The following is a 55,614-nucleotide window of genomic DNA, read 5'->3' on the forward strand; positions in this document are numbered from 1 at the left end:
GCTGTCGCTGACCGTCGACTACGGCATCTTCACCGTGATCGCGGAGCCGCTGCACTGGCTGCTCGCGCAATTGCACAAGCTGACCGGCAACTGGGGCCTCGCGATCATCCTGCTCGTGCTGCTGATCAAGGCCGCCTTCTTCAAGCTCAGCGAAACGCAGTTCCGCTCCGGCGCGAAAATGCGCAAGCTGCAGCCGCGCATCGCCGCGCTCAAGGAGCGCTACGGCGACGATCGCCAGAAGATGAACACGGCGATGATGGAGCTGTACCAGAAGGAGAAAGTGAATCCGCTCGCCGGCTGCCTGCCGATGGTCGTGCAGATCCCGGTGTTCTTCGCGTTGTACTGGGTGCTGCTCGAGAGCGTCGAACTGCGCCAGGCGCCGTTCGTGGGCTGGATCCAGAACCTGACCGCGCCGGATCCGTACTTCGTGCTGCCGGTGCTGAACGCTGCGGTGATGATCGCGACGCAGTACCTGACGCCGACCGCGGGCATGGACCCGACCCAGGCCAAGATGATGAAGATCATGCCGCTCGTGTTCTCGGTACTGTTCGCGTTCTTCCCGGCCGGCCTCGTCCTCTATTACGTCGTCAACGGCGGCCTCGGTCTGCTGCAGCAGTGGATCATCACCCGACGCATCGACGCCGGCGAGACCGCCAAAGCCTGATGCCGTGAACGCGCGCGCCGACACGATCGCAGCCGTGGCGACCGCGCCCGGCGCGGGCGGTGTCGGCGTGCTGCGCGTCTCCGGCGCGCTCGCGGGATCGATCGCGCGGACCGTGCTCGGCCGCGAACCGCAGCCGCGCCACGCGCGCTACGCCGCCTTCCGTGATCGCGACGAGGCGGTCATCGATCGCGGCCTGCTGCTCTGGTTTCCGGCGCCGCACTCGTACACCGGCGAGGACGTGCTCGAACTGCAAACGCACGGCAGTCCGGTCGTGCTGCGCCTGCTGCTCGCGCGAGTCGTCGAACTCGGCGCGCGCCACGCGCGGCCCGGTGAATTCTCCGAACGCGCATTCCTCAACGGCAAGCTCGATCTCGCCCAGGCCGAAGCGGTCGCCGACCTGATCGCGAGCGGCTCCGAAGCCGCCGCACGCGCGGCGCAACGCAGCCTCGATGGTGTGTTCTCCGAACGCGTGCGCGAGCTGACCGCTGGTGTCGTGCGCCTGCGCGTCTGGATCGAGGCCGCGATCGATTTTCCCGAGGAGGAAATCGATTTCCTCGCCGCGCCGCAGCTGGGTGTCGATCTCGATGCGTTGCGCGCGAAGCTCGGCGACCTGCAGGCGGCCGCACGTCGCGGCGTGCGGCTCGCCGACGGCCTGCACGCGGTCATCGTCGGTCGCCCGAACGTCGGCAAGTCAAGTCTGCTGAATGCGCTCGCGGCCAGCGAACGCGCGATCGTGACCGAGATCGCCGGCACCACGCGAGATGTGCTGCGCGAGACGATCGACCTCGATGGCATCGCGCTGACCTTGGTCGACACTGCCGGCCTGCGCGAGGCCGGCGACGTGGTCGAACGTGAGGGCATCCGTCGCGCGCGCGCCGAACTTGAGCGCGCCGATCTCGCCGTGCTGGTCAGCGATGATGTGCGAGCGGAGGCGGATCTCGCGCTGCTCGCCGATCTTCCACCGCGCGCCGCGCGTGTCGTCGTGCACAACAAGATCGATCTCGTGTACAGCGAACCCCGCGCGCAGAGGCACGACGACACGATGCACCTCTGGCTGTCCGCGCGCAGCGGTGACGGGCTCGACCTGCTCGTCGCTGAACTCAAGCGCCACGCCGGCGTCGGCGAGTCGGCCGACGGCGCGTTCACCGCACGCGCGCGCCATGTGGCCGCGCTTGAACGTGCGGGGGACCGCCTCGCCGCGGCTTCGAACGCACTCACGATCCAGCGCGCCGGCGAACTCGCCGCCGAGGAGCTGCGCCAGGTCCAGCATGCGCTCGGCGAGATCACCGGTGAATTCAGCAGCGACGACCTGCTCGGCGAAATCTTCTCGTCGTTCTGCATCGGCAAGTGAGTTCCGGATGAACTCATTCCGTGCAAGCCATGGATGGCCGACGACACGGGATCCAGCGACCTCAGCATCTCGCAAAGGCGCTGGATGACCAGCTTCGCTGTTGTGAAGCGCTTCCGGCGTTCGCCGGGATGACGTCTTCAGAGCATCGTTGAGAACGCGCGAGCTGCCCCAACGATGCTTGGCTGTACCTACCGGAGACATCCATGATCGACCTGTACTACTGGCCCACGCCGAACGGCCACAAGATCACGCTGTTCCTTGAAGAGACGAATCTCGACTACACGACCAAACCGGTCGACATCGGCAAGGGCGATCAATTCAAGCCGGAGTACCTCGCGATCTCACCGAACAACAAGATGCCGGCGATCGTCGATCACGCGCCGGCCGATGGCGGCGCGCCGATCAGTACCTTCGAATCGGGCGCGATCCTGCTCTATCTCGCGAACAAGACGAAGCGTTTCATCCCGCAGGATATTCGCGGCCGCATCGTCGTGAACGAATGGCTGTTCTGGCAGATGGGCGGGCTCGGACCGATGACCGGCCAGTACGGCCACTTCAACGTGTACGCGCCGGAGCCGATTCCGTATGCGATCGAGCGCTACACGAGGGAGGTGCAGCGCCTGCTCGGCGTGCTCGACCGGCGACTGGCCGGACGCGCGTTCATCGCCGGCGACGATTACAGCATCGCCGACATGGCCTGCTATCCGTGGATCAATCCGTACACGAAGGCGCCGCTCGACCTGACGCCGTTCGCGCGGGTGCGGCGCTGGCAGGCCGCGATCGCGGCGCGTCCGGCGACGCAGCGTGCGTACGCGAAGGGTGCGGAAGTCAATCCGTCAGCGGGTCAGCCGATGAGCGACGAGGAGAAGCGCATCCTGTTCGGCGTCAGTGCAGTCGCTTGAGTGACGCATGCATCGCGACACGCTGTGGGAGCGGCCGCTGCCACTCCCACGGAGTGCTGCGCGCGCGGCCGCACTCAGCGCGGCGGTGCGGCCGCTGGCATGCCAACCGGCGTGACCGTTGGCTGCACCTGCAGTCGCGGGCCCGGATCGCGGTCCATGCGCGTGGTGTACGTGCGGCCCTGATACTCGTAAGTCACGTCGTAGCCGGTGACCTTGTCGCTGCTGTCGTTGACCGTGTGGCAGCGCGTCTCGGTGCTGGTCGTGGTCCGGTTCGCGTCGTGCTGCACGCCGACTTCGTGGCCGACGAAACCACCGCCGACCGCGCCGGCGACGGTCGCCGCCTTGCGGCCGTTGCCGCGTCCGATCTGGTTGCCGAGCAGGCCGCCGACTGCGGCTCCGACCACCGTGCCGACCACGTGATTGTCGCTGCCCGGCGCGCGATGCGTGACCGCGACCTGGTCGCAGACCTTGCGCGGTGTCGTGACCTGCTCGACGATCGGGCGCACGTTGCGCACGTCGGCATAGCCATCGTCGACGGGTTGCGGCGGCAGCGCGGGCGCCGGCTGGACAGCGGCCGCAGGGGCTGCGCGATCTGTGCCGTTGTTGTTGCCGGCATGACGTTGTGCGAGCGCCATACCACCGATCGCGAGCGCGGCGCCGGCGGCAACACCCAGTAATGTTTTCGAATCCATGGTTCATCCCCGTTGCGTGCAGTGCGAGTGTGCGCGTGCATTGCACCGCATGGCGGCTGAACAAAAGCTTGCATCGGCTGAAAGATGGGATGGCGATCACGCAAACGGTGCGGAACACCGGGCGCTTGGCCGCGACGCTGGGCTGCGCTGTAATGCGTGCCCTGCCTGTGGAGTTCCCATGCGCCTCCTCCTTCTCGCCGCCCTGCAGGTGCTGAGCCCTCTCGTGCACGCTGAACGTCTGACCATCGAACGCATTTTTTCCGACCCTGATCTGAACGGGCCGAGTCCGCGTGCGTTGAAGATCGCACCGGACGGCAGCCGGGTCACGTTCCTGCGCGGTCGCGCCGACGATCAGAACCAGCTCGACCTCTGGGCATACGACGTCGCCAGCGGACAATCGCGACGGCTCGTCGATTCGCTCGCGATCGGCGAGCAGAAGGAGTTGTCCGACGCGGAGAAGGCGCGTCGCGAGCGCGAGCGCATCGCGCAGCTCAAGGGCATCGTCGCGTACCGCTGGGCGCCGGACAGCCGCAAGCTCCTGTTCAGTGTCGGCGAGCGGCTCTGGCTCTACGACCTCGACGCCAGACCCGGCCAGGAACTGCGCGCGCTGACGCCCAAGGGTTTCGAGGTCAACGACGCGAAGGTATCGCCACGCGGCGGCTATGTGTCATTCGTCAGCCGGCAGAACCTCTACACAATCGATCTCGCGCGGCATCGCAACTACCAGCTCACACGCGACGGCAAGGGGCCGATCCACAACGGCGAGGCCGAGTTCGTCGCGCAGGAGGAGATGGCGCGCGCAACCGGTTACTGGTGGGCGCCGGATGATTCCGCGATCGCCTATGAGCGCTACGACGAGTCCGGCGTCGACGAGGTCAAGCGCACCGAGGTCTACGCGGACCGCAGCGAGACGATCAGCCAGCGCTATCCGGCCGCGGGACGCCCGAACGTCGCCGTGAAGCTTGGCCTCGTCGGCGCGAAGGGCGGTCGCACGCAATGGATCGACCTCGGCGCGGACGCGGACATCTACCTCGCGCGCGTCGACTGGCTGCCCGACGCGAAGCGGGTCAGCTTTCAGCGCGAGAGCCGTGACCAGCGCCGGCTCGATCTGATCGCGGTCGAGGTCGGCACGCTGCGCCAGCAGCTCTTGCTGACCGAGACCAGCCGCACCTGGATCAATCTCCATGACGACCTGCGTTTCCTGAAGCACGAGGATGCGTTCGTCTGGGCTTCCGAGCGAGACGGCTACAAGCATCTGTATGTGTACGGGCTCGACGGCGGACTGCGACGCGCGCTGACCCGCGGCGACTGGGAGGTCGACAAGCTGCTCGCGCTCGACGAGAAGAATGGGAAGGCGTACTTCGCATCGAACCGCGACGATCCGCTGCAACAGCAGGTCTATGTGACGCGCCTCGACGGCGCGGACGCGGACAAGCCGACCCGCATCAGCGCCGGCGAAGGCTGGCACGACGCGGAGTTCGGCGAGCAGGCCGCGGCCTGGATCGACACGTATTCCGATCCGGCCACGCCGCCGCAGGTGTCGTTGCGCAAGGCCGACGGCAGCCGTATCGCCTGGGTCGAACACAACGAATTGAAGCCTGGCCATCCGTACTGGACGTATCGCGACAACCTGGTCGCGCCGTCCTATGGCACGCTCAAGAGCGAGGACGGACAGGAGCTGCATTACCGCGTCTACAAGCCGCGCGATATGGATGCGATCCGTCCGGGATCGCCGCCATTGGGATCGTCGCAGCAACTTGGCGACGTTTCGGCTTCGGAAGATCCAGCCGCGGCCATCCATGGCCGCACTTCTCACAAAAAATATCCCGTGTTCATGACCTACTACGGCGGACCGGGCAGCCAGTACGTCAAGCGCAACTGGGGCAATCATTTCGAGCAGTACATGGCCGAGCACGGCTATGTCGTGTTCGCGATGGACAATCGCGGCTCGCCACGGCGCGGGCGCAAGTTTTCGGATGCAATCTTCCAGCAGCTCGGCAACGCCGAAATCGCCGACCAGCTGGCCGGCATCGCCTGGTTGAAAGCGCAGCCATGGGTCGATGCGAAACACATCGGCGTGTTCGGCTGGAGCTACGGCGGCTACCAGACACTGATGCTGCTCGCGAAGGCGGGCGAGCAGATCGCGGCCGGCGTCGCGGTCGCGCCGGTCACCGACTGGACGCTGTACGACACGCACTACACCGAACGCTATCTTGACACGCCGCAGCACAACGCGCAGGGCTATGAACTTTCAGGTGTGCTGCACTGGATCGACGGATTGAAGTCGGACAAGCTGCTGCTTGTGCATGGCATGGCCGATGACAACGTGCTGTTCGCGAACTCGACGAAACTGATGGCCGCGCTGCAGCAACAGGGCACGCAGTTCCGTCTGATGACCTATCCAGGCGCCAAGCACGGGCTGTCGACGCCGGCGCTGAAGAAGCACGTCTACGCGCTGATCGCGGACTATTTCGAGGAAACGCTGAAGCCTTCCGTGCATGACGAACGCGCGCCGGTACGAGCGCCATGACCAAGGCGATCGGCGGACTGAACCACATCAATTTCCGCGCCCCCGAGGACATGATCGAACGCCTGCGCGCGTTCTACTGCGAGGTGATAGGTCTGTGCGAAGGACCGCGCCCGCCGTTTCGGTCGCGCGGATACTGGCTGTATGCCGGAGACCGCGACCTGCTGCATCTCACGATCATCCCGGCGGACGCAGATGTCGCGACGAACACCGCGACGCCGGCCGCGCGCACCGGCTGGCTCGACCATGTCGCATTCACCGGAGTCGACCGCGCGGAATCGATTCGTCGACTCGAGGCGGCCGGCATCGCCTACGAAATCGACGAGGTGCCCATGATCGGGCAGGTGCAGGTCTTCCTGACCGATCCAGCCGGCATGGGCGTCGAGCTGAATTTCGCGCGCTGATCGAGTTGGGACGCCATGAATCTTCGTGAAAGCTGGATCCTGTTTGCGTTGGGCTCCGCGTTCTTCGCGGGATTGACCGCGCTGTTCGGCAAGATCGGTGTCGCCGGCATCAACTCGAACCTCGCGACCTTCATCCGCACGATCGTGATTCTCGGGGTCACCGCGGCGATCCTGTCGCTGCGCGACGAATGGCGCGCACCGTCGACGATCGAGCCGAAGACCTGGCTGTTCCTCGCACTCTCCGGCGTCGCGACCGGGTTGTCGTGGCTGTGCTACTACCGCGCGCTTCAGCTCGGCGCGGTCAGCAAGGTAGCGCCAATCGACAAGCTCAGCGTCGTGTTCGCGATCCTGCTCGGCGCACTGTTCGTCGGCGAATCGTTGAGCTGGCCGGTCGCGATCGGTGGTGGCCTGATCGTCGCAGGCTCGATCGTGATGATCGCGTTCTGAGCGCTCGCGCTGCGCAATGATCAGCGCGATCCGCGCCGCTGATTGCGCAAAGTCCGGGCAGGGCAGCTAACCTTGGCGGATGCACCGTCTCCTATACCGCTTCGGCGACTGCACCGTCGATTTGGCTGCGCGCGAATTGCGCCGCGGCGGCGAGCTGGTGACGTTGTCGCCCAAGGTATTCGACTGCCTTGCCTACCTGATTGATCATCGCGACCGTGCGATAGGCCGCGACGAGTTGATCGCGGCGGTGTGGGGCAGGCTCGACGTCACCGATGCAGTGCTGGGCCAGACCATGCTGAAGACTCGCCGCGCGGTCGCCGACAACGGCGACGAACAGAACGCGATCCGCACGATCCCGCGCTTCGGCTACCGCTGGGTCGCCGACGTGGTGGTGGAGGAACTGCCCGACCTGCCGCGGCGCGCGGGCGCCGACACGCAGAACCGGACTGCCGATGGCGCGGCCAGCGCCGAACGCAGCGCGGATGCCGCGCACTTCGAGCGCGCCGCCGCCGCGAAACCGGCGCGTCGCCGCGGTCGCCGCCGAACGTGGATCGTCGGCGCCGCAACCGCTGCCGCGTTCGCGCTCGGGCTGACCGGGTTCGCGCTGGCCCACCGCGACGCGATATCGCCGCCGTCGCCAGGGTTATCCCCGCGCGCGAGCGTCGACGTGACGGCCGTTCTCCCGGCGACGGTCGACGCCAGCCCGGAATGGGCGTGGCTGCGGCTCGGCCTGATGGATCTCATTGCCGTGCGCCTGCGCAGCGCGGGCATGACCGTAGTGCCGAGTGACAGCGTCGTCGCGTTGACCGGTCCGGCGGGCAGTGATGGGAAGGCCGCGCAGCAGCTCGTCCGCAGCGCCACCGGCGCGCAGCGGCTGATTGCTCCGAAGGTGACACGGACGGCCGCGGGCTGGCGCGTGCATCTCGATGTCCATGCCGATGGCCGCGACCTGGAAATCGAAGCGCAGCACGAAGACGCGGTCGCCGCGGCGCGTGCGGCAGCGGCCATGCTGCTGGATCGTCTGGGCAGACCCGGCGGGACGCAGGGTGACACGGACGCGCTTTCCCTTGCTGCCGTCCAGCAACGTGCCGAAGCGGCACTGCTCGTCGATGACCTCGCCGGCGTCCGGCAGGCGATCGAAACCGCATCGCCTGCATTGCAGAAGGCACCCGAATTGCGTTTGCGCCTCGCAGTGGCGGATTTTCGTGGTGGCCAGCTCTCAGTCGCGCGGCAACGACTCGAAGGTCTCCTCGGCGAGGTCGATGCCGAAACGAATCCCGTCCTGCGCGCGCGCGTGCTGACCGTTCTCGGTACCGTTGCAACACACAGCGATGACATTGCCGGCGCGCTGCGCGCGTGCGCCGAAGCGACTGCGTTGCTGACGGATCGCAATGAACCCGACGCGCTCGGGCGCGCTTACATGGGTTGCGGCGTCGCGAATGCGAGCATGGGTCGTTTCGACGCGGCGGCGGCGGATTTTGCGCGGTCGCGCATCGCGCTCGAAATCACCGGCGACGCGCTCTCGCTCGCGCGGGTCGAGGCCAATGAGGGTTTGATGGAAAACACCCGCGGCCACTACGCCGAGGGCGCATCCGTCCTGCGCCGGGCTGCGGATCGCTTCCAGCGCTTGGGCGCGCACAGCGAACTCATCCACACGCTGTGCGATGAAGTCGAGACGCACCTCGCGCTGCTGCAGCCCGTGGAAGCTCTCTCGGTCAGCGAGAGCGGCCTGGCGCAGTTGTCCCAGCACGAGAACGCGGACACACGCCGCGCGATGCAGCTGCAGCATGCGCACGCGCTCGCGGCGAACGGGCGCACCAGCGAGGCGGTCGCCTTGCTCGGCGTCATGGAGAATGAAGTATCACCGGACCAGGAACAGGCGCTGGTTGGACAGATGCGCGCCACGCGGGCGCGCTTCAAACTGGAAGGTGGTCAGGCAGAGACGGCGATCGAACCCGCGCGGGAGGCGGTTGCCGCGCTGGCGCGTCCCGACGATGCGCGCGAACGCGCGATGGCCTGGCTGACGCTAGTGCGCGCCCTGCAAGCGGCTGGCCGGGGCGCCGAAGCGGCCGAGGAAATCCGGAAGTTCGCGGCCTGGTCCGCCACAACGACGATTGCGGCTGCGCCGGTCTACGCCAGCCTCGCGGATGCAGAGCTGCGTCGGGCGACCAGGAACGATGCCACTACGTCGTATGAACACGCGTTGCGCGCCTCCGAGACGGCCGGCGTCCCGGCGGATATGGCTGCCGTCGCAGCTTCCTGGGGTCACGCCCTGATCGACACCGGAGATCTCGAGCGGGCCAGCGCGATCGTTGGCCGGGTCGCGCGCTGGGCAGGTGCGGATTTCACCTGCAGCATCCTGCAGACTCGTCTCTACCGAGCACTCGGCCAGGAAGAAGCGTGGCGCGATGCGCTGCAGCGGACGCGGGGGTTGGCTGGCGAACGGCCGATTCCCGCCGCGCTGCTGCGACCTCCTTCCCGTTCAGCGCCGCCGATCGGGTCGACTCACTGACGTCGATACCCGCGTGCAGGGCTGCGGCCATCGCCGCAATGATCGCGTAACGCGTTGTATTCGCCTGCATTCATGTAGCGGTAATGGAGCGATAACACAGCGCGAGTGTGCCGCTGGGCGTCTGCGCGCAAGGTCCGGAGATGCTGGTCAGCGGCGGCACGCTCGGGTCACCGGTTCTCTTGGGGCTCATCTGAAAGCGATTCCGCATGCGCGGCGGGGACCGCGTCGCATGGCGATGCACATCAGTCGAGTCAGTCACGCAGGAGACGATTCACCATGACAGTTTTCCATATATCCGTTGGCACCCATCGAACGGCGGGCCGATTCGCGCGACGCTGGTTCGCGCTCGCCGTGCCGCTCGCCTTCGTGGCGATCTCGTCGGCGCATGCCGCCATTCCGGTCGCGGAACGCGCGGTGCTGCTCGACCTCTACAACAGCGCGGGTGGCGCAAACTGGGCGAACGTCTGGAACCTGAACGATATAGGCAAGGAGTGCAATTGGAACGGAATCACCTGCGACGCCAGCGGCGTGACGATCGAGGGGATCAACCTCGATCTGAATAACCTGTCCGGAACCTTGCCCGCCTCGCTGAATCACCTGACCAACCTGGTCACTGTGAGCATGGTGGAAAACGTCAATCTCGCCGGCCCTATTCCACCGCTCACCGGGTTGACCCATCTGACATCCATCGCTCTGGCGCGCAGTGGATTTACCGGCAGCATTCCGTCGCTCGCTGGGTTGACCAGCCTGCAATCGGTCTTTTTCGGTTACAACCAGCTGAGCGGCCCGATTCCGACACTCGTCGGCCTTACCAATCTCAATTCGTTCGATGTCACCTATAACCACCTCAGCGGCAGCATTCCGTCCCTGACGGGGCTGACCAACCTGCAGGCTTTCCTGGTTACCAGCAACCAGCTTACGGGCTCCATTCCCGATCTCAGCGATCAAACCGGTCTGGAAATCGACGCCGACAACAATCTGTTCAGCGGCAGCCTGCCTTCGTCCCAGCAACTGGCGCATCTGTCTTCGCTGTTCGTTGAAGGCAACCGATTCAGTGGCCCCATTCCCGAACTCGCCGGCATCACCAGCCTGACCAACTTCGATGTCGCGCGCAATCAACTCAGCGGCGCCATCCCTGCGCTGACCGGAATGACGGCTCTGCAGAATATTTATGTCGCCTCCAATCAGCTCAGCGGCGCTATTCCGTCGCTGGCCGGGCTGACCAATCTGCGCACCTTCGTCGCCGATCACAATCAGCTCAGCGGCAGCATTCCGGCGTTCAATGGGCTGACGAATCTAAGCACCGTCTACCTCGATCACAACCAGCTGACTGGCCATATCCCATCGCTCACCGGGCTGACGATGCTGATGACCCTTCAGATGGACCACAACCAGCTGAGCGGCACCGTTCCCCCACTCACTGGACTGCGCTGGCTTGGCACCTTCTTAATCGGCGACAACAAGTTGCACGGACCAGCGCCTGCGGTGCCATCGCCGACCACGCTGATGCCTTTCGGCCAAGGCTCGTTGTGCCCCAACTATCTCGATCCGGTCGCCTCGACTGATTGGAACACCATCACTCAGGCGACGCCGTGGTATCAGGCCTGCACCGTGCAGCCCGTGCAGGCCATGACCTTGAGTCCAGCCGCGCTGTCGGTTGAAGTCGAAACGGCCGGCAGCAGCGCTTCGACGACGCTGACGATCGGCAATGCCGGTTCCGGTGATTTGCATTGGAGCCTGGCCACGGCCGGCAGCGACTGCACGGCGCCGGGCAGCGTTCCCTGGATCCAGTTCACGTCAGCGTCCAGCGGCACGACCGCCGCCGACACCGGCAGCCCGGTGACGCTGATGTTCGACGCGGGTACGCTCGTACGAGGCTTCTATTCCGCGAGCATCTGCGTGACCAGTGACGATCCCGTGCAGCCGCTAGTCCGCATTCCGGTGAACTTCGCTGTCGAGGAAACTGCCGATACGATCTTCAGCAACGGCTTCGACTGAGCCACGCCGTAACAAGAGCAGGATCGCCGGGCGGCGCCGCGTGGACGCAGCGCCGCTTTCAATCGTGGGCGGGCACGCTCAGCGATCCGAATCCACGCGGCGCGGATCAATCTGCGCCTGGTCAGAACCTGCCGGCCTGGTAGTCGCGGATCGCCTCGACGATCTGCTCCGGCGTGTTCATCACGAACGGACCGTATTTCGCGACCGGCTCGTTGAGCGGCTTGCCGGCGACGACGATCAGCCGCGTCGGCTCGTTGCCAGCTGCGATCAGCAATTCCTCGCCGTCGCGATCGAGCACAGCGAGCTCGCCGCGCGCGATGCGCTTCGCCGCATCCGCGGCACCGACCTCGGCGCTGCCTGCATAAACGTACGCAAAGGCGTTGTGACCGCCCGGCAGCGGTACGGAAAAGCGCGCGTCGGCATCGAGCTGGATATCGAAATACAGCGGTTCGACCGCGACGCCGCTGACCGGCCCTGTCGCCTCGCCGAGCCGCCCCGCGAGCACGCGCACCCGCACACCGGGCGCTGGCGTGATCTCCGGCACGCGCTCCGGCGCGATGTCCTGGTAGCGCGGCGCGCCCATCTTGTCGCCGGACGGCAGATTGACCCAGAGCTGGAAGCCCCACATCAGACCGTCTTCCTGCTCGGGCATCTCCGAATGCACGATGCCACGGCCGGCGGTCATCCATTGCACGCTGCCGGGCGTGAGCAAACCGGAATTGCCCTGGTTGTCGGCGTGGCGCATGCGCCCGGCGAGCATGTAGGTGACCGTTTCGAAGCCACGGTGCGGATGGCTCGGGAAGCCGCCGATGTAGTCGCCGGCCTGGTCCGAGCGGAACTCGTCGAGCATCAGGAACGGATCGAGCATGTCGAGGTCGCGCTGGCCGATCACGCGCGTGAGTTTCACGCCGGCGCCGTCCGAGGTCGGCTGGCCGCGGAACACGCGGGCGACGCGACGGCTGGTGGAAGCAGTGGCAGTCATGGGGATTCTCCAAACCGGGAATGCGCGCAACATGCGCGCGCGCAGGCGTGCGCACAAGCGCGTATCCGTGAACGGATTGGAGCGCCGGGACGAACGATGCGTCTGGAAATGTAGGAGCGGCTTCAGCCGCGATGCTGTTGGCGCGGTGAACACCATCCCCACCCAACCCTCCCCTTGAAGGGGAGGGCTTGAAGAGTGTCGCGGCTGACGCCGCTCCTACGACAGCATCGTCGACGCGATCGCCTCAGTGCACCCAGCGCCCACTCCGTCGCCGCGGCGGCATCGCGCCGCCTTCCGGTGCTGGCGCGTTGCGCTCGTCCGCGCTGAGCGGATGATCGCGCCAGTACTCGGCGACCGCGGCGACCGCGCCCGGAATCTGCGACAGGCATTCGTCGTAGTCCTCGTCGCCAAGCGGCGGAAACGCGGCGTCGCTTTCGAACACGCCGTCATCGATCGCGAGCGCAATGATCGGGCCGAGCAGTTCCATCAGTTCCGAATCGTGGCCGAGGCGGCCTTCCCAGACCGGCGCGCGCAGGTCGATGCCGCGCGAGAAACCCTCGCACCAGCCGCGAGCGGTGAACGCGGGTGGTCCCTCCTCGACATCGAGTTCGCCGAGGATCGGCTCGTAGGTGCCGGTTTCCAGCTCCGGCGCGATCGCATCGTTGAGACGTGCGAGCAGGGTCAGCACGCGCTCGCCCTCGCCGGTGTCCGCGAACGGCTCGTGCAGGATTTCCGGCAGCCATTCCTCGGGCTTGGCCGGCGCGGGACCGATCGCGAGCGCGGTCAGGAAGCCGTGCACGCCATCGAGCAGCAGGTCCTCGTCGCCCGAATGCGCGCGCAGGAACTGGTCCAGTTCCTCCAGTTCCTTGTCGTCCGGTGATACCAGCCAGTCAGCGGCCATTGTCGAGTTCCAGTACGGCGGGCGTGTGGTCCGAGGCGCGTTCCCAGGTGCGTGGTTCGCGGTCGATGGTCGCGGCCATGCACAACGGCCGCAGCGCCTCGGAAACCAGGACCAGGTCGATGCGCAGGCCGAGGTTGCGCCGGAACGCGGCCTGCCGGTAGTCCCACCAGCTGTAGTGTCCGCCGTCCTCGTTGAACAGGCGAAAACTGTCGGCGAGGCCGATGTCCTGCAGGCGTTTCAGCGCGTCGCGCTCCGGCGTCGAACACAGGATCTGCTCGTGCCACGCGGCCGGATCGTGCACGTCGCGATCGTCCGGCGCGATATTGAAATCGCCCATCACGACCAGGCGCGGATGGCGGCGGATCTCCTCGGCCAGATAGGCGGTGACCTTGGCCAGCCAGTCGAGCTTGTAGGCGTACTTCTCGCTGCCGACGGCCTGGCCGTTGACCACGTAGAGATTCACGACGCGCACATCGCCGACGGTCGCGCTGAGGATGCGCCGCTGCGGATCGTCGAAACCATCGATGCCGTGCCGGACATCGCTGATCGGCGCGCGCGAGAGGATCGCGACGCCGTTGTAGGTCTTCTGTCCCGAGTACGCGCAGCCGTAGCCGGCCGCCTCGAGCGCAGCGACCGGGAACTTCGCGTCCTCGAGCTTGGTTTCCTGCAACGCGAGCACATCCGGCTGCGCTTCCGCACACCAGCGTTCAACATGCGGCAGGCGCACGTTCAGCGAATTGACGTTCCACGAGGCGAGTTTCATCGGTGCATTCTAAAGCCCCTCTCCCATCGGGGAGAGGGGTAAGGGTTCGAAATCGCCGTGCCCTGCATCCTGCCTGGGCATTGGGGAAACCGCGCCGTCCTATGCGGCCAGCCCATAACTGCGCAGCAGCGCGTCCGGCTGCGGTTCGCGGCCGCGGAACTCGACGAAGCTCTCCAGTGCCGGCCGCGAACCGCCGACCGCGAGGATCGCCTTGCGATACGCCTCGCCGGTCAAGCGATCGAACACGCCGGTTTCCTCGAAGCGCCCGAACGCGTCGGCCGACAGCACTTCGGCCCACAGATAACTGTAGTAGCCCGCGCCGTATCCGCCCGCGAAGATGTGCGTGAACGCATGCGGGAAGCGCTGCCACGCGGGTGGGTGCAGCACGGCGACCTCGTCGCGGACCTCATTGAGGATCTCCAGCGCACGCGCGCCGCGTGCCGGATCGAACTCGCGATGCAGGCGGAAATCGAACAGCGCGAATTCGAGCTGGCGCACCAGGAACAGGCCGGCGTGGAAATGCCGTGCGGCCTGCATGCGCGCGAACAACTCATCCGGCAGGCGTTCGCCGCTCTGCCAGTGGCGCGCGAACAGATCGAGTGCCTCACGCTGCCAACCGAAGTTCTCCATGAACTGGCTCGGCAGTTCGACCGCATCCCATTCGACGCCGCTGATGCCGGCGACACCCGGATAGTCGACCTCGGTGAGCAAATGATGCAGGCCGTGGCCGAATTCGTGGAACAAGGTCAGCACGTCGTCGTGGGTCAGCAGCGACGGCGTCTGCGCAGTCGGCGGCGCGAAGTTGCAGGTCAGGAACGCGACCGGCAGCTGGGTGCCATTCTCGTGTCCGCTTCCGTCACGCACGAAACGGTTCACGCAGACATCCATCCACGCGCCGCCACGCTTGCCGCCGCGCGCGTAGAGGTCGACGTAGGCGCCGGCAAACACGGCACCGTTCGCATCGGCGAGGTCGTAGTAGCGCACATCCGGATGCCAGACGTCGACGCCCTCACGCTGCTTCAGCGATACCCCGAACACGCGCTGCGTGATCGCGAACAGGCCGGCGATCACCGGATCGAGCGCGAAGTACGGCTTCAGCTCTTCCTCATTCAGGGCGTACTTCTTTTCGCGCAGCTTCTCCGCGGCGTAGCCGATATCCCACGGTTGCAGCTCGGTAATGCCGAGTTCGTCCGCCGCGAATGCGCGCAGCTCAGCGAGTTCGCGTTCCGCGACCGGCTTCGCGCGCGCCGCGAGATCGCGCAGGAACGCAAACACCGCATCCGGCGAAGGCGCCATCTTGGTCGCCAGCGACTCCTCCGCGGCGTCGTGGAAACCAAGCAGCTGCGCCGCCTCGTGGCGCAACGCGAGGATCTTGTCGATACGCGCGGTGTTGTCGAACTCGCCCGCGTTCGGTCCCTGGTCCGAGGCGCGCGTCTGGTGCGCGCGATAGACGCGCTCGCGCAAGCTCCGGTCGTCCGCATAAGTCAGCACCGCCTGCACGCTCGGCTGCTTCAAGGTGACCAGCCAGCCATCGGCGTTCTTCTCCTGCGCGTACGCGCGCAGCACCGCGCGGCCGGATTCGGGAATGCCAGCGAGGTCGGATTCCTGCGCGATCGGCGCGCTCCACGCGTCGGTCGCGTCGAGCACCGCTTCCTCGAATTCGGTCGCAAGTTTTGCGAGCTCATTCGCGATCTCGCGAAAGCGCGAGCGCGCCGGCTCTTCGAGCGCGACACCGGAGAGCCTGAAGTCGCGCAGCTCGTGCTCGATCAGCGTGCGCGCCGCTCGCGGCAGCGTGATCGCCTCGGCGCGGTCCGCGACCGCTTTCACCGCCGCGTACAGCTCACGGTTCTGGCCGAGCTCGCTGGCGTGTTCGACGATCTTCTCCTGCGCGGCGGAGTACGCCTTGCGCAGTTCCTCGGAATCGGCGACGCCATGCAGGTGTGACACCGGCGCCCAGACCCGGTTCAGGCGATCCTCGAGGTCCTCGCCGAGCAGCACCACATTCGCGAAGTCGCGCGTCGCGTCGGATGCAAGCAAGGCATCGGTGCGCGCGCGGTAGTCGGCGAGCACTGCATCGACGGCAGGCTCGACGTGTTCGGGGCGGATCGCGGAAAAGCGCGGCAGGCCGGTGGTCGCGAGCAGCGGATTGTCGGTCGTCATGGCGGAAAGCGTGGGGATCGGCCCGACAACGTGGCGCGCAGCGCGCCCAAAATCAAGCACCTCGGATGTAGGGTCCAGTTCCCCGGCATGCGTCGACCCATCCGTCGCTGAGTATCGAATCACGAACCACGCGACGTCCGGAGGGTTCGCGCTTCGATACGCCCAAGGCACACCTTGTCCTGAGCCTGCCGAAGGATCAGGGCGAACGGTTCCGCCTGATGTCAGGCCACCGCAAATCCTCTACGCTCTCGCGATGAACATCCGCCCGTACCAAGGCATCACGCCGCGCCTCGGCGCAAATGTCTACATTGATCCTGCCGCGCACGTGATCGGCGACGTCGAGATCGGCGAGGACGCCTCGCTGTGGCCCTGCGTGGTCGCGCGCGGTGACGTGCACTTCATCCGCATCGGCGCGCGCACGAACGTGCAGGACGGCGCGGTGCTGCACGTGACCCATCCCGGCGAGTACACCGCCGATGGCTTTCCGCTGCGCATCGGCGCCGACGTGACGATCGGCCACGCCGCGGTCGTGCACGCCTGCACGATTGGCGACGCCTGCCTGATCGGCATGCACGCGACCGTGCTCGACGGCGTCGTCGTCAACCGGCACAGCATGATCGGCGCCGGCGCCGTGGTCACGCCGGGCAAGATCGTCGGCGAAGGCGAACTCTGGGTCGGCAATCCGGCGCGCTGCGTGCGCAAATTGTCCAGCGAGGAGATCGAGCGCCTGTACTACTCGGCGCACCACTACGTGAAGCTCAAGAACCGCTACGTCGCAGACGCGCTGACGCGCTGACTCAACGCGGTTGCGTCGCGACCTCGAGCGCCGAGAGCATCGTCAACGCATGTTCGCGGGCCACGCCACACATCGAGGCCGTAGGGCGCAGGCGCGCGCAGACGTCCGGACGCTCAGGCTGGCCGAAGATCGCGCAACGGTAGTCGTCCATCAGCTGCACACACGGAATTCCCGCCGGCTTGCCATGCGGCATGCCCGGAATCGGCGAGGAGATCGACGGCGCAATGCAGCAGGCACCGCAGCCGCGGCGGCAGTCCATCGTGGTCACTTCTTCGACGCCGCGACAAGCTGCGCGCGCAATTCGGCGTGCACCGGCGCGGTGTCCGGCCGCCGGCCGTGCCAGATCGCGAATGATTCGGCAGCTTGTTCGACGAGCATGCCGAGGCCGTCGCTGACATGGGACGCGCCGGTCGCGCGTGCCCAGTCCAGGAACGGCGAAGCGGCCTTGCCGTAGGACAAGTCGTAGCAGAAGGTCCGCGATGCGAGGCGATCGCACGGCAAATCAAACGCGGCGCCGGCATGGCCCGCGGCGGTCGCGTTGACGACCAGGTCGAAGCCATCTCCGATGGACAGTTCGGTCCACGCTCGTGCGGCTACGCGAGAAGGAGCATCGATCGCCGCAGCGAGCGTATCTGCGCGTTCGAACGTGCGATTCGCGATCACGAGTTCCGCGGCACCCGCGTCGATGAACGCAAATGCGGCGGCACGCGCCGCGCCGCCCGCGCCGAGCAGCAGGATGCGTTGATCACGCGGATCGAAGTCGTGATGTTCACGCAGATCGCGCAGCAGGCCGGCGCCATCGGTGCTGTCGCCGTGCCACATATCGCCGACGCGAAGCAGCGTGTTGACGCTGCCACATCGGCGCGCGCGTTCGCTGCATTCGGCACACAACGCCGCGGCATCCTCCTTGAGTGGCAGCGTCACATTCGCGCCGCGCCCGCCATTGCGCGCGAACGCGTCGAGCACCTGCACGAAATCCTCGCGGCCGGCTTCGATCGCGCGGTAGTCGAGTGCGATGCCAAACTGCGCAGCGAACAGCGTGTGGATGCGTGGCGACAGCGAGTGCGCGATCGGCTGACCGAAGACGGCGTAGCGGGAGTGCATGGTCACGACGTGGGTGCTGATTTCGTCATCCCGGCGAAAGCCGGGATCCAGTTCCTCGCGTTGAAACGAAGAAGACGCTGGATCCCGGCTTTCGCCGGGATGACGGCAGTGGGGGATTCGCTTCTTGCCTCACCGCTCATCACGCAGCCAGCGCGCGACGTCGAGTGCGAAGTAGGTCAGCACCGCGTCGGCGCCGGCGCGACGGATGCCGGTCAGCGCCTCGAGCACGCAGGCGCGCTCGTCGAGCCAGCCGTTCTGGAACGCCGCCTTCAGCATCGCGTACTCGCCGCTGACCTGGTACGCGAACGTCGGCACGCCGAAGCGTTCCTTCACGCGGCGCACGATGTCGAGGTACGGCATCGCCGGCTTGACCATGACCATGTCGGCGCCCTCGTCGAGGTCGAGCGCGATTTCGCGCAAGGCCTCGTCGGAGTTGGCCGGGTCCATCTGGTAGGTGTACTTGTTGCCTTTGCCGAGGTTGCCGGCGGAACCGAGTGCATCACGGAACGGGCCATAGAACGCCGAGGCGTATTTCGCGGAATAGGCGAGGATGCGCGTGTGGACGTGCCCGCCCGCTTCGAGTGCCGCACGGACCGCGCCGATGCGCCCGTCCATCATGTCCGATGGCGCGACGATGTCAGCGCCGGCCTCGGCGTGCGACACGGCCTGCTTGACCAGCGCCTCGACGGTGAGGTCGTTGACGACGTAGCCGGTCGCGTCGATCAGGCCGTCCTGGCCGTGCGTCGTGAACGGATCGAGCGCGACGTCGGTGATTACGCCGAGCTCCGGGATTTCCTGCTTCAGCGCGCGCACCGTGCGCTGCACGAGGCCGTCCGGATTCCAGGCCTCGCGCGCATCGAGTGATTTCGCCTCCGGCGGTGTGACCGGGAACAGCGCGAGCGCGGGAATTCCGAGCGCGTGCGCTTCGCCGGCGACATGCAGCAGTTCATCGATCGAGACGCGATCGACACCGGGCATCGACGGCACCGGTTCGCGTTCGCCGCGGCCTTCGCGCACGAACACCGGCAGGATCAGGTCGGCAGGGGTCAGATCGGTTTCGCGCATCAATGCACGCGAGAACGCATCGCGACGCATGCGGCGCAGGCGGGTGTGCGGGTACGACATAGGCCTCGATGGCGCCCGGAAAACCGCATTGTACCCGGCGGTCTTCGTGGGCTCCGCGCGGCGAGGCGCCGCAGTTTTCGGCGCGCCGGGGACGAACCCCACCATTGCATCGGTTGCACTGCAGCAACGAATTCTGTTAAGCAATCGTTAGTTTTACGCGAGCTAACATGATTATGTAGCGCTGCAGCTACCCCCGATAATTAGCTGTCGAGTAAAAGAAAATGTTGTCCCCGATCATCCTCGCGGCGCTGTGCGCCTTGGCTCTTCTCGTGATCGCCTCGGTGCGCCGCATTCCGGAGGGGCACGTCTACACATTCCGCCGCATGGACGGCCACGTGCGCATCGTCGGTTCGGGCACGCATCTGGTCATGCCGCTGATCGAGCGCATCGCGCACAAGATCAGCCTCGCGGGCGCGACGGTCGCGGTCGATGACCTGACCCGCGCCGACCAGTCGTTCCGTGCGGTCGTGTATTTCCAGGTGCTCGATCCGCAGCGCGCCGACTTGGTCATCGAGGATGTCGAAGGCTTGCTGCGCGTATCGACGCGCCGGCTGTTCGACTACGCGGTGCTGCCGGACGACCTCGAGGCACGCCGGGGCTGGCTGAAGCAGGCGCTGAATGCGGAACTGCAGGATCGCGGCCTGCTGATCGCACGCGTGGACCTCAGCGCGCTGGCTTGAGCCTCGGCCCACCGTTCGCCCTTCGATACTTCGGGGCGAACGCGGAGGGGTCGGTGGATTTCCGGAGCGCGCGCGCCGATACTGCGCGCCCCGTATCGTTGCGACCGCCATGGCTGACCGCGATCCGCTGCGGCAGCGCCTCTGCGCGGGTCTCGCAGCCCTTCATCTCGAACTTCCGGACGCCGCCATCGCGACGCTGCTCGCGTATGTCGAGCTGCTGCATCGCTGGAACGCGACCTACAACCTGAGCGCGGTGCGCGATCCGGCCGAGATGGTCACGCGGCATCTGCTCGATTCGCTGGCGATCGCGGCGCAGGTTCGCGGGGCGAGCCTGGCCGATCTCGGCACCGGTCCCGGCCTGCCCGGGGTGCCGCTCGCGATCATCGCTCCGGAACGGCAGGTCACCCTGGTCGACTCGAAGGGCAAGAAGACGCGCTTCCTGCGTGCGGCCGTGCGCGAGCTGGGCCTGAAGAACGTGCGAGTGCTCGAAAGCCGCGTCGAGGCGGTCGAAGGCACGTTCGATTGCATCACGGCGCGCGCATTCGCCAGCCTCGCCGACATGCTCGGCTGGGGCGGCCATCTGCTCGGCGCCAACGGGGTCTGGCTGGCGCTGAAGGGGCGCTTCCCGCAGGATGAGCTGGCTGGCGTGCCGGACGGATTCCACGTCGACGCGGTCGTGCCGCTCGTGGTACCGGGTTTGGACGCGGAGCGCCACGTCGTGGTAATCAAGCGCGTGGTCGCTCCACAAGCAAATGGTTGAACATCCTGTCCAACATTTGCTCGCCGAGTCCGGTACACGCCCGGATTCGGTTCCGTTGCGTCAGCCATGCATGGCTGACGCAAAGTGCACGCCATCCGTGGCGCGCAGAGTTCGCTCATACGGGATCAGGCAGGGGCTGGCGGTAGCACCATGACACGCATCATCGCGATTGCGAACCAGAAGGGCGGGGTCGGCAAGACCACGACCGCGGTCAATCTCGCCGCGGCGCTTGCCGAAACGCGGCGCAAGGTGCTGCTGGTCGATTTCGATCCGCAGGGCAACGCGACGATGGCCTCGGGCGTGGACAAGCGCACGACCAGGCCGAACGGCTGCGAGGTGTTGCTCGACGAGGCCCGCATCGAGGACGTGATCCAGCCGACCGAGGGCGGCTTCGATCTGTTGCCCGGCAGCGGCGACCTGACCGCGGCCGAACTCAAACTCATGGATTCGCTCGCGCGCGAGTCGCGCCTCAAGGAGCAGCTCGCCAAGCTCGGCGACCGCTACCAGACGATCCTGATCGACTGCCCGCCGACCCTGCACCTGCTGACGATCAACGCGTTGACCGCGGCGCACGGCGTGCTGATCCCAGTGCAGTGCGAATATTTCGCACTGGAAGGCCTGTCCAGCCTGCTCGACACGATCAAGGCGGTGCGCCTGCGCCTGAATCCGCACCTTGAGGTCGAAGGCCTGCTGCGCACGATGTACGACGTGCGCAACAACCTCGGCAACGAGGTTTCGCTGCAGCTGACCAAGCATTTCGGCGACAAGGTGTTTCGCTCGATCATCCCGCGCAACATCCGCCTCGCCGAGGCGCCGAGCCATGGCAAGCCGATCAATCTGTACGACCGCGAGTCGCGCGGTGCGATTGCGTATCTTGGCCTCGCCGGCGAAATGCTGCGGCGCGAACGTACGCCGGCCATCGCCAGCGCGACCCACACGAACTAGGAATTCTCGAGCATGGCAGCCAAGAAACGCGGACTCGGCCTCGGGCGCGGCCTCGACGCGCTGCTCGGCGGCGGCGACATGCCGGCCGCCGCACAGGACACCGAAGGCGAGCTGCGCATGCTCGATGTGGGCCTGATCCAGCCCGGCAAGTACCAGCCGCGCCACACGATCGATCCGGAGCATCTGGAGGAACTCGCGGCCTCGATCCGCGCGCAGGGCTTGATCCAGCCGGTCGTGGTGCGTGCGATCGGCCGCGATCGTTACGAACTGATCGCCGGCGAACGCCGCTGGCGCGCCGCGCAGAAAGCCGGCCTCAGCGAGATTCCGGCGCTCGTGAAAGTGGTGCCGGACCAGGCCGCCGTCGCGATGGCGCTGATCGAGAACATCCAGCGCGAGGACCTCTCGCCGCTCGAGGAAGCGCAGGCGCTGGCGCGCCTGATCGACGAGTTCGAGCTGACCCACCAGCAGACCGCGGACGCGGTCGGCCGCTCGCGCGCCGCGGTCTCGAATCTGCTGCGCCTGCTGGAGCTGCCCGAGGAGATCAAGCGCCTGCTTGACCAACGCAAGCTCGACATGGGCCATGCGCGCGCGCTGGCGACGCTGCCCGAGCGCAGCGCCATCGCGCTCGCGCTCGCGGCTGCGGAAAAAGGCTGGTCGGTGCGCGAGCTCGAGGAGGCCGTGCGCCGCGCCGAGACCGGCGCCGCGCCCAAACCCGCGAAGGCCGCCGTGAAACAGGATCCAAACATCGCCGCGCTGGAGCGCGACCTCGCCGAAAAGCTCGCCACCCGTGTCAATGTCGCGCATGCGCGCAATGGCCGCGGCAAGCTGGTGATCCACTACCATAGCCTCGACGAGCTCGACGGGATCCTCGAACGCATCCGCTGAGCCGCGATCCCGCTCGGTCCCATCGAATCGGAATCCAATCCGTGCATCGTTCGAGAATGGACGTCCGCGCATGACGGAAGATGCAAGCGAACGCGGTAAATCCCGGTCTGTTCCTGGTGTGAGCAATCGCCAGCAGCAGTTCGAGGCCCTCGTGCGCGCGCATTCCGGCGAGCTGTACCGTTACGCCTATTGGCTCTGCAGCCAGGACGCGCTGGCGCAGGACCTGGTCCAGGAAACCTTCCTGCGCGCCTGGCGCTCCCTCGACACGCTGCGCGAGAACGTTGCCGCGAAGGCGTGGCTGGCGACGATCCTGCGCCGCGAGCACGCCCGCCTGTACGAACGCAAACCTATGCCAACCACCGATATCAGCGACCTCGATCCTGTCGACAGCGCACCCGGCCCCGAACACCTGGGCGAGGACGCGGTGCTGCGCGCCGCGATCGCGAAGCTCGATGCGAAATACCGCGAGCCGCTGGTGCTGCAGGTACTCGGCGGCTTTTCCTGCACCGAGATCGCGAACCAGCTCGGCCTCAGCGAGGCTGCGGTGATGACCCAGGTGTTCCGCGCGCGCCAGAAACTCAAGGCGCTGCTCGACGGCGGCGGCAAGGAGGCGGAGCTGTATGGACTGCCTTGAGTTCCGCCGCCTGCTCGGCAGCGACCCGCGCGTGACCGACCGCGCCGCGCGCGAGCATCTGGATGCCTGCCCGTTCTGCGCGGATGCCCATGCCCGCGCGCAGGCGTTCGAGAGCCGTCTGTCGAACGCGCTGGCCGTGCCGATTCCGGATGGCCTTGCCGACCGCATCCTGCTCGCGCAACTGACCGGCACGCGCCAGCGTGAGCGTACCAACCGGCGCCGCACCGCCTGGATCGCGCTCGCAGCGGTCGCATGCATGGCGCTCGCGATCGGCGTCGTCCGCTACGAACGCGCGCCGCCGGCCACGCTGGCCGACCTCGTCGTGCAGCACATCAACGGCGAGGAGCGTGACGCGCTACAGCTCACCGCCGCCGTGCCCGCTGCAGAGGTCGAGCGCGCATTCGCCGATCGCGGCGTCCATCTTGTCTCCGTCCCGCGCGACGTCAGCTACGTCAGCGAGTGCCCGGTCGGCGCCTACCGCACCGTGCACATGGTCATGCCGGAAAATGGCGCACCGGTCAGCGTGGTCTATGTCGTCGACCACCGCATCGCGGACGACAGGGATTTCCGTCGCGATGCCATGGTCGGCCGCGAAATCCCGATTGCGAACGGCACGCTGGTGCTCGCGGCGCAAAGCGCGGATCGTTTCGATGCGATCGAGCACACCTGGCGCGACGCGATCGAGGGGCGTCCGCAGATCGCCGCCGGCAGTCGCTGAGCTCCGGAACCGTTCGCGCTGATCCTTCGACCCTTCGACCCTTCGATACCTCAGGACTCGGGACTCAGGACGGGGCACGCCTCCGGCGTATCGAGGCGTGAACGACAATCGCGAGCATGCGGACTCACGATGCCGCTGCGACAATCGGCGATAATGCGCGCCTTCCGTGTAAGGCTCGCCCAGCGTCATGCCCGAACTGTCCGTCGTCGTGCCCGTGTTCAACGAGCAGGGCAACATCCCGCCGCTGCTCGCCGAGATCGCCGCCGCGCTGCGCGGGCGCGCCGATTTCGAGATCGTCTACGTCGACGACGCCAGCAAGGATGACTCGCTCAAGGTGCTGGCGGCCGCGAAGGCGACCTATCCGGAACTGCGTGTGATCCGGCACCTCGCGCAGAGCGGGCAGAGCACCGCGATCCGCAACGGCGTCAAGGCCGCGCGCGGCGCGTGGATCGCGACGCTCGACGGTGACGGCCAGAACGATCCGGCCGACATCCCGAAGCTGATCGCGATGCGCGACGAATCGCCGGCCCTCATCAAGCTCTATGCCGGCTGGCGCGTGAACCGCAAGGACAGTGGCAGCAAGCGCTGGGCCTCCAAGTGGGCCAATGCGATCCGCTCGCGCCTGTTGCGCGACGACACGCCGGATACCGGCTGCGGCATCAAGTTGTTCGAGCGCGCCGCGTTCCTCGATCTGCCGTATTTCGACCACATGCACCGCTACCTGCCCGCGCTGATGCAGCGCGCCGGCTGGCGGGTCAAGAGCGTGCCGGTCAACCACCGACCGCGCGGCACCGGCACCTCGAAGTACAACAACCTCAATCGCGCGCTGGTCGGGATTACCGACCTGAGGGGTGTGGGCTGGCTGATCAAGCGCTCCAAGCGGACGATGACCGAGGAGCTCTGACTCGTCGTCTGGGGGCTGCCGGAAGGTGCAAGGCCCACGGTCCGCCATGGCGCCAAGACATCGCGCCTTTCACGTTCCCGCATAAAAATTCGCCGCCCCACTTGCCGCAAGCCCCTGATTCCGCTATAAAGCGCGGCTCGCTTCGCCGTTCGTAGCCCGTTTCGGGCACGCGGATCCCGGTATGCGGTCCGCCCGCGTCGTCCGGCCTAGCGTTTCCAGCATCGCATGGCGCATCGCCGCCGCTGGGCCGCCACCGTCCTGGCCAAGGACGGAAACGATATCGAAGAGGTTCGCAATGGCCAGAATCTGCCAGGTCACCGGAAAGGGAGCGCTTTCCGGCAACAATGTTTCCCACGCCAACAACAAGACGCGGCGCCGCTGGCTGCCGAACCTTCACGAGCGCCGTTTCTGGGTGCCGAGCGAGAACCGCTGGGTGTCCCTGCGCGTGTCCAGCCACGGGCTGCGCACGATCGACAAGAAGGGCATCGAAGTCGTCGTCGCCGAGCTGCGCAAGCGCGGCGAGAAGATCTGAGGAGAACTGAACCATGGCATCCAAGCGCGACAAGATCCGTCTGATCTCCTCGGCCGGCACCGGTCACTTCTACACGACCGACAAGAACAAGAAGAACACGCCGGACAAGATGGAGGTCAAGAAATACGACCCCGTCGTGCGCAAGCACGTGGCGTACAAGGAAGGCAAGATCAAGTGATCCGCGCGTAGCGCTGATCGCCCGGCGAAAGCCGGATCGAGACGAAAGAGCCCGCCAAGTGCGGGCTTTTTCGTTTCTACGATGACGTCGCTCTGCGAGCAAGCAGATGAGGGATTGGTTGCATGGGCGGCCTTCTTCGCGCGTCGACTGCAAGGAGACGGCGGACCATCCGCTCCGCCGTCTCCCCGCCCGCTCGGCCGCGACGTATCAATTCCCTCGATACGCCGTCCATGAACCGACTAGCGGTCATCGGCATCCCGCCCTGCAGAAGCCGGCACGGCCGGATGCACGGGCACCAGCGCACCTTGCAGCACCCACGCACGCTGGCTGGGCGCGAAACGCGGTGCCAGCAGGCCATCGTTGATTTCGCGGGTCACCGCGAAGCGCTTGAACTGCGTTGCCGGGATGAACAGCCGCTCGTTGTTGGGGAATCCATCGCTGGCTGTATCGACATCGCCCTCGGGAGCCGAGATCACGCCATCGCCGTTGGCGTCCACCCGCTTCACCTCGGCCGCATAGGCATCGAACAGCCGCTGCGGGAAGGTCACGCCGGGTTCGAACGAGGCAACGCGTTCGTAGACATCGAGGAAGATCTCGTTGGCCAGGCCGCTCGGGATGAAGCGCTGGCGGAACTCGCGTTGGGTGTCATCGGTCCCGTCGAACTTGTCGGCATCGCGCGGTCCCGCCCCCTGCAGGACGCCTGCGGTGTTCGGGTCGTCTCCGTAGTGGACCGCATCGTTCTTCACGCCCGACGGGCCGGAGCCGGGTATGAGCGACGAGAGCGCGCCGATCTTCCCCGCCTCGAATGTTCCCGCGATGCCGCCGGTGAATGGCAGTTCGTAGAGCGGATGGATCCAGTCGGTCTGGTAGTTGAATTCCCAATACGCGTGGCAATCCATCTGCTGCAGGCAGTTGTAGGCGCCCATGCTCAACTGGATCGGCACGACATTGGTCTGCACGTCCGGGAAATGATCGTGTGCACTGGGCAGATGAACCGCCTTGCCATCCACGGTGAAGGTCGCGCCCGGCACGTTGTGGCCGCTGCCACTTTTCTTCAACGCCTCGGCATCCGCCGCCAGCAGCTTGCCGAACTGCGCGTGGCCGTCCGGGCGCGGCGGCGCCACGGCCGGCACGGTCAGGTCGTGGATCATCCATCCCTCGTACCAGCCGCTCTCGTTGTTGATCACGAACAACCCCGAGATGTCGGTGAAGATGTCGATGAAGGCGCGTACGTTATTCGGATCGGTCGGCAGGCCCGGCTTGGGCTCCAGCGCCACGCGCACCGCCCCGATTGCGGGCAGGCCACAGTTGCCGCCCGTCGCCGTGAGCATGGCCTTGTCGTTGACGCCGGCGAACTGCGCGGTGAACGGATTCGGCTCGAAACCGTGCGTGTCGAGCAGGTAGTACTGAAACAGCTGGCTCGGGCTGTCGGCCTCCGCGTAGATCTGCAACGGCAGATAGGTGTGCGGCCTGTCCGCGAGCCGTTCCAGCGCGTCCTGCAGGTGGTCGGGAAGATGCTTAATGTCGCCGCGTTCGCTGACAGTCTCGACGTCCTCCTTCGCCTGTGGATTGGGATGACAAGGTGCGGGTGGCTGCTCGGCGCGTGCGGCGGCGGCGGCGAGCAGGGCAGCGCTGAATGCGCTGAATGCGCTGAATGTGAGGGTATGCCTGAGTTGTGCGGCCTTCCGACCTTGGTTGGCAGGTCGTGCAAAGCATTTCATCGCGACGTCCTCCATAGTTGCACCGCCCTTCCGTCCCAGGACCCCGGGGCAGAAATTGGCGGCAAGACATAGGTGTCGCCCAGCGCACGCAAGGGTTGCTGGAACGTGCGACATGACGAACGCGCGCTGGCGTGGAAATTGCCCACTTCGACGCGATCGCAGGAAGAGGGGCCGCGGGTTGCTTGATCGAGCGGCGCTCTCGAACGCAAAAAAAAGCCCGCCGAGCGGCGGGCCTTTTCATTCAACGCGGAAAACCAGCAGTCAGACGCGCTCGCCAGCGAGGCGATAGCCCTTCAAGCGTGCCGCGAACTCGGCCAAGGTGCGGATGCCGGTCGCCTCGGCCTCGTGGCACCACTCCTTGAGCGCGTCGAGCATGCCCTCGGCGTTGCGGCCGTTGCGTTCGGTCAGCGCGGCTAAGCGCGCGCGGAATTCGCAGACCGTGCGCAGCTGCGGGTGTTTCTCGGTGAACGCGACCATGCGCTCGCGCGAGGCCGCGTCGAGCCAGCGGCCGCCGTTGCCGAGCGCACGGCGCAGCTTGCGCGGCAGTTCCTTGATGCCGGCGCCGGCGTTCGCGGCTTCGTCGCGCAAGGTCGGCGCGATCACGCCGCGGAAGTAGTCGCTCATCACATGGAAGCGGTGCGCGAGCACGGCCTTGACCGTGTCCGTGTCCGGCAGGTGCATGTTCGGGCGCACGTCGAGGCTCGGCGCGACGCGCAGTACCTTGGCCAGGCCGACCGTCTCGAACATGCGGATCGCGGCCCAGCCGATATCGAACTCGAACTTGCGCAGCGCGAACTTCGAGGAGCTCGGGAACGCGTGGTGGTTGTTGTGCAGTTCCTCGCCGCCGAGCCAGATGCCCCACGGGGTCAGGTTGGTCGCGGTGTCGGCGGTCTCGAAGTTGCGGTAGCCCCACCAGTGGCCGAGGCCGTTGACGACGCCGGCGGCCCAGAACGGGATCCAGATCATCTGCAGCGCCCACATCGCGATGCCGACCACGCCGAACAGCAGCATGTTGACGACCAGCAGCAGCGCGACGCCGAGCACCGAGTGCGGCGTATACAGCTTGCGCTCGATCCAGTCGTCCGGCGTGCCGACGCCGTATTTGTCCATGTCGGCGCGGTTGAGGCTGGCGATGCGATACAGGTCCACGCCATCGAACAGCACCTTGTTGAGGCCGGCGATCTGCGGGCTGTGCGGATCTTCCTCGGTCTCGCACTTGGCGTGGTGCTTGCGATGGATCGCCACGTATTCCTTGGTGTTGATGCCGGTCGAGAACCACGACCAGAACCGGAAGAAATGCGCGAGGATCGGATGGAACTCGACGCCCCGATGCGACTGGCTGCGGTGCAGGTACAGCGTCATCGTGAAGATCGTGAGCTGGGTGACGACCAGCATGAACACGATCCAGCCGCCCCAGGACGCTTGGGTCAGCCCGCGTGAAACGAAGGAAAGCACGGTATCGAACATGGAATGTGGCGGTGTGGCCAGAGAGTCGAAGGGGTGACTATACCCGTCCCGGTATGGGGCTGCCATCGACGTTGTCAAGCTTTGCCGCACTGCCTGCAGCAGGCCGGAGCGTTGCGCCGCTTGCCCGCGAGGCCCCGGAACCGGAACAATCACGGTTCGTGAACGCGCCCGTCACACTCAGCCTCGACCACGTCAGCCGCCGCCTCGCCGGACGCACGGTCGTGCACGACCTGAACCTGAACGTCGCGCGCGGCGAAGTGCTCGGCCTGCTCGGCGTCAACGGCGCCGGCAAGACCACCACGCTGCGCATGATCGCAGGCGTACTCGCGCCGAGTGCGGGCGCGGTGCGCCTCGGCGGCGCGGACCTGTACGAACAGCCCGAACTCGCGCGCCGCCGCATCGGCTACCTGCCGGAGACGCCGCCGCTGCACGCGGAGCTGACGACCGCGGAGTTCCTGCGCTTCTGCGCGCGCCTGCATGGGCTTGCGCGCGGAGCGGTCCCTGCGGCAATCGACCGCACCCTGGAACGCTGCGCCCTCGGTGACGTGCGTCATCGGCCGATGGCGGCCCTGTCCAAGGGATTCCGCCAGCGTGTTGGCCTCGCCCAGGCGATCCTGCACGACCCCGAGCTGATCGTGCTCGACGAACCGGCCTCGGGCCTGGACCCGGTGCAGGCGCTGAAGCTGCGCGAGATCGTACGCGGGCTTGGCGAAGATCACGCGGTGGTGCTCTCGACGCACGTGCTGCCGGACGTGTCCGCTTGCTGCGATCGCGTCGCGATCCTGCACCAGGGCGAACTGCGCCATGTCGGCGCGACGCATGCGCAGGTCGACCAAGGCGCGGTCCGCGTCGGCGTCGGCAAAGCGCTGCAGGTGGACGACTGGCTGGCGCTGCCGATGGTCATCGCCGCGGCTCCGATCGACGCGACGCATTGGCGCGTGCAGCTGAACGCGAACGCCACAGTCGACGCGTTCGCCGGTGCGGTTGTCGCGCGCGGTTTCGGTTTGCAGGAACTGCGTGCCGACAGCCTCGCGCTGGAACAGACCTTTCTCGCGATCGCGGCCAGCGACGCACCGGCGCAAGCCGCGTGAGCGCCACCTTCCTGATCACGCGCCACGAATGGCGGCGCCTCGTCGTGCAGCCGTTCGCGTGGACACTGGCCGCGGTCGTGGTCGCGCTGGTCGCCTGGCAGTTCCTGCTCGCGCTGCAGGGGTTTCTCGATCTGGCGCCGAAACTCGGCGGCCTCAAGGATGCGCCCGGCGTGACCGACCTCGTCGCGATCCCGCTGCTGCGCAGCTTCGGCAACCTGCTGGTGCTGCTGGTGCCGCTGGTCACGATGCGGGCGTTCGCCGGTGAACGTCGCGCGCAGACGCTGCCCCTGCTGCTCGCGAGCGGCGCCGGCAATGTGCGCATCGTGCTCGGCAAATATCTCGGTGCGCTCGGTTTCGTGTTCGTGCTGATCGCGCTGGTGGTGCTGATGCCAATCACGCTCGGCTTCGGCACCGCACTCGATCTCGGCAAGATCGCGGCCGCCACGCTCGGCCTCGCGCTGTTCGCGGCCGCGCTGACCGCGATCGGTCTGGTCTGTTCGGCCTGGGCGGTGCAGCCGGCGCTGGCCGCGGCCGCCGCGCTCGCGCTCACGAGCCTGCTCGCGGTCGTCGATGCCGGTGCGCGCCTGCAGGGCATCAGCAACAGCGGCATCAACTATCTCGCGTTGCCGACGCATCTGGAGCCGTTCTTTCGCGGCCTCGTCGGCGGCGTCGACATCGTGTATTTCCTGCTGATCGTCGGCGTTGCGCTCGCGCTCGCGACGCGGCAGCTGGACGCATTGCGCACGAGACCCGACTAGTGGCCTGCAATGACCATTTCGAAAGCGGCTCGCTTGGTCTCGTGGCGCAGGGCTTGTCCCTCACTCGGCCCACAGCGCCGCCATGGGCCTCACTCCGGGCCGGCGCCCCGCACCCCGATCCCTACGCGATCCATCATCCCCAATGAGCATGGCAGGCCACCTGCGCGAGCGCCTCAGCAATGCGATCCACGCGCTGCTCGTGGTCCTGATCGCGGTCGCGATCGCATTCCTGAGCACGCGTTTCGGCTTCGTGCAGGATTGGAGCCGCACGCACAGCGCGAGCCTGGGCGCTGAGTCGGTCGCGCTGCTGAAGTCGCTGGATGCGCCGATCGAGGTGGTCAGCTACGCGCGCAAGCAGGGTGGCCTGCGCGCGGTGATCGCGGATTTCGTCGACCGCTACCGGCGCGTCAAGCCCGACCTGTCCCTGCGTTTCGTCGACCCGGACGCGGATCCGAACGCGATGCGTGCGGCCGGCGTGACGGTCGATGGCGAACTCGCGGTCCGCTACAAGGAACGCAGCGAGCGCCTCAAGGTGTTGAGCGAAGCCGAGTTCTCGAACGCGCTGCTGCGCCTGTCGCGCACGCGCGAGCGCATCGTTGCGTTCCTGGAGGGCGAGGGCGAGCGCCAGCCGCTCGGCAAGGCGAATGCGGATCTCGGCCAGTTCGTCGCCACGCTCGCCGATCGCGGTCTGCGTGCGGTGCCGCTGCCGCTCGCGAACACCGGCAAGGTGCCCGAGAACGCCGATCTCGTGGTCATCGCGAACCCGCAGGTGAAAGTTCCGGCGGCGGTCGCTGCCGAACTCGTCGATTACGTCGATCGTGGCGGCGCCCTGCTCTGGCTGATCGAGCCCGGCGAGAACACTGGGTTCGACGATCTCGCCAACACACTGGGCATCCGCGTGCTGCCGGGCACCGTCGTCGACGGCAGCGGCCAAGCGTTCGGGTTGGGCGATCCAAGCTTCGTCGCGGTCGACCACTACCCGAAGCACGCCATCACGCAGGACTTCGCGCTCACCACGCTGTTCCCGCAGCCGGCCGCGATCGCGCAGCTCGCCGGCACGCGCTGGGCCATGCAATCGATCCTGCGCTCCAGCGCGAAATCGTGGAACGAGACCGGCCATATTCCGAAGGCCGGTGAAGCCGGCGACACGATCCGCCAGGACGCGGACGCCGGCGAGATCGCCGGTCCGCTCGACCTCGGCTTCGCGTTGACGCGCGTATCGCCGCGGCCCGACAAGCACGAGCAGCGTGTCGCGGTGATCGGCGACGGCGATTTCCTCTCGAACAGTTTTCTCGGCAACGGCGGCAATCGCGAATTCGGTCAGCGCGTGTTCGACTGGCTGCTCGGCGACGACGCGCAGATTGCGGTCGCGGACAAGAGCGCGCCGGATCGCGAGCTGAAGCTCTCGCAGGCCGCGCTGACCGCGCTCGCGGTCGCGTTCCTCATCGCGCTGCCGCTGCTGCTCGCCGGCAGCGGCGCGTTGATCTGGTGGCGTCGTCGCCGGCGCTGAGATGAAACGCCGCACGCGCACCCTGGTGTTCCTGCTCGCGGCGGTCGCGCTGCTCGGTGCGGCAGTGTTCGCGGAAATCCGGCGCGAGCAGACGCTCGCGTTCGATCCGCTGACCACGATCGACCTGGCGGCCGTGCGCTCGCTCGCGGTGACCTGCAATGCCTGCAAACCGCGCCGTTTCGACAAGGTCGACGGGCATTGGCAGATGCGCGAGCCGTTCGCGCGTGCGGCCGACGATGCCGCGGTCGACAGGCTCGCCGCGATCGCGCATGCGCCGGTGCGCTTCCGGCATGCCGCCGGTGAGCTCGAGGCGTCGAAGCTCGGCCTCGATCCCCCGCAGGCGACGCTGACGCTGGACGGCACGACCTTGAAATTCGGCACCACCGATGCGATCCATGGCGATCGCTATGTTGAAGTCGGCGGCTTGATTGCGCTGGTGCCGGATCGCTTCAGTGCAAGGTTGTTCGCGGCGCCGGAGAACGAGCTGGCGAAGCCCAAATGAACGCGATCGCGATGACTCCCTCTCCCCCAACGACGTTGTCGTTGGGGGAGAGGGTTGGGGTGAGGGGGTGGGGCGCCATCAATGTGCACCGTAGGTCGCGTGCCGACGCCTTGTACGAAGTGCGTCTTGTACATTCTGGCTCGGCGATTCACTGCGGCCCTCGCCCCCTCACCCAACCCTCTCCCCCGCGCGAGAGCGTGGGGGAGAGGGCTTGCACTTCGTCGTAGCGCCGACCATGCCCGAGCTCCCCGAAGTCGAAACCACGCGCCGCGGCCTGGCGCCGCATCTGGTCGGCCGCACCGTCGTCGCGCTCCACATCCGCCAGCCGCGTTTGCGTTGGCCGATCCCGCGCGAACTGCGCACCCAGCTGCCCGGGCAGCGCATCGAGGCGATCGAGCGCCGCGCGAAATACCTGCTCGTGCATACCGAACCCGGCAGCGCGTTGCTGCACCTCGGCATGTCGGGCTCTCTGCGCGTGCTGCCGGCGGCGACGCCGATCGGCGTGCACGACCATGTCGACTGGCGCCTCGATTCCGGTCGCGTATTGCGCTACACCGATCCGCGCCGTTTCGGCTGCCAGCTCTGGCAACCGCGTGGCGAGGTGCATCCGCTGCTCGCGGGGCTCGGACCTGAACCTTTGTCGGACGACTTCGACGGCGACCTGCTGTGGACGCGCTCGCGTGGTCGCGCCGCGGCGGTGAAGGTATTCCTGATGGACCAGGCGATCGTGGTCGGTGTCGGCAACATCTACGCGAGCGAGGCGCTGTTCGCGGCCGGCATCCACCCCAAGCGCGCGGCGGGTTCGATCTCGCGCACGCGCTACGCGCGCCTCGCCAACGAGGTGAAACGCATCCTCGCCTACGCGATCACACGCGGCGGCACGACCCTGCGCGATTTCATCAGCCCCGACGGCCTGCCCGGCTATTTCGAGCAGGAATTGTTCGTCTACGGCCGCGAAGGTGAACCGTGCAAAGTGTGCGGCACACTGATCCGTGCAATCGTGCTCGGCCAGCGCTCGACCTACTACTGCCCGCGTTGCCAGCGTTGACGAAGATCAGTCCGGCCAACGCAGCGCGAGATGCCGGTTGTTGAACTCCGGATCGTCGAACGCGCCCGCGACCTGCGCCTTCATGCCGGACGGCGCACCGTCGATCGTGACCGCATGGCCGTCCTCGATGAGACCGCCGCGCGCCTGGAAGTCGACGAAACGCCCGGCGAGGTCGCCGGCAGCGTTCGCGGCATCGGGTGGCACATTGCGAATGCTGATGTCGGGACGCGCGAACTTGCGCAGGCCGCGCGTGTGCACGTGCTGGCGTCCGGCGTGCCGGTCATCTTCGTCACACAGGATCAGCACATGGTCGCGTGGCGCGAGGGCGTCGTTCGCGAAGAAGCGTTGCCGCCATTCGTTCGCGTCGAACATCGTCAAGGTCTGCGGATCGATCACCGCGACACCACCAAGATCGGTCAGCGCAGTGATCGTGCCGACGAGATCGCGCAGGCTGTCGAGGTCGGAGGGGTCGGCGATCGCGCCGCGCAGCATCACGCATTCGCCGGCCTGTTTCGCCCGCTCGAACAGGCGCGCGTTCTCCTCATACAGCATCCCGCCGAGCATGCCCGCGAGCGGATAACCGTTCCATTTGGCGAGCTCGCGGTTCACGTAGCGCACGACTTCGATGCCCGGCGGTGTGCCGCGCGTGCGGTAGTGTTCCGCGTCGATCTTGAAGTCGGGCTCGAAGTCGCCGAACACGAACCAGAGCAGGAACGCTTCATCGCCGCTGTTCCGCCATTGCGGCCGCGGCCAGTTCGGTGCACTCATTGCCGGGTTTCCTTGTGGGTCTCGAGCGGCAGCACGGGCTGCTGCAGCTCGACGCGGCCTTCGCCGGACATGATCTTCTTGAACTCGGCGCGACTGACCGAGACATAGCGCTCGTTGCCGCCGATCTCGACCTGAGGCCCGTCGGTGACCGCGCGGCCATGCTCGTCGACGCGCACGACCATCGTCGCCTTCCTGCCGGTATGGCAGATCGTCTTGATCTCGATCAGGTTGTCGGCCCAGGCCAGCAGGTACTGGCTGCCTTCGAACAGCTCGCCGCGGAAATCCGTGCGCAAGCCGTAGGCCAACACCGGGATGCCGAGCGCATCGACCACGTCGCTGAGCTGCCAGGCCTGCGCCTTGCTGAGGAATTGCGCTTCGTCGACGAGCACGCAGTCGAGCTTGCCGTGCACCGCGATGTCGGCCTGCGCGATTGCAAGCAGATCGTCCTCGCGTGTGAAACGCCTCGCGTTCGCGCGCAGGCCGATCCGCGAAGCGACCACGCCCTCGCCCGCGCGCGTGTCGAGCTGCGGGGTCAGGATCAGCGTGCGCATGCCGCGCTCGGTATAGTTGTAGGCGCTCTGCAGCAAGGTCGTGGTCTTGCCGGCGTTCATTGCCGAATAGTAGAAGTAGAGTTTGGCCATTGAGAGCCGGGAATCGGGAATGGAGAATCGGGAATTGGAGGAGCCAAGCTCATCCCTGCAACAAGTGTGGCACAGTATCAAACAGCGTCTGGTGTGGTTGGCGACATCGATCCCAACGCTTTCCGAGTCCCGATTCTCCATTCTCCATTCCCGATTCCCGGCTTCATCATGCTCAACCCGCAACAACGTGCCGCCGTCGAGTACTGCGACGGCCCCCTGCTCGTGCTTGCCGGCGCGGGCTCCGGCAAGACGCGCGTGATCACCGAAAAGATCGCGCACCTGATCAAGCGCCGCAACGTCGCGGCTGCGAAGGTCGCGGCGATCACGTTCACCAACAAGGCCGCCCGCGAGATGCGCGAGCGCGTCGGCCGGCTGGTTTCGGGAAGCGCGGCCGAAGGACTCACCGTCTGCACGTTCCATGCGCTCGGGCTCAAGTTCCTGCAGATCGAGCACGCGCGCGCGGACCTGCGCCGCGGCTTTTCGGTGCTCGACGCGGACGACACGCAGGGCATGATCAAGGAACTCGCGCCGAAGGGCATCAAGCCGGACGTGCTGTACGCGCTGCAGTCGCTGGTGTCGCGCGCGAAGAACGAAGGCCTCACGCCCGAACAGGCGGCCGCGCGCGCGACGAGTGCACGCGAGCGCGAGGCCGCGGACATCTATGCGCGCTACCAGAAGCGCCTCGCCGCGTTCAATGCGGTCGATTTCGACGACCTGATCCGCCTGCCGCTCGCCGTGCTCGAAAACGACGCCGAGGCGCGCGGTGGCTGGCAGGAGCGCATCCGCTACCTGCTGATGGACGAATACCAGGACACCAACAGCGCACAGTACCGGCTGATCAAGGCGCTGGCCGGCGAGCGCGGCGCGTTCACCGCGGTCGGCGACGACGACCAGAGCATCTACGCGTGGCGGGGCGCGAATCCGGAGAACCTTGCCGAGCTGTCGCGTGACTATCCGAAGTTGCGCGTGGTCAAGCTCGAACAGAACTACCGTTGCGCGCGGCGCATCCTGCGTGCGGCGAATGCGGTCATCGCGAACAATGCACACTTGTTCGAGAAGAAACTGTGGAGCCAGGAAATCGAAGGCCCGCCAATCCGCGTCGTCGAATGCCGCGACGACGAGCACGAGGCCGAGTGCGTGGCCGGCGCGATCGCGCACCTGGCCGAGAAGCACAAGACGCCGTGGCACGAGTTCGCGGTGCTGTACCGCGGCAACCACCAGTCGCGCGCGCTGGAGAAGGCGCTGCGCCTCGCGCGCGTGCCGTATCACGTGACCGGCGGTACCGCGTTCCTCGACCGCGCCGAGGTCAAGGACCTGCTCGCGTATCTGCGCCTGATCAACAACCCGGACGACGACGCGGCGTTCCTGCGCGTGGTCAACCTGCCGCGCCGTGATATCGGCGCGGCCACGCTGGAGAAGCTCGGCGAACTTGCCGGTGCGCGCCATTCCTCGCTGCTGCGCGCGGCGCAGAGCGATGCGGTGCTCGGCCAGCTCGCCGGCCGCGCGGCTTCGTCGCTGGTCGGCTTCGCCAGCCTGGTGCGCGAGCTCGCCGCGAAAGCCGAGCGCCTACCCGCGGCGGAGCTCGTCGAGGAACTGATCCGGCGCATCGGCTACGCCGAACACATCGCGGCGCAGGTCAAGGAACCGGTATTGCGCGAACGCCGCATCGAGAATCTCAAGGAACTCTCCGAATGGTTCCGCGCGATGCAGAAGGACGGCGCCGCCGGCGATCTCGCCGCCCAGCTCGCGCTGCTCAGCCACGGCGACCGTGACGATCCCGGCAATTCGGCGCGGCTGATGACCTTGCACTCGGCGAAGGGACTCGAATTCCGTTTCGTGTTCCTGGTCGGCGTCGACGACAACACGTTGCCGCACGAGGGCAGCGTCGCGGAAGGACGCGTCGAGGAAGAGCGTCGCCTGCTGTACGTCGGCATCACGCGTGCGAAGGAGCAGCTCTCACTTTCGTATGCGAAACGCAAGAAGCGTTTCGGCGAGATCCTCGTCAACGAACCGAGCCGGTTCCTGAAGGAGCTGCCGTCCGCGGACCTTCACTGGTCCGGCCAGGATCCCGAACAGGATGCGGCGCACAAGCAGGAACTCGCCTCGTCGCATATTGCGCGGCTGGCGAGTTTGCTCGCCGACTGAGGAGGCGGCATCGGGCGTCGTCGGACCGTGGGCGCTCGATACGTGAGCCCCGCCGTTCGCCCTGAGGTATCGAAGGGCGAACTTCGCATCCCTCCGAACGGAGGGCTGGCGCGCTTCGATACCTCAGCGCGAACGGCTCAGGTGATGTCGCCCGCTTTCAAGCCGATGCGGCATCAGATCAACTTCCCCGCTTCCAGCTCGCGCTTCAGGTACGCATAGTAGATCGGCGCCGCGATCACCCCGGCCGAGCCGAACGCGGCCTCCATGAACAGCATCGCGATCAGCAGCTCCCAGGCGCGCGCGCGGATCTGCGTGCCGACGATGCGCGCATTGAGGAAGTATTCGAGCTTGTGGATCAGGATCAGGAACACCAGCGCGGCAATGCCGACGCCGAGCGACACCGACAGACCGACCACGAAGATCAGCGTGTTCGAGATCAGGTTGCCGATCACCGGCAGCAGGCCGGCGATGAAAGTCGCCGCGACCAGGCTCTTGGCAAGCGGCAGCTCGATGCCGAACAGCGGCAGCACGACGAGCAGGAAGATTCCGGTGAACGCGGTATTGATCGCGGAGATCTTGACTTGCGCGAACACGATATCGTGGAACGCATGGACCAGGCGCGAGCAGCGCGCGACCAGCGCGTCGGCCAGCGGTCCGCCACGCGTGCTGGGGAGCGCGCTGGCGAGCGCGACCATTGCGCCGAGGATCATGCCGATCAACAGGTGCACGATCACGCGCGCGGCGGTTTTGCCGGCGAGCTGCAATTGCGTGGCGTGCTGGCGCAGCCAGTCGATCGCGGCGGTGCGGAAGTCCTCGATGCTGTCCGGCAGATGATCGACCACGATCTGCGGCAGCTGCCCGCGTGCGCGATCGATCAGCGGCATCATGTTCTCGAAGACCATGCGCGGGTTGCCGAGCTCGCTGCGCAGAAACGCGATCGCGCCGATGATGATGAGCGTGAGGATGCCGACCACGACCACGCTGAGCAGCGCGACGATCACACCGTGCGCGCGCGCGCCGGGCAGGTGGCGCTGCAGGGGCGGTGCGAGCACGTCGACCAGCGTGTACACGAGCAGGCCGGCCAGCAGCGCGGGCAGCAGGTGCAGTTCGAGGATCAGGAACAGCGCCAGCGCGGCAAGCAGGTAGCTGGCAATGTTCAGGCGCGAGCCGAACGGCAGGTCCATGGGCGTCCCGGGCGTCGAAGCGGAGTGGCGTGGACGACCGCGCCCATCCGAGGTGCGCGACGTCGTGTCATAAACTAACCGGATCGTATGCGTTGACCGCGTCAATTCCAATCCAGGGCCTGTTGATAATTTCCCAGCCGGTCGGTTTGTGTGCAGGGCGGCGTCATCGCTCGGTCATGTATCGACATACACTCCCTCACTCTTCCTTGCCCTGCACACAAACCGATCCCGGCGCGATCGGTTGGGAAACTGTCACCAGACCCTAAGGCATCCACCACGGAGTCAGCATGTCGAAAGTTCCTGTTTGCGTCGTCCTGTGCGCCGCACTGCTCGCCGGTTGCGCCACCGCGCCGAAGTCGTCCGCGCCACGATCGCCCACCGCCGCGGCTGCCGCGCCGGCCGGCGCGGCAGCCAACGACAACCTCAATGCGGTCGCGTGGACGCAGACCGCGGTGGAGCATGACCTGATCTATCGCGAGGTGTACGCACAGGCGAGCGAGAAGCTGCTGAAGGCGCTCAAGGACCGCAATTGGGATGCACTGTCGCACGCGGAGCGCACGAACGCACCAAAGGGCCTCAAGCCCGCGGTCATCGTCGACATCGACGAGACCGTGCTCGACAACTCGCCTTACCAGGCGCGCCTCGTCGCGAATGGCGGCGACTACAACGAATTCACCTGGGCCGAGTGGTGCCACGAGAAGGCCGCGAAGCCGTTGCCGGGCGCGCTGGAATTCACGCAACTGGCCGCGAAGCACGGCGTGACGGTGTTCTATCTCTCGAACCGCGCGCAGGACCTCAACGAGGCGACCCTGGAGAACCTGCGCGCGGACGGCTTCCCGCTGGCCAGCGGCGAGCAGGTGTTCTTCGGACTCGGCACCGTCGTCGCGGGCTGCGAGCAGGTCGGCACTGAGAAAGGCTGCCGGCGCCAGCTGATCGGCCGCAAGCACCGCGTGCTGCTCCAGCTCGGCGACCAGCTCGGCGATTTCGTCGACGTGCTGGCGAACACGTCGGAGGGCCGCCGCGCCGCGGTCGCCGCGTACCAGGGCTGGTTCGGCGAGCGCTGGTTCGTCTTGCCGAACCCGACCTACGGTTCGTGGGAGCCCGCGCTGTTCAACAACGAGTGGTCGCGCCCGGCGGCGGAACGGCGGCAGAACAAGATCGACGCGTTGCGCAAATAAGCGTTAAAGAACAGCATGTTATCTAATAATATCTAAGGTGTTGCATTAGATGTTCCGTGTAAGTATATTCGCGCACTGGAATCACGGTGACGCAACCGAACAAGCGCCCAGAACCGGACACGCAACCGGACAAACCAGAGAACGACGTACAAGTTCCCCCTCCGGCGACTGCCGGATTGAACCCGGACGGTCCGCCCTCCGGGTTTTCTTTTGCACGCGCCGCGCGCAACGGCGGACAGTGGCTGCCCCGCCGGCCCGCTGATAAAGTTCGCGCCCTTCCTACCGTTCGGGGACTTCCCATGTTCAAGCCCATCGTCCGCACCGCGTTGGCGGCGTCGTTGCTCGTCTTCGTCGCCGGCTGCGAACAGAAGCCGGCCGATTCCGGCGCGGCAGTCGCTCCGGCCGTGGCAAGCGCTCCCGACGCGGCGATCCGCAAGTCCATCGACCTGCTCAAGCAGGGCGACATCGCCGGCCTGATGCAGAACTCGATGCCGCCGGCCGAGTTCGAGAAAGCCAAGGCCGACTGGACCAAGGACACCCACGACAAGCCGATCACCGACGAGGACCGCCAGAAGTTCGCCGAGACGATGGGCAAGCTGACCGCGCCGGACGCGGAGCAGAAGCTGTTCGCCGAGATCGAGCCGCAGCTCAAGCAGTTCGACGCGCAGTACCAGCAGCAGATCCCGATGTACGTCGCGATGGGTTCGAGCTGGCTGCAGGGCATGGTCCAGCAGAACAAGGACATGTCCGAGGACTCCAAGCAGCAGGCGGTCGCCGCGATCAACGCGCTCGGCACCTGGGTGCAGAAGACCCACTTCACCGATCCGGATTCGGTCAAGAAAGTGCTCGCGATCGCCAGCAAGTCCGCGCGCGACATCAACCTGAAGACGCTCGACGAGGCACGCGCGCTGAACTTCGACCAGGCGATGCAGAAGGCGCGGGTCGCGTTCCTCGGCTTCAAGGACGCGCTCGGCGTGTACGGCTTCTCGCTCGACCAGACGCTGGATTCGGTCAAGCCGGAGGTCGTCTCGAACGATGGCAAGACGGCGAAGGTGAAGGTCTCCTACGCGCTGCTCGGCACGCCGCTGACGACCGAGACCGAAATGGTCAATGTCGATGGCCGCTGGTATGGCAAGGATGCGATCGAGAAGCTCAGCCAGAAGAAGGCCGAGGAAGCCGCAGCGGCTCAGCAGAAGTCTGCCGACACGGCCGCCGCGCCGGCTTCGCAGAACTGAGCGCCCCGACGCGCGGCCCGCGTGTGCGGCCGCGCGCATTAAACTTAGCTCATGAACGATTCGCTTCCGGCGCCGCGCACGGCTGCCGCCGCGCAGGCACCTGTCTGGCTCGATGCGCTCGGCGCGCTGTTGCGCCCGTGGCTGCGCATTCACCGCACGCCGGAGGATGCGCGCGCGCTGCTGCCCGATGACGCGCGACCGACCGTCTACGTCATCGAGCGCTACGGCCTCTCCGACACGCTGATCCTCGAGCAGGCCTGCCGGGAGGCCGGCCTGCCGTCGCCGTACGCAGCGGCCGACCGCCTGCCGATCAAACGACGGCGTGCGGTCGTCGCGCTGTCGCGTCGACCGCGCCTGTTCGGCCGGCGCCCGCATCCGACCCGCTCGGAAACCTTGAGTCTGCTCGCCGATGTCGTGCGCGCGGCCCCCGACCAGGACGCGCCGGAGAAGGACGTGCGCCTGGTGCCGGTGTCGATCTTCGTCGGCCGCGCGCCGGCCCGCGAATCGGGCTGGTTCAGCGTGCTGTTCTCCGAAAACTGGGTCGTGGTCGGCCGCTTCCGCCGCCTGCTCGCGCTCGCGCTGAACGGGCGTGACACGCATGTGCAATTCGCCGCGCCGGTGAGCTTGCGCGAAGTGATCGCGGACCAGGCCGACGCCGAGCGCGGCGTGCGCAAATTGCAGCGCATCCTGCGCGCGCACTTCCGGCGCATCCGCGCGACGGTGATCGGGCCGGACCTCTCGCATCGGCGCACCTTGATCGACGGCGTGATCAATGCGGCGCCGGTACAGAACGCCATCAGCGCCAGCGCGAGCAAGGAAGGAAACGGCAGGGACGCAGCGGTCTCCAAGGCCCGTGCGTTCGCCTGGGAAATCGCCGCCGACCAGTCGCCGCTGGTGGTGCGCTCGGCCTCGTTCCTGCTCACCGGGCTCTGGGACAAGATCTACAACGGCGTGCGCATGCACCATTTCGACAAGCTGCGTGCGATCGCGCCCGGCCACGAAATCATCTACGTGCCATGCCATCGCAGCACGATCGACGATCTGCTGCTGCCGTACCTGCTCTATCGCAACGGCCTGACCGCTCCGCATATCGCGGCGGGCGTGAACCTGAATCTGCCGGTGATGGGCTCGCTGCTGCGGCGTGGTGGCGCGTTCTTCCTGCGCCGCAGCTTCAACGATCCGCTGTATTCGACGGTGTTCCGCGAATACATGAGCCAGCTGTTCGCGCGCGGCGTGTCGCTCGAGTATTTCATCGAAGGCGGCCGATCGCGTACGGGGCGCACGCTCAGCCCGCGCGGCGGCCTGCTGTCGATGACCCTGCGCAGCTTCCTGCGCGAATCGCACCGGCCGGTCGTGTTCCAGCCGGTCTACATCGGCTACGAGAAGATCATCGAGGGCGATTCCTATATCGGTGAACTCTCCGGCAAGCCGAAGGAAAAGGAGTCCTGGCTCGGCCTGTTCCGCAGCCTGCGCGCGCTGCGCCAGAATTTCGGTTCGGTCGCGGTGAATTTCGGCGAGCCGCTGTTCCTGGCCTCGTTGCTCGACGAAGTCGAGCCGGGCTGGCGCGAGACGATCCACGACCCGGAAGTCAAACCCAGCTGGCTCAAGGGCGCGGTGGATACGCTGGCCGAGCGCATCCTGGTCAACATCAACCGTGCGGCGGACGTCAATCCGATCAACCTGCTCGCCGTCGCGCTGCTGGCCACGCCGAAGCATGCGATGGCCGAGGCGGACCTGATCGCGCAGCTCGAGCTGTGCAAGGCGCTGCTGACCGAGCTGCCGTATTCCGACCGCATCACGCTGACCCCGCTGGCGCCGGCCGAAATCATCGCCTACGGCGAGAAGATGCAGTGGATCAACCGCGTCGCACATCCGCTCGGCGACGTGCTCAGCGTCGACGACAAGCAGGGCGTGCTGCTCAGCTATTTCCGCAACAACGTCGTGCACCTGTTCGCGACCGCGGCCTGGGTCGCCTGCTGCTTCCTCAACAACCGCCGCCTCGCGCGCGCGTCGATCCTGCGCCTCGGCCGCCTCGTCTACCCGTTCGTGCAGGCCGAACTTTTCCTGCCGTGGAGCGAGGACGAGTTCGCCGAACACATCCAGAGGACGCTGGATTTCTTCATCACGCAGGGCCTGCTCGAGGCCGACGCCGATGGCCGCATCATCGAACGCGGCCCCGGCCAGAGCGATCCCGCGTTCCGCCTGCGCGCGCTCGCGCGTACGCTGCTGCCGGCGATCGAGCGCTACTACATCGGCCTCGCGCTGCTGGTAAAGAACGGCCCGGGCACCTTGTCCTCGGGCGAACTCGAGAACCTGTGTTACCTCACCGCGCAGCGCCTCTCGCTGCTGCACGAACTCAACGCGCCGGAGTTCTTCGACAAGTCGCTGTTCCGCGGCTTCATCCACAAGCTGCGCGAACGCCGTGTGGTCTGGGCCGACGCGAACGGCAAGCTCGACTTCGATCCTGAACTGCAGACTGTCGCGTACGACGCCCGCGTCATCCTCAGCCGCGAGATCCGCCACGGCATCCTCAAGCTGACGCCGGAGAAGCAGGCCGAGCTTGGACAGGTTGCAATGGAACCTTCCACCGTGGAAAGTGGGCGCAGGGTTCGGTAAGCATCGCTGGCATCGCGCGCCGCTTCCCTTACGCTTGGCTAGAAATCATCAGGCGTAAGCTGCGACTCGGTGAGATTTCCGTCTCGCTGTTGGATGAGGTGATTTCGTGACCCCTCACCATGTCGCCTTCCCGCGTAAATTCGAGGTCAGCGTCCTCTTCTGCCGCGGGCCTTCCCGGGCCGAAAATGTCCTTATCCCCATACCAGGTCTCTCCATAGGTGTAGCGGAGGCGATATGTCCCAAGTGGCACATCGACGCGCAGGGTCTGTCCCCCGCGCGCGCCGATGGCAACGATGGCCTTCTTCTTGTTCGAGGGAGATACCAGTTTTAGGTAATAGAGATACGATGTATTGGGCAAGGTGATTTTGAAGGGGGCGATGGCGGGCTTCGAAGTATTGATTCTGAGGACCCCGGTCTTGAACCGCTGCTCGATCAGTAACGGAACACTGGCTTCGCTGTCGGGTGGAGCGGTAATGCGATATAGGGTCGCGGTCTTGCCGGTGTGCGGGTCTGTTAATGTGGAAATCTTCTTGACCTTCACCCCAGGTTTCAAGTTTTCGGGCACTTGGGTCGTGTAAATGGTCGTTGGTGCCGCCTTTTCTTTCAAAGCAGCGGTTGGTGTTGTTGGCGTTTCTTGAGGCGGCTGCGCAAACGATGGTGCTTTGGGCAAAAGTGGCGAGGGCGGTGGAGCGGGCACCGGCGCCACAGGCGCAGATGAGCGCGGCAACGGTTCCGAAGGCGCATGATGCGGATCGAGCGTCTCAAGGACAGTGCCCCAAATAGCTAACACGATCGGAAACGCTACCAGAGCATTCCGTAGTGTCAGATGTCGTAGGAGGCGTCTACCGTTGGTTGACTCGTTGATCGGCGGACTTGGTCGTACCGATTCGGGGGATTTCTCTCGCACATTCGAAGGTGCTTCCGTCTGATTTGGGGGTGAAGCTGGCGACGTCTTTTGTTGTGCCGCTGCACTCCTCAGTGCAGCACGAAGACGCTCATCGTACTGCTGTCGCGAAATCGGATCTCCTAGAACGGCGTATGCCTCATTGAGGATCTTCGCGATCCTCTCTCCCCTCTCGCGATCGCCGCCCATGCGATCGGGGTGGTACTTCTGGATGAGCGCACGATAGCTTGCGCGGATGACCTCCGCGCCCGCGCTCGGGCTAACCTGCAGATTGTCATAGTGAGTCCTGCCCATGCTTTCCTCCCCCTGCGGAAAGAAGCGCACAGCAAATTCCGGACCATAGGACATCGTCGGATTCGGCGACGCGATCGAATGTGCTCGTGGTCCCGACGCTGACCACGTTCAAACTTTCCGCACCGGCCCTGGATATTTTGCGACCATCGGATCAGCTGTCACCAACGTGATTCCTTCCACCGTCGCCTGCGCGATCAACATGCGATCGAAAGGATCCTTGTGGATCGATGGCAGGTTGTCGATTGCGACAGCATGCTCACTGCGCATCGGCAGTTCAGCGTAGCCGTTGTCGAGCAGGCCGCGGCGCAATACACGCGCATCGACCTTGAAATCGTCGCGGTCGAGTCCTTGCTTGATCGCGATTTCCCACAGGCTCACGGCGCTGAACAGCAACTCATTGTCTGTATCGGCGAGCAACTGGCGCACGGCATTCGGCAAGCGGCGGGGTTGTCCCGCCGCCCACAACAGCAGATGCGTATCCAGCAGCAGCTTCACGCGTCGCTGCCGAACAGCTGAGCAATTTCCGCCTCGCCCATGCGGTCGAAATCGTCAGGCACGACGATTTGCCCGGCCATGAAGCCCAGGCGCCGGATCTGGCCGCCGGTCGGCGCCTCGAGCGCGGTGACCTTGACCAGCGGTTTGCCGGCCTTGGCGATAACGAACGACTCGCCCTTGGCGGCCTTGTCCACCAGCCGTGACAGCTGGGTCTTTGCCTCGTGGATGTTGACGGTTTCCATCGGGCGCGCTCCTCGGTGAACTAAGTCGCATTAGTCTAGTCCGGCGACACGGGCCCTGCAACCTGTGGCGGAGGACGAGGCAGGCGCGGTCGAGTCGGTGGAATGCGTCCGTTAGATCCAGCTGCGCGGCCGCAGATAGTCGGCTAACCGCGCTTCCGCACTGCCCGGTTCCGGCGCATACGCGTACTCGAAGCGCACGCGCGGCGGCAGGCTCATCAGGATCGATTCGGTGCGGCCGCCCGACTGCAGGCCGAACAGGGTGCCACGGTCGTAGACCAGGTTGAATTCGACGTAGCGGCCGCGCCGGTACAACTGGAACTCGCGCTCGCGCTCGCCGTACGGCGTGTCCTTGCGGCGTTCGACGATCGGCAGGTAGGCGTCGAGGAATGCGTTTCCAACGCTGCGCGTCAGGCCGAAGCAGCGCTCGAAACCACCCGCGTTTAGGTCATCGAAAAACAAACCGCCGACGCCGCGCGTCTCGGCACGATGCCTGATCGAGAAATACTCGTCGCACCACTGTTTCCAGCGCGGATAGACGTCATCGCCGAACGGCGCGCAGGCCTCGCGCGCGACCGTGTGCCAATGTACGACATCCTCGTCGAACGGATAGAACGGGGTCAGGTCGAAGCCGCCGCCGAACCACCAGGCCGGATCCGTGCTTTTCGTCCGCGCCTCGAAGTAGCGCACGTTCATGTGTGTGGTCGGCAGATACGGATTGCACGGATGCACGACCAGCGAGACGCCGAGCGCGTCCCATGGACAGCCGGCGAGTTCGGGCCGGTGCGCGCTCGCGGCCGGCGGCAGGCGCTCGCCGGACACGCGTGAGAAGTTCACGCCGGCCTGCTCGAACACCGCGCCGTTCTTCAGTACGCGCGTGCGTCCGCCGCCGCCCTCGGCGCGCTGCCACGCGTCCTCGACGAAGCGCGCGCCGCCGTCCGCGGATTCCAGCGCCGCACAGATACGGTCCTGCAGGTCGAGCAGGAACCCGGCGACCCTGTCGATGCGGCTGGCTTCGCTCGTCATCGTGCCTAATCTGCGAGCGCGACGAAGTTCGTGCGGATGTCGGTCACGAGGTTCTCGATCCAGCTGAGGTAGTTCTTGTGGATCAACGGTTTGCCGTGTTCGATCTCGTACTTGAGGTTTTCGCTGCTCAGGTACTTGATGCGTACATTCGCACTGTCGTAGCTGATCGCAATGCGCGCGACGTGCTCGCGCAGGTGCAAGGTCGCATCGATCGCTCCGGGCTTCTCGCTGTCCACGGTCCAGCCGCGATGCAGCAGCGATACCTTGATGACCTTGGCGATCTGGTGCTCGGCGGTCTTCGGGGGTACGGCGATCGGATCCGGATCGACCAGCGGCGCCTGGCGGAACGCCATCAGCAGGAACAGCACGGGCAACAGCAGCAGCGACAGCACTCGCGTACGCGACATGATCGACTCCTTCGATGGTGCGGCCGGCAATCCGGCCGTCCGCAAATCCTAGCAGCTTGCCGCGTCGTCCCAGCAACCCTGCAATGCTCATGCAAGAGGCCGTGTCATAATTCCGCGACCTTGTCCGTCCACTAACCGCGTGCCCAGTCGGATCCAGCCTCTCGCCATCACCGCCTGCACCGCGACGTCAGCGCTTGGACACGGCCGCTCGGCTCACGCCGAGGCCCTCCGGACACGCCGCGGTGGCCTGCGCACGAATGACTTCACGGATGTGCCGTTGAAATGCGCGATCGGACGCGTCGACGGACTTGAAGCCACGCCGCTGCCGGCCGTATTCGCCGACCATGACTGTCGCAACAACCGACTCGCCTGGCTCGGGATCGGCGCCGACGGTTTTCTCGACGCCGCGCGCGTTGCGATCGAGCGCCACGGCGCGGACCGGGTCGCACTCGTCGTCGGCACTTCGACCGCGAGCATCGGCGCGACCGAGGAGGCCTACCGCCATCTCGACGCAGGCCGCTTTCCGGCACACCTGCGCAATCCGCTGCTGCACACGCCGCATTCGCTCGGCCTGTTCCTCGAGGCCGCGCTCCGCACACGCGGGCCCTGCCTGACCGTCGCGACCGCGTGCTCGTCGAGTGCGAAGATCTTCGCCAAGGCCGAGCGCCTGATCCGGCTCGGGCTGGCCGATGCAGCGATCCTCGCCGGCGTCGACACGCTGTGCGGCAGCGTGCTGTTCGGCTTCAACTCGCTCGAATTGATCTCGCCGGAAGCGTGCCGTCCGTTCGACGCGGCACGCCGCGGCATCTCGGTGGGCGAGGCCGCCGGCTTTGCGCTGCTCGAGCGCGAGGGCGCAGCCTCCGCCCCGCGCCTGCTTGGCTATGGCGAATCCTCCGACGCATATCACATGTCGACGCCGCATCCACAAGGCCTCGGCGCGCGCATGGCGCTGGTTGATGCGCTCGCACGCGCCGGACTTGCCCCCGGCGATGTCGACTACATCAACCTGCACGGCACCGCGACCGTGAAGAACGACGCGGTCGAGGCCGCGCTGGTCGCCGACGTGTTTCCGCCCGGCACGCGGGCGAGCTCCACCAAGGGCTGGACCGGCCATACGCTGGGCGCCGCCGGCATCCTCGAAACGGTGGTGACCCTGCTCGCGATGGAACGGGATCTGGTGCCGGGCATGCTGAACAGCACAACGCCCGACCCGCTCTGCGGTCCGCAACTCGCGTTCGCGAACGAGACGCGCGCAATCCGTGTCGCGCTCAGCAATTCGTTCGGTTTCGGTGGCAACAACTGTACGCTCGTATTCGGCAATCCACGGACACACTGAACATGGAAGGTCTACTCGTGCATATCGAAGGTATCGGCTGGTGGTCACCCGGCGTCCCGAACTGGAACGCTGCAGCCGCCTTGCTGCGAGACGGCACCACACTCCCGACCACGGGCGATAAAGGGCCCGCGCCCGATGTGCTGCCTCCCAGCGAGCGCCGCCGCGCGCCCGCGCCGGTGCTACTGGCCTGCGAGGTCGCCAATCAGGCCTGCACGATGGCCGGCCGCGACGCTGCGGACGTGCCGGCCGTGTTCGCATCGGCGCATGGCGACATCGCGATCAGCGACGCGCTGTGCACGACCCTGGCCGGTGATCCGCTCGCGCTCTCGCCGACACGCTTCCACAACTCGGTGCACAACGCACCGGCCGGCTACTGGACCATCGCCACGCATTGCCACGCAGCATCGAGCGCGATCAGCGCATGGCGCGGCAGCTTCGCTGCGGGCCTGCTCGAAGCAAGCGTGCAGGCACTGGCTGACCGGACACCGGTCGTGTTCGCCGCCTACGACATCGCCGGGCAGGGCGCGCTGGGCGACGTACTGCCGGCTGCGATGACGTTCGGCACGGCTCTGCTGCTGAGTCCCGAACACAGACCACGCACGCGTGCCTCGCTGCGGCTTCGCCACGAGGCGCGTAGTGCGCCGGTGGACGAGCCGGAAGCGGAGTGGAGGGCGCTCGCCGAGGCGACACCGATCGCGAACGCGTTGCCGTTGTTCGGAGCGCTTGCGCGCGCGCAATCGGGCATCGTGCGCCTGCCGAACGGCCGCGCGAGCACGCTGGCGATCGAGGTGCTCGCATGAGCGCGACCGATCCCGCGCGCATCGCGGTCGTCATTCCGGCGCTGAACGAGGAGCGCGCGATCCGTGGCATTGTCGAATCCGTGCTCGCGATCACGCCGAACGTGATCGTGATCGACGACGGCTCGACCGACGCGACTGTCGAGCGTATCGCCGACCTGCCGGTCACGCTGATTCGCCATGCCACGCCGCTCGGCAAGGGCCAGGGCCTGCGCGACGGTTTCCGCAAGGCGCGCGAACTCGGTTTCGACGCGGTCATCGCGATGGACGGCGACGGCCAGCACCTCGCCGCAGACATCCCGCGCCTGCTCGCGGCAGCGCGGCGCTATCCGGAACACATCGTGATCGGCGCGCGCGTCCTCAATCGCGACAACCAGCCGCCGGCGCGGCGGCGCGCGAACAACTTCGCCGACTGGGGCATCTCCTGGGGTTGCGGCATTCCGGTCGTCGATACGCAGAGCGGTCAGCGCTACTACCCGCTCGGTGCGCTCGAACTGGCCGATCTCGCCGCCGACGACTTCGTATTCGAGGCTGCCCTGCTGATCGCGGCTGCGCGCGAGAAAGGGCTTGGCATCGTCTCGGTGCCGATCGAATCGCGTTACCACGGCGAGTTCCGCGGCAGTCATTTCCGTCCGGTACGCGATGTCACGCGCATCACCTGGTACACGATCAGGCGCATCGTGCACTACGGTCGTGTCGTCGACAGTTACCGGCGTTCGCATGCCACGCCGCCGCTGGTGTTCGATCCCGCCGTCGAACACTGACGATGGGTCACGTTCCGCATCTGTTGCTGCAATTGGCGGTGATCCTCGCGGCGGCGCGACTGCTCGCGTGGCTGCTGCGCCGGCTCGGCCAGCCGCCGGTGATCGGCGAGATGGTCGCCGGGCTCGCGCTCGGTCCGATCGTGTTCGGCGCGCTCGCACCGGACCTGCATGGCTGGCTGTTCCCGCGTGAAAAGCTCGCTGCACTGGAGGGCCTCAGCCAGGTTGGTATCGTGCTTTTCATGTTCATCGTCGGCGTGGAGCTGCGCGCTCCTGCAGGCGCGCGCGGGCGCTTCGGCGCGGCCGGCCGTATCGGCACGGTCGGCGTGCTGCTGCCGGCGGCGCTGGGCCTGGCCATCGCGCCCGCGCTCCATGCGCGCCTTGCGCCGGCCGGGGTCGGCTTCTGGCCGTTCGCGTTGTTCGTCGCGATATCGCTGGCGATCACCGCGTTTCCGGTGATGGCGCGCATCCTCAAGGACCAAGGCCTCGCGCGCAGTCCGGTCGGCCAGCTTTCGCTGGCCGCCGCGGCGATCGCCGACGTGCTCGCGTGGATCATGCTCGCCTTCGTCGTTGCGCTGATCGGAACGCATAGCGGCTGGAACGGGTTCCTGCGCACCACGGCGGGCCTAGTCGCGATCGCGGCCATCGCTTTCGGCGTGCTGCGGCCGTTGATCGCGCGAATGCTCGCGCGTCATGCGGCAGACGGGCGTCCCGGCGGAACGGTACTGAGCAGCCTGCTGATCGGCGCTTGTGCGATGGCGGCGGCGACCGAATGGCTCGGCCTGCATGCGGTGTTCGGCGCGTTCCTGTTCGGTGCCTGCCTGCCGCGCGACGACCGTCTGCTCGACACGCTGATCGAGCGTATCGAACACGTCGCCGTGCTCATGCTGATGCCGGTGTTCTTCGCTCTGGCTGGATTGAACACGACGGCGGACGCTTTCGCGGGCAGCGGTCTGGCTGCGCTATTGCTGATCCTGTTCGTGGCGATCGCCGGCAAGGTGCTCGGCGCCGCCGCTGCCGCGCGCAGCGCAGCATTGAGCTGGCGCGAAGCGTTCGCGGTCGGCTCGCTGATGAACGCGCGCGGCCTGATGGAACTGATCGTGATGAAGGTTGGCCTCGACGCCGGCGTGATCGGCCCCGAGCTTTTCACCATGCTGATGGTGATGGCGATCGCAACCACGCTGATGACGACACCGATGCTCGGCTTGTGCCTTCGCGTGCGCGATCCAATCCGCTCAGGCGGTTGACGCGCAAGCCTGCGCCGCGCCCTCCGGCCAGTTGGCGCGCGATCCACGCGGGATCGCCATGTGCGCCTGGCGGCCTCCGCACGCGCCGCCGCCGCTGATCTTCGATCCGTCCGCGAAGTGACTTCGGCTGAAGGACCGGCAGGCATGCCCATCAGTTCCGATCTGCGATGCATTGTTGCAGCCACGCCCGGCGGTGATCGATGGCGATCGGACGGCCGGCGCCGATCGCCATCGGTTGCGGGGTTACTGCGGCTGCTTGCAGGAGACGGCCAAGGTCCCCTCGCGATTGATGCCAGACGTGCATCTCAACTGGAACCACGGCGTCGGATTCACGCTGACCGGAATCCCGTTGCGCCCGGTCCAATCGAGGAATGCGTTGAGCGAGGTGTTGCCGTTGCCTGAGCCCTGGTTGAAATTCAAAGAGACATCCGGGAGATAGGTCCGGGGAGTCGGGTGATTTGTCGGCAGCAAGAAGCCTTGACCGTCCCGCAGTTCGCTTAACGTCACTATGCCGGTTTGCTTGTCGTATTGAACCAGTGCGAAGCCGCCGTCCTTCATCGGCACGTAGACGGTGATCACACTCGTCAACGTTCTGGAGGTGGTGACGCCGCCGCCAAGCGAAACGACAGCAATGGACGCTCCCGGGCTGGCGGTTGCCGAGACGGTCCCATTGATGACGCCACTCGGCGTCCCGTATTTGATGTCTGTCGTCTGGTCACGAACAAAATCGTTGATGTTGGAACCAGCGTTAAAGGCGTGGTCGTAGCTCGTCTTCGGAAAATTCGGATATCGATTGGAAAACGCCGGCTCGCTGAACTGGTAGCCGCGCAGGTCGATCGGCGCCGAGTTCGGCGGTGCCGAGTCGACCGCATCCATCGACTTGAGGTGGCCGCCGCTGGCGATACGCCAATCGGCGCCCTTCAGCTCCTCGGTCGTGCCGTTGGCGCGGACCCAGTACACCGATCCTTCCCCGCGCACGACCAGCTTGAGGTCCAGCGAATTGCCGTTTTCGCGGTACACCGCGCCAACATCGCTGACATAGCGCTGCAACAGTGGGTCGACCGCAAGTTCGTGGCCACCGATCTGCCGGCGGGACTCGGTATCCCAGTCAAGATAGACCGCTTTCACCACTCCGGTCTGCAGGTTGATGACGTATGCGATGCTGCTGACTGCGCGCGGATAGCGAGTGAGAGCCGCCTGGACAAACGAGTCGCTGGTCGTGCACGTATCGCAGCGAAAGCCAACTTCGGTGTTCACTGCCGACAACGATTGGGGGCTCTCGTTGCTCGATGCTTGCGCGTCAAGCGGCGCGGCATAGATAGGTGACGTCAAGTCGGCGGTCGCGAGCAGTACGGCCGCCAGACAAGCGACAAGGTGTCTGCAAATTTGCGGATACATGAAGATCTCCCCAGCGGATGGAACATGGTCCGACCGACCCTACCCAGCAACATCGGCCAGTCAATCCGCCGCGAGGTCCATCCGTTCCGTCCGGCGATGGAGTGAGCTGGATGGGCGCGCGAAATGAATCTGACCAAACCTGGCCTCATTTCGCCGACTTAGGCCATGCCCCCATTGACGCCGATGACCTGTCCGTTCACGTAGGCGGCCGCGTCCGAGCACAGAAAACGCACCAGCGCGGCGACCTCGTCCGGCGTGCCGGCGCGGCCAGCCGGTACGATCGTCTTGATCTGCGCGTCATCGAATGTGTCCGCCGTCATGCGTCCGGCAATCACGCCGGGCGCGACGACATTCGCGGTGATCCCGCGCGAGGCCATCTCCCGCGCCAGCGACTTTGTCGCGCCGTGCAGCGCGGATTTCGCCGCCGCGTAGTTCGTCTGGCCGCGGTTGCCGAGCACTGCGGCGACCGACGACACCGAGACGATGCGGCCCCAGCGTGTACGCGCCATCGGCAGCAGCAGCGGCTGGGTCACGTGGAAGAAGCCATGCAGCGACACGTCGATCACGCTTCGCCATTGCTCCTCGCGCATGCCGGCCAGCGGCGCATCGTCGTGGATGCCGGCGTTGTGCACGAGCACCTGGATCGGCCCTGCCTCGAGCATGCGCTCGAGCGCGTCGCGCGTCGCGGTGCCATCGGTCAGGTCGAACGCGATGGCTTCGGCGCGGCCGCCCGCTGTGCGGATCGCCGTGACCACCTCGGCGGCACGTTCGGTACCTGAATGCGCATGCACGAGCACCTCGCAGCCGTCCGCGGCGAGTGCGCGCGCGATCGCACCACCGATGTCACCGCTGCCGCCGGTGACCAGCGCTCGTCGCGGGTTCGTCATCTCGAATCCGTCCGTCAGGAAGTCGGGGTGCCCATGATGGCGGCTTCGCCGGCGCTTGCGTAGCCTGTCGTGCCGGTGCGGGGCGCTGCTGTGATATTTCCCGCTGTCGCGCGAATCACTGCTCCGACGCACAGGATCGGAGACGGGACCGGTGGACATGGTGCAGGCCAGGATGACGACGGACTCGCTGCGGGCGCAGTTCCAGACACTGCTCGAGCGCCATCGCGGCATCGTGCTCAAGGTCGCGAACACGTATTGCCGGCACGTCGAGGACCGGCGCGATCTGGCCCAGGAAATCAGCGCGCAGGCGTGGAAAGCGTTTCGGTCCTGGGACGACGGCCGCTCGTTCTCGACCTGGATGTACCGCATCGCACTGAACGTCGCGATCTCGTTCGTGCGCAGCGCGCGCATGCACGACCGGCATTCGACTCCGCTCGACGAGGCCGGTGACGAACCCGGCCTCGATGACGAGGCATCGCGCGAGACCGACGACGGCATCCGCGCGCTGTACCGCTGCATCGCGCGACTCGATCCGTTGAACCGCGCGTTGCTGGTGCTCTATCTCGACGACAAGAGCCACCGCGAGATCGCCGAGATCCTCGGCCTCAGCGAAACCAACGTGGCGACCAAGATCGGCCGCCTGAAGATCCGCATCAGCAACCAACTCGGTGACTGACATGGAACATGCGATGGAACTCGACGACCTCAAACTCGCCTGGCAGACCCTCGATCGCCGCCTGCAGCAGCAGAATGCACTCGGCCTGCAACTGTTCCGCGATGGCCGCGTCGACAAGGCGCGCCGCGGGCTGCGCCCGCTGGTATGGGGCCAGGCCATCCAGATGCTGATCGGCGTACTGGGATCATTCTGGTTCGCGCCGTTCTGGGTCGCGCATCGGCACGAACCGTGGCTGCTGCTGGCCGGACTGGTCATGCATGTCTACTGCCTCGGGCTCATCGTGTTCGGCGCGGTCATGCAGGCGCGGATCGCGCGCATCGACTACGCCGCGCCGGTGCTGGCGATCCAGCGCCAGTTGCTGACCTTGCGCCGTACCTACGTGATCGGCGGCCTGCTGATCGGCCTGCCGTGGTGGTTCCTGACCGCGCCCTTGCTGGTCGTGCTGACCCGGGGCCTGATCCTCGACAACGCGCCATCGGCGGTCTGGGGCCAGCTGGTGGTCGGAGCCATCGGCCTGCTCGCGACAGGCGGGTTCGTTCGCTGGGCGAACCAGCCGCACCGCGCCGCACTCGGCCGCAAGCTCGGTGACGGCGCCGCGGGTGGCAGCATCCACCGCGCGCAGGCGGCACTCGACGAAATCGCCCGTTTCGAGAAGGAATGAGCGCTACTCCCTATCCCCCTACGGCCTCATCGTTGGGGAGAGGGTTGGGGTGAGGGGGTGGAGCTCGATTCAGCGAGCAACGTGGGGGCTGGCGAATCTCCGTGAAACCGCGTAATCCTTTTTCCGCTCGCGTCACGTAAGATGGTGGCCGTTATTGGGGAGTAGCTGACTCTCACCCGAGAGGGAGCGCGTCAACACACTTGACCGGTCGGTCATGGCGCACTCAACCGCGAGGTCCAGCGAGACCAATGGCATGAACCCTATCCGGGCCGGACGGGGTTGCATGTCATTGGCTCATCGGACGTCCGGCCCCAAGGAACCTTCGTGAATCGTCCAACCGCTGTTTCCGCTCGACGGCTGCGCAGCGCAGTCGGGTCGGCGTTCGCCACGCTTCTTCATGCATTACGGCCGGGAGCGTTGTCATGCTGACGACCCTGCTCCTGCTGCTCGGCTCCGCCGCCGTGATCTATCTCGCCTGCGAGTTCTTCGTGAACGGTGTGGAATGGGTCGGACGCAAGGCCGGCGTGGCCGAGAAGGCGGTCGGCACCATCCTCGCCGCGTTCGGCACGGCGTTGCCGGAAAGCGTGGTCACCTTCGTCGCGGTCGTTTTCGGCCACAGCGACGCCAGCAAGAGCATCGGTGTCGGCGCTGCGCTGGGCGGCCCGCTGGTCCTCAGCACGATCTCGTATGCGGTCGTCGGCGTCATGCTGCTCGGCACCGCGGGACGCGTGCGGCCACCCGCACTGGCCGACCGCGACCGGCACCTGAGCCGTGACCAGGGCTGGTTCCTGCTGATCTTCATCCTGAAGGTGGTGCTGGGCCTGGTCGCGTTAACGATCAAGCCGTGGCTCGGGCTGCTCTTTCTCGCTGCCTATGCGCTGTATTTCTGGATCGAGATGCGTCACGACGCCGATGGCGAGGAACAGGAAGCGCTGGAGCCGCTCAAGCTGCAGCCGCGCGAGAAGGATCCGAGCCTCGGCTGGGCCGCGGCGCAGACGCTCATCGCGCTCGGCGTCATCTTCGCGGCCTCGCATGTGTTTGTGGGCCAGCTGGAAAGC

At 66.3% G+C, this 55,614-nt stretch carries 54 protein-coding genes and 1 riboswitch (2 of these 55 cut by a window edge); of the genes, 34 read left to right on the forward strand and 20 right to left on the reverse strand.

Going from position 1 to position 55,614, the window contains the following annotated elements; translation table 11 throughout:
- The 3 genes from yidC to ABD002_RS07530 all read left to right on the forward strand — a co-directional run.
- Positions 1-664: the 3' portion of a membrane protein insertase YidC gene (yidC, locus tag ABD002_RS07520; protein ID WP_343788897.1), read on the forward strand. Its footprint begins 1,052 nt before the window's first position; only the last 664 of its 1,716 coding nucleotides appear in the window; the start codon falls outside the window, past its left edge; the stop codon is at positions 662-664.
- 4 nt (positions 665-668) lie between these two features.
- Complete coding sequence (gene mnmE, locus ABD002_RS07525) at positions 669-2,015, forward strand: tRNA uridine-5-carboxymethylaminomethyl(34) synthesis GTPase MnmE (RefSeq protein WP_343788900.1); 1,347 nt, start codon at positions 669-671, stop codon at positions 2,013-2,015.
- A gap of 203 nt (positions 2,016-2,218) precedes the next feature.
- Positions 2,219-2,917 carry a glutathione S-transferase N-terminal domain-containing protein gene (locus ABD002_RS07530; protein WP_343788903.1) on the forward strand — a complete coding sequence of 233 codons (699 nt, stop codon included), beginning with the start codon at positions 2,219-2,221 and terminating at the stop codon, positions 2,915-2,917.
- A 74-nt stretch (positions 2,918-2,991) separates the two neighbouring features.
- On the opposite strand, the gene ABD002_RS07535 is transcribed toward ABD002_RS07530, so the two are convergent.
- Complete coding sequence (locus tag ABD002_RS07535) at positions 2,992-3,609, reverse strand: glycine zipper 2TM domain-containing protein (RefSeq protein WP_343788906.1); 618 nt, start codon at positions 3,607-3,609, stop codon at positions 2,992-2,994.
- Between the two features lie 178 nt (positions 3,610-3,787).
- Here ABD002_RS07535 and ABD002_RS07540 point away from each other — a divergent pair, with 178 nt between their 5' ends.
- The 5 genes from ABD002_RS07540 (at position 3,788) to ABD002_RS07560 (ending at position 11,497) form a co-directional block, all read left to right on the forward strand.
- Positions 3,788-6,139, forward strand: coding sequence for a S9 family peptidase (locus ABD002_RS07540; RefSeq protein ID WP_343788909.1), 2,352 nt, complete (start codon positions 3,788-3,790; stop codon positions 6,137-6,139).
- Entirely contained in the window at positions 6,136-6,540 is a 405-nt protein-coding gene (locus ABD002_RS07545; RefSeq protein WP_343788912.1) for a VOC family protein, read from the forward strand. Before ABD002_RS07540 ends, ABD002_RS07545 begins: the two co-directional genes overlap by 4 nt.
- A gap of 15 nt (positions 6,541-6,555) precedes the next feature.
- Entirely contained in the window at positions 6,556-6,987 is a 432-nt protein-coding gene (locus ABD002_RS07550) for an EamA family transporter (RefSeq protein WP_343788915.1), read from the forward strand.
- A gap of 79 nt (positions 6,988-7,066) precedes the next feature.
- On the forward strand, positions 7,067-9,499 hold the full coding sequence (locus ABD002_RS07555; RefSeq protein WP_343788918.1) for a winged helix-turn-helix domain-containing protein: 2,433 nt from the start codon (positions 7,067-7,069) through the stop codon (positions 9,497-9,499).
- A gap of 414 nt (positions 9,500-9,913) precedes the next feature.
- Positions 9,914-11,497, forward strand: coding sequence for a leucine-rich repeat domain-containing protein (locus tag ABD002_RS07560; protein ID WP_343788921.1), 1,584 nt, complete (start codon positions 9,914-9,916; stop codon positions 11,495-11,497).
- Between the two features lie 121 nt (positions 11,498-11,618).
- Here ABD002_RS07560 and ABD002_RS07565 read toward each other — a convergent pair whose 3' ends face one another.
- The 4 genes from ABD002_RS07565 to ABD002_RS07580 form a co-directional block, all read right to left on the reverse strand.
- Positions 11,619-12,479 (reverse strand): pirin family protein, encoded by an 861-nt coding sequence (locus ABD002_RS07565; RefSeq protein ID WP_343788923.1) that lies wholly within the window; start codon positions 12,477-12,479, stop codon positions 11,619-11,621.
- 244 nt (positions 12,480-12,723) lie between these two features.
- Entirely contained in the window at positions 12,724-13,380 is a 657-nt protein-coding gene (locus ABD002_RS07570; protein ID WP_343788926.1) for a YecA/YgfB family protein, read from the reverse strand.
- On the reverse strand, positions 13,370-14,143 hold the full coding sequence (gene xth / locus ABD002_RS07575; protein WP_343788929.1) for an exodeoxyribonuclease III: 774 nt from the start codon (positions 14,141-14,143) through the stop codon (positions 13,370-13,372). Before xth ends, ABD002_RS07570 begins: the two co-directional genes overlap by 11 nt.
- A 99-nt stretch (positions 14,144-14,242) precedes the next feature.
- A complete protein-coding gene (locus tag ABD002_RS07580) occupies positions 14,243-16,303 on the reverse strand; it encodes a M3 family metallopeptidase (protein WP_343788932.1) in 2,061 nt (686 codons plus the stop codon).
- Positions 16,304-16,556: 253 nt separating this feature from the next.
- Between ABD002_RS07580 and ABD002_RS07585 the strand changes: the two genes are divergently transcribed.
- A complete protein-coding gene (locus tag ABD002_RS07585) occupies positions 16,557-17,099 on the forward strand; it encodes a gamma carbonic anhydrase family protein (RefSeq protein ID WP_343788935.1) in 543 nt (180 codons plus the stop codon).
- 1 nt (position 17,100) lies between these two features.
- On the opposite strand, the gene ABD002_RS07590 is transcribed toward ABD002_RS07585, so the two are convergent.
- The 3 genes from ABD002_RS07590 to hemB form a co-directional block, all read right to left on the reverse strand.
- Positions 17,101-17,358, reverse strand: coding sequence for a YkgJ family cysteine cluster protein (locus tag ABD002_RS07590; protein ID WP_343788938.1), 258 nt, complete (start codon positions 17,356-17,358; stop codon positions 17,101-17,103).
- Between the two features lie 5 nt (positions 17,359-17,363).
- On the reverse strand, positions 17,364-18,203 hold the full coding sequence (aroE, locus tag ABD002_RS07595) for a shikimate dehydrogenase (RefSeq protein ID WP_343789410.1): 840 nt from the start codon (positions 18,201-18,203) through the stop codon (positions 17,364-17,366).
- Positions 18,204-18,332: 129 nt separating this feature from the next.
- The gene (hemB, locus tag ABD002_RS07600) at positions 18,333-19,328 is read right to left on the reverse strand and encodes a porphobilinogen synthase (RefSeq protein WP_343788941.1); all 996 of its coding nucleotides are present in this window, start codon (positions 19,326-19,328) and stop codon (positions 18,333-18,335) included.
- A gap of 221 nt (positions 19,329-19,549) precedes the next feature.
- Here hemB and ABD002_RS07605 point away from each other — a divergent pair, with 221 nt between their 5' ends.
- The 9 genes from ABD002_RS07605 (at position 19,550) to rpmG (ending at position 25,564) form a co-directional block, all read left to right on the forward strand.
- The gene (locus tag ABD002_RS07605) at positions 19,550-20,008 is read left to right on the forward strand and encodes an SPFH domain-containing protein (protein WP_343788944.1); all 459 of its coding nucleotides are present in this window, start codon (positions 19,550-19,552) and stop codon (positions 20,006-20,008) included.
- A 109-nt stretch (positions 20,009-20,117) separates the two neighbouring features.
- A complete protein-coding gene (gene rsmG, locus ABD002_RS07610; protein WP_343788946.1) occupies positions 20,118-20,768 on the forward strand; it encodes a 16S rRNA (guanine(527)-N(7))-methyltransferase RsmG in 651 nt (216 codons plus the stop codon).
- 150 nt (positions 20,769-20,918) lie between these two features.
- Positions 20,919-21,713 (forward strand): ParA family protein, encoded by a 795-nt coding sequence (locus ABD002_RS07615; RefSeq protein ID WP_343788949.1) that lies wholly within the window; start codon positions 20,919-20,921, stop codon positions 21,711-21,713.
- Between the two features lie 12 nt (positions 21,714-21,725).
- Complete coding sequence (locus ABD002_RS07620) at positions 21,726-22,598, forward strand: ParB/RepB/Spo0J family partition protein (RefSeq protein WP_343788952.1); 873 nt, start codon at positions 21,726-21,728, stop codon at positions 22,596-22,598.
- Positions 22,599-22,716: 118 nt separating this feature from the next.
- Complete coding sequence (locus tag ABD002_RS07625) at positions 22,717-23,232, forward strand: sigma-70 family RNA polymerase sigma factor (RefSeq protein ID WP_343788955.1); 516 nt, start codon at positions 22,717-22,719, stop codon at positions 23,230-23,232.
- On the forward strand, positions 23,219-23,950 hold the full coding sequence (locus tag ABD002_RS07630) for a DUF3379 family protein (RefSeq protein WP_343788958.1): 732 nt from the start codon (positions 23,219-23,221) through the stop codon (positions 23,948-23,950). Before ABD002_RS07625 ends, ABD002_RS07630 begins: the two co-directional genes overlap by 14 nt.
- Positions 23,951-24,137: 187 nt before the next feature.
- Entirely contained in the window at positions 24,138-24,854 is a 717-nt protein-coding gene (locus ABD002_RS07635) for a glycosyltransferase family 2 protein (protein WP_343788961.1), read from the forward strand.
- Between the two features lie 295 nt (positions 24,855-25,149).
- Positions 25,150-25,386 (forward strand): 50S ribosomal protein L28, encoded by a 237-nt coding sequence (rpmB, locus tag ABD002_RS07640; RefSeq protein WP_343788964.1) that lies wholly within the window; start codon positions 25,150-25,152, stop codon positions 25,384-25,386.
- A 13-nt stretch (positions 25,387-25,399) separates the two neighbouring features.
- Entirely contained in the window at positions 25,400-25,564 is a 165-nt protein-coding gene (gene rpmG, locus ABD002_RS07645; protein ID WP_343788967.1) for a 50S ribosomal protein L33, read from the forward strand.
- Between the two features lie 239 nt (positions 25,565-25,803).
- Here the strand turns inward: rpmG and ABD002_RS07650 are convergent, their stop codons facing one another.
- Both ABD002_RS07650 and ABD002_RS07655 read right to left on the reverse strand, forming a co-directional pair.
- Positions 25,804-27,285: a hypothetical protein gene (locus tag ABD002_RS07650; protein WP_343788971.1), complete on the reverse strand. Its 1,482-nt coding sequence runs from the start codon at positions 27,283-27,285 to the stop codon at positions 25,804-25,806.
- 261 nt (positions 27,286-27,546) lie between these two features.
- On the reverse strand, positions 27,547-28,752 hold the full coding sequence (locus ABD002_RS07655) for a DesA family fatty acid desaturase (RefSeq protein WP_343788974.1): 1,206 nt from the start codon (positions 28,750-28,752) through the stop codon (positions 27,547-27,549).
- A gap of 158 nt (positions 28,753-28,910) precedes the next feature.
- Between ABD002_RS07655 and ABD002_RS07660 the strand changes: the two genes are divergently transcribed.
- From ABD002_RS07660 to mutM, 5 genes are all read left to right on the forward strand, one after another.
- Positions 28,911-29,843: an ABC transporter ATP-binding protein gene (locus tag ABD002_RS07660; RefSeq protein ID WP_343788977.1), complete on the forward strand. Its 933-nt coding sequence runs from the start codon at positions 28,911-28,913 to the stop codon at positions 29,841-29,843.
- Positions 29,840-30,601 (forward strand): ABC transporter permease subunit, encoded by a 762-nt coding sequence (locus tag ABD002_RS07665; RefSeq protein ID WP_343788980.1) that lies wholly within the window; start codon positions 29,840-29,842, stop codon positions 30,599-30,601. Before ABD002_RS07660 ends, ABD002_RS07665 begins: the two co-directional genes overlap by 4 nt.
- Positions 30,602-30,743: 142 nt before the next feature.
- The gene (locus ABD002_RS07670) at positions 30,744-32,111 is read left to right on the forward strand and encodes a GldG family protein (protein WP_343788983.1); all 1,368 of its coding nucleotides are present in this window, start codon (positions 30,744-30,746) and stop codon (positions 32,109-32,111) included.
- 1 nt (position 32,112) lies between these two features.
- Positions 32,113-32,613: a hypothetical protein gene (locus ABD002_RS07675; RefSeq protein WP_343788986.1), complete on the forward strand. Its 501-nt coding sequence runs from the start codon at positions 32,113-32,115 to the stop codon at positions 32,611-32,613.
- A gap of 235 nt (positions 32,614-32,848) precedes the next feature.
- Positions 32,849-33,661 (forward strand): bifunctional DNA-formamidopyrimidine glycosylase/DNA-(apurinic or apyrimidinic site) lyase, encoded by an 813-nt coding sequence (gene mutM, locus ABD002_RS07680; protein WP_343788989.1) that lies wholly within the window; start codon positions 32,849-32,851, stop codon positions 33,659-33,661.
- Between the two features lie 6 nt (positions 33,662-33,667).
- Here mutM and ABD002_RS07685 read toward each other — a convergent pair whose 3' ends face one another.
- The gene (locus tag ABD002_RS07685) at positions 33,668-34,429 is read right to left on the reverse strand and encodes a hypothetical protein (RefSeq protein WP_343788992.1); all 762 of its coding nucleotides are present in this window, start codon (positions 34,427-34,429) and stop codon (positions 33,668-33,670) included.
- On the reverse strand, positions 34,426-35,070 hold the full coding sequence (locus ABD002_RS07690; protein WP_343788995.1) for a thymidine kinase: 645 nt from the start codon (positions 35,068-35,070) through the stop codon (positions 34,426-34,428). The genes ABD002_RS07685 and ABD002_RS07690 overlap by 4 nt, the downstream gene beginning before the upstream one ends.
- A gap of 168 nt (positions 35,071-35,238) precedes the next feature.
- Between ABD002_RS07690 and ABD002_RS07695 the strand changes: the two genes are divergently transcribed.
- Positions 35,239-37,215: a UvrD-helicase domain-containing protein gene (locus ABD002_RS07695; protein ID WP_343788998.1), complete on the forward strand. Its 1,977-nt coding sequence runs from the start codon at positions 35,239-35,241 to the stop codon at positions 37,213-37,215.
- 173 nt (positions 37,216-37,388) lie between these two features.
- On the opposite strand, the gene ABD002_RS07700 is transcribed toward ABD002_RS07695, so the two are convergent.
- Positions 37,389-38,399, reverse strand: a complete 1,011-nt coding sequence (locus ABD002_RS07700) for an AI-2E family transporter (protein WP_343789001.1) — start codon at positions 38,397-38,399, stop codon at positions 37,389-37,391.
- Between the two features lie 287 nt (positions 38,400-38,686).
- Here ABD002_RS07700 and ABD002_RS07705 point away from each other — a divergent pair, with 287 nt between their 5' ends.
- From ABD002_RS07705 to plsB, 3 genes are all read left to right on the forward strand, one after another.
- The gene (locus ABD002_RS07705; RefSeq protein WP_343789004.1) at positions 38,687-39,577 is read left to right on the forward strand and encodes a 5'-nucleotidase, lipoprotein e(P4) family; all 891 of its coding nucleotides are present in this window, start codon (positions 38,687-38,689) and stop codon (positions 39,575-39,577) included.
- A gap of 299 nt (positions 39,578-39,876) precedes the next feature.
- Entirely contained in the window at positions 39,877-40,812 is a 936-nt protein-coding gene (locus ABD002_RS07710) for a hypothetical protein (protein ID WP_343789007.1), read from the forward strand.
- A gap of 51 nt (positions 40,813-40,863) precedes the next feature.
- On the forward strand, positions 40,864-43,428 hold the full coding sequence (plsB, locus tag ABD002_RS07715) for a glycerol-3-phosphate 1-O-acyltransferase PlsB (protein WP_343789010.1): 2,565 nt from the start codon (positions 40,864-40,866) through the stop codon (positions 43,426-43,428).
- Positions 43,429-43,456: 28 nt separating this feature from the next.
- Here the strand turns inward: plsB and ABD002_RS07720 are convergent, their stop codons facing one another.
- The 5 genes from ABD002_RS07720 to ABD002_RS07740 all read right to left on the reverse strand — a co-directional run bounded on the left by ABD002_RS07720 (position 43,457) and on the right by ABD002_RS07740 (position 46,793).
- A complete protein-coding gene (locus tag ABD002_RS07720; protein ID WP_343789013.1) occupies positions 43,457-44,680 on the reverse strand; it encodes a J domain-containing protein in 1,224 nt (407 codons plus the stop codon).
- A 54-nt stretch (positions 44,681-44,734) separates the two neighbouring features.
- Entirely contained in the window at positions 44,735-45,121 is a 387-nt protein-coding gene (locus tag ABD002_RS07725) for a type II toxin-antitoxin system VapC family toxin (RefSeq protein ID WP_343789016.1), read from the reverse strand.
- On the reverse strand, positions 45,118-45,363 hold the full coding sequence (locus tag ABD002_RS07730; protein WP_343789018.1) for a type II toxin-antitoxin system Phd/YefM family antitoxin: 246 nt from the start codon (positions 45,361-45,363) through the stop codon (positions 45,118-45,120). The genes ABD002_RS07725 and ABD002_RS07730 overlap by 4 nt, the downstream gene beginning before the upstream one ends.
- 111 nt (positions 45,364-45,474) lie before the next feature.
- On the reverse strand, positions 45,475-46,386 hold the full coding sequence (hemF, locus tag ABD002_RS07735; protein WP_343789021.1) for an oxygen-dependent coproporphyrinogen oxidase: 912 nt from the start codon (positions 46,384-46,386) through the stop codon (positions 45,475-45,477).
- A 5-nt stretch (positions 46,387-46,391) separates the two neighbouring features.
- A complete protein-coding gene (locus ABD002_RS07740; RefSeq protein WP_343789024.1) occupies positions 46,392-46,793 on the reverse strand; it encodes a hypothetical protein in 402 nt (133 codons plus the stop codon).
- A 151-nt stretch (positions 46,794-46,944) separates the two neighbouring features.
- Here ABD002_RS07740 and ABD002_RS07745 point away from each other — a divergent pair, with 151 nt between their 5' ends.
- Genes ABD002_RS07745 through ABD002_RS07760 form a run of 4 tightly spaced genes read left to right on the forward strand, consistent with a single transcriptional unit; the run spans position 46,945 to position 50,934 of the window.
- Complete coding sequence (locus ABD002_RS07745) at positions 46,945-48,129, forward strand: beta-ketoacyl-[acyl-carrier-protein] synthase family protein (RefSeq protein WP_379988778.1); 1,185 nt, start codon at positions 46,945-46,947, stop codon at positions 48,127-48,129.
- Positions 48,130-48,131: 2 nt separating this feature from the next.
- The gene (locus ABD002_RS07750; protein ID WP_343789029.1) at positions 48,132-48,929 is read left to right on the forward strand and encodes a beta-ketoacyl synthase chain length factor; all 798 of its coding nucleotides are present in this window, start codon (positions 48,132-48,134) and stop codon (positions 48,927-48,929) included.
- Positions 48,926-49,690, forward strand: coding sequence for a glycosyltransferase family 2 protein (locus ABD002_RS07755; RefSeq protein WP_343789032.1), 765 nt, complete (start codon positions 48,926-48,928; stop codon positions 49,688-49,690). Before ABD002_RS07750 ends, ABD002_RS07755 begins: the two co-directional genes overlap by 4 nt.
- Positions 49,691-49,692: 2 nt before the next feature.
- Positions 49,693-50,934 (forward strand): cation:proton antiporter, encoded by a 1,242-nt coding sequence (locus ABD002_RS07760; RefSeq protein ID WP_343789035.1) that lies wholly within the window; start codon positions 49,693-49,695, stop codon positions 50,932-50,934.
- Between the two features lie 243 nt (positions 50,935-51,177).
- On the opposite strand, the gene ABD002_RS07765 is transcribed toward ABD002_RS07760, so the two are convergent.
- Complete coding sequence (locus ABD002_RS07765; RefSeq protein ID WP_343789038.1) at positions 51,178-52,332, reverse strand: hypothetical protein; 1,155 nt, start codon at positions 52,330-52,332, stop codon at positions 51,178-51,180.
- Positions 52,333-52,490: 158 nt separating this feature from the next.
- Entirely contained in the window at positions 52,491-53,219 is a 729-nt protein-coding gene (gene fabG, locus ABD002_RS07770; protein ID WP_343789041.1) for a 3-oxoacyl-ACP reductase FabG, read from the reverse strand.
- Positions 53,220-53,391: 172 nt separating this feature from the next.
- On the opposite strand from fabG, the gene ABD002_RS07775 reads away from it, so the two are divergent.
- The 3 genes from ABD002_RS07775 to ABD002_RS07785 all read left to right on the forward strand — a co-directional run.
- On the forward strand, positions 53,392-53,895 hold the full coding sequence (locus tag ABD002_RS07775) for an RNA polymerase sigma factor (RefSeq protein ID WP_343789044.1): 504 nt from the start codon (positions 53,392-53,394) through the stop codon (positions 53,893-53,895).
- A gap of 1 nt (position 53,896) precedes the next feature.
- The gene (locus ABD002_RS07780) at positions 53,897-54,556 is read left to right on the forward strand and encodes a hypothetical protein (protein ID WP_343789047.1); all 660 of its coding nucleotides are present in this window, start codon (positions 53,897-53,899) and stop codon (positions 54,554-54,556) included.
- Between the two features lie 144 nt (positions 54,557-54,700).
- A riboswitch (yybP-ykoY riboswitch) is annotated at positions 54,701-54,864 on the forward strand.
- 114 nt (positions 54,865-54,978) lie between these two features.
- A protein-coding gene (locus tag ABD002_RS07785) for a sodium:calcium antiporter (RefSeq protein ID WP_343789049.1) crosses the window boundary here: on the forward strand, positions 54,979-55,614 show its 5' portion. Its footprint extends 354 nt past the window's final position; only the first 636 of its 990 coding nucleotides appear in the window; the start codon lies at positions 54,979-54,981; its stop codon lies off the right edge, out of view.

This window comes from Dokdonella soli (assembly GCF_039523175.1).
Taxonomy (GTDB): Bacteria; Pseudomonadota; Gammaproteobacteria; order Xanthomonadales; family Rhodanobacteraceae; genus Dokdonella_A; species Dokdonella_A soli.

Bases quoted from the DNA above. Each gene is read 5' to 3' on its own strand.
- ABD002_RS07530 (WP_343788903.1), top strand. From the start codon at position 2,219: ATGATCGACCTGTACTACTGGCCCACGCCGAACGGCCACAAGATCACG.
- ABD002_RS07535 (WP_343788906.1), bottom strand. From the start codon at position 3,609: ATGGATTCGAAAACATTACTGGGTGTTGCCGCCGGCGCCGCGCTCGCG.
- ABD002_RS07540 (WP_343788909.1), top strand. From the start codon at position 3,788: ATGCGCCTCCTCCTTCTCGCCGCCCTGCAGGTGCTGAGCCCTCTCGTG.
- ABD002_RS07545 (WP_343788912.1), top strand. From the start codon at position 6,136: ATGACCAAGGCGATCGGCGGACTGAACCACATCAATTTCCGCGCCCCC.
- ABD002_RS07550 (WP_343788915.1), top strand. From the start codon at position 6,556: ATGAATCTTCGTGAAAGCTGGATCCTGTTTGCGTTGGGCTCCGCGTTC.
- ABD002_RS07555 (WP_343788918.1), top strand. From the start codon at position 7,067: ATGCACCGTCTCCTATACCGCTTCGGCGACTGCACCGTCGATTTGGCT.
- ABD002_RS07565 (WP_343788923.1), bottom strand. From the start codon at position 12,479: ATGACTGCCACTGCTTCCACCAGCCGTCGCGTCGCCCGCGTGTTCCGC.
- ABD002_RS07570 (WP_343788926.1), bottom strand. From the start codon at position 13,380: ATGGCCGCTGACTGGCTGGTATCACCGGACGACAAGGAACTGGAGGAA.
- xth (WP_343788929.1), bottom strand. From the start codon at position 14,143: ATGAAACTCGCCTCGTGGAACGTCAATTCGCTGAACGTGCGCCTGCCG.
- ABD002_RS07580 (WP_343788932.1), bottom strand. From the start codon at position 16,303: ATGACGACCGACAATCCGCTGCTCGCGACCACCGGCCTGCCGCGCTTT.
- ABD002_RS07585 (WP_343788935.1), top strand. From the start codon at position 16,557: ATGAACATCCGCCCGTACCAAGGCATCACGCCGCGCCTCGGCGCAAAT.
- ABD002_RS07590 (WP_343788938.1), bottom strand. From the start codon at position 17,358: ATGGACTGCCGCCGCGGCTGCGGTGCCTGCTGCATTGCGCCGTCGATC.
- aroE (WP_343789410.1), bottom strand. From the start codon at position 18,203: ATGCACTCCCGCTACGCCGTCTTCGGTCAGCCGATCGCGCACTCGCTG.
- hemB (WP_343788941.1), bottom strand. From the start codon at position 19,328: ATGTCGTACCCGCACACCCGCCTGCGCCGCATGCGTCGCGATGCGTTC.
- ABD002_RS07605 (WP_343788944.1), top strand. From the start codon at position 19,550: ATGTTGTCCCCGATCATCCTCGCGGCGCTGTGCGCCTTGGCTCTTCTC.
- rsmG (WP_343788946.1), top strand. From the start codon at position 20,118: ATGGCTGACCGCGATCCGCTGCGGCAGCGCCTCTGCGCGGGTCTCGCA.
- ABD002_RS07615 (WP_343788949.1), top strand. From the start codon at position 20,919: ATGACACGCATCATCGCGATTGCGAACCAGAAGGGCGGGGTCGGCAAG.
- ABD002_RS07620 (WP_343788952.1), top strand. From the start codon at position 21,726: ATGGCAGCCAAGAAACGCGGACTCGGCCTCGGGCGCGGCCTCGACGCG.
- ABD002_RS07630 (WP_343788958.1), top strand. From the start codon at position 23,219: ATGGACTGCCTTGAGTTCCGCCGCCTGCTCGGCAGCGACCCGCGCGTG.
- ABD002_RS07635 (WP_343788961.1), top strand. From the start codon at position 24,138: ATGCCCGAACTGTCCGTCGTCGTGCCCGTGTTCAACGAGCAGGGCAAC.
- rpmB (WP_343788964.1), top strand. From the start codon at position 25,150: ATGGCCAGAATCTGCCAGGTCACCGGAAAGGGAGCGCTTTCCGGCAAC.
- rpmG (WP_343788967.1), top strand. From the start codon at position 25,400: ATGGCATCCAAGCGCGACAAGATCCGTCTGATCTCCTCGGCCGGCACC.
- ABD002_RS07650 (WP_343788971.1), bottom strand. From the start codon at position 27,285: ATGAAATGCTTTGCACGACCTGCCAACCAAGGTCGGAAGGCCGCACAA.
- ABD002_RS07655 (WP_343788974.1), bottom strand. From the start codon at position 28,752: ATGTTCGATACCGTGCTTTCCTTCGTTTCACGCGGGCTGACCCAAGCG.
- ABD002_RS07670 (WP_343788983.1), top strand. From the start codon at position 30,744: ATGAGCATGGCAGGCCACCTGCGCGAGCGCCTCAGCAATGCGATCCAC.
- ABD002_RS07675 (WP_343788986.1), top strand. From the start codon at position 32,113: ATGAAACGCCGCACGCGCACCCTGGTGTTCCTGCTCGCGGCGGTCGCG.
- mutM (WP_343788989.1), top strand. From the start codon at position 32,849: ATGCCCGAGCTCCCCGAAGTCGAAACCACGCGCCGCGGCCTGGCGCCG.
- ABD002_RS07685 (WP_343788992.1), bottom strand. From the start codon at position 34,429: ATGAGTGCACCGAACTGGCCGCGGCCGCAATGGCGGAACAGCGGCGAT.
- ABD002_RS07690 (WP_343788995.1), bottom strand. From the start codon at position 35,070: ATGGCCAAACTCTACTTCTACTATTCGGCAATGAACGCCGGCAAGACC.
- ABD002_RS07695 (WP_343788998.1), top strand. From the start codon at position 35,239: ATGCTCAACCCGCAACAACGTGCCGCCGTCGAGTACTGCGACGGCCCC.
- ABD002_RS07700 (WP_343789001.1), bottom strand. From the start codon at position 38,399: ATGGACCTGCCGTTCGGCTCGCGCCTGAACATTGCCAGCTACCTGCTT.
- ABD002_RS07705 (WP_343789004.1), top strand. From the start codon at position 38,687: ATGTCGAAAGTTCCTGTTTGCGTCGTCCTGTGCGCCGCACTGCTCGCC.
- ABD002_RS07710 (WP_343789007.1), top strand. From the start codon at position 39,877: ATGTTCAAGCCCATCGTCCGCACCGCGTTGGCGGCGTCGTTGCTCGTC.
- plsB (WP_343789010.1), top strand. From the start codon at position 40,864: ATGAACGATTCGCTTCCGGCGCCGCGCACGGCTGCCGCCGCGCAGGCA.
- ABD002_RS07720 (WP_343789013.1), bottom strand. From the start codon at position 44,680: ATGTCCTATGGTCCGGAATTTGCTGTGCGCTTCTTTCCGCAGGGGGAG.
- ABD002_RS07730 (WP_343789018.1), bottom strand. From the start codon at position 45,363: ATGGAAACCGTCAACATCCACGAGGCAAAGACCCAGCTGTCACGGCTG.
- hemF (WP_343789021.1), bottom strand. From the start codon at position 46,386: ATGACGAGCGAAGCCAGCCGCATCGACAGGGTCGCCGGGTTCCTGCTC.
- ABD002_RS07740 (WP_343789024.1), bottom strand. From the start codon at position 46,793: ATGTCGCGTACGCGAGTGCTGTCGCTGCTGCTGTTGCCCGTGCTGTTC.
- ABD002_RS07750 (WP_343789029.1), top strand. From the start codon at position 48,132: ATGGAAGGTCTACTCGTGCATATCGAAGGTATCGGCTGGTGGTCACCC.
- ABD002_RS07755 (WP_343789032.1), top strand. From the start codon at position 48,926: ATGAGCGCGACCGATCCCGCGCGCATCGCGGTCGTCATTCCGGCGCTG.
- ABD002_RS07760 (WP_343789035.1), top strand. From the start codon at position 49,693: ATGGGTCACGTTCCGCATCTGTTGCTGCAATTGGCGGTGATCCTCGCG.
- ABD002_RS07765 (WP_343789038.1), bottom strand. From the start codon at position 52,332: ATGTATCCGCAAATTTGCAGACACCTTGTCGCTTGTCTGGCGGCCGTA.
- fabG (WP_343789041.1), bottom strand. From the start codon at position 53,219: ATGACGAACCCGCGACGAGCGCTGGTCACCGGCGGCAGCGGTGACATC.
- ABD002_RS07775 (WP_343789044.1), top strand. From the start codon at position 53,392: ATGACGACGGACTCGCTGCGGGCGCAGTTCCAGACACTGCTCGAGCGC.
- ABD002_RS07780 (WP_343789047.1), top strand. From the start codon at position 53,897: ATGGAACATGCGATGGAACTCGACGACCTCAAACTCGCCTGGCAGACC.